Source organism: uncultured Bradyrhizobium sp. (assembly GCF_936943645.1).
Taxonomy (GTDB): domain Bacteria; phylum Pseudomonadota; class Alphaproteobacteria; order Rhizobiales; family Xanthobacteraceae; genus Bradyrhizobium.
In genome coordinates this window covers 54,796-112,466 of record NZ_CAKZJO010000052.1, presented here as the reverse complement: position 1 = coordinate 112,466, position 57,671 = coordinate 54,796, and the positions used below count along the sequence as shown (strand labels likewise).

General features: G+C 64.3%; 47 protein-coding genes (2 of these 47 only partly in view). 28 read left to right on the top strand and 19 right to left on the bottom strand.

From position 1 onward, the window contains the following. Both Q0743_RS11380 and Q0743_RS11375 read left to right on the top strand, forming a co-directional pair. A protein-coding gene (locus tag Q0743_RS11380; RefSeq protein WP_298241612.1) for an SRPBCC family protein crosses the window boundary here: on the top strand, positions 1 to 166 show its end. 374 nt of this gene lie to the left of the window's left edge; only the last 166 of its 540 coding nucleotides appear in the window; the start codon falls outside the window, past its left edge; the stop codon is at positions 164 to 166. A gap of 30 nt (positions 167 to 196) precedes the next feature. After that, entirely contained in the window at positions 197 to 610 is a 414-nt protein-coding gene (locus Q0743_RS11375; RefSeq protein WP_298241611.1) for a VOC family protein, read from the top strand. A 108-nt stretch (positions 611 to 718) separates the two neighbouring features. Here the strand turns inward: Q0743_RS11375 and Q0743_RS11370 are convergent, their stop codons facing one another. The 5 genes from Q0743_RS11370 to Q0743_RS11350 form a co-directional block, all read right to left on the bottom strand. Next, complete coding sequence (locus tag Q0743_RS11370; RefSeq protein WP_298241610.1) at positions 719 to 1,075, bottom strand: hypothetical protein; 357 nt, start codon at positions 1,073 to 1,075, stop codon at positions 719 to 721. A 586-nt stretch (positions 1,076 to 1,661) separates the two neighbouring features. After that, positions 1,662 to 2,099: a hypothetical protein gene (locus Q0743_RS11365; RefSeq protein WP_298241609.1), complete on the bottom strand. Its 438-nt coding sequence runs from the start codon at positions 2,097 to 2,099 to the stop codon at positions 1,662 to 1,664. A 36-nt stretch (positions 2,100 to 2,135) separates the two neighbouring features. Further along, positions 2,136 to 2,924, bottom strand: coding sequence for an SDR family NAD(P)-dependent oxidoreductase (locus Q0743_RS11360; RefSeq protein ID WP_298241608.1), 789 nt, complete (start codon positions 2,922 to 2,924; stop codon positions 2,136 to 2,138). A gap of 71 nt (positions 2,925 to 2,995) precedes the next feature. Further along, positions 2,996 to 3,319 (bottom strand): DUF2846 domain-containing protein, encoded by a 324-nt coding sequence (locus tag Q0743_RS11355; RefSeq protein ID WP_298241726.1) that lies wholly within the window; start codon positions 3,317 to 3,319, stop codon positions 2,996 to 2,998. Positions 3,320 to 3,639: 320 nt separating this feature from the next. After that, a complete protein-coding gene (locus tag Q0743_RS11350) occupies positions 3,640 to 5,304 on the bottom strand; it encodes a PAS domain-containing methyl-accepting chemotaxis protein (RefSeq protein WP_298241607.1) in 1,665 nt (554 codons plus the stop codon). Positions 5,305 to 5,741: 437 nt separating this feature from the next. On the opposite strand from Q0743_RS11350, the gene Q0743_RS11345 reads away from it, so the two are divergent. From Q0743_RS11345 to Q0743_RS11325, 5 genes are all read left to right on the top strand, one after another. After that, positions 5,742 to 6,146, top strand: a complete 405-nt coding sequence (locus Q0743_RS11345) for a YciI family protein (protein ID WP_298241606.1) — start codon at positions 5,742 to 5,744, stop codon at positions 6,144 to 6,146. 59 nt (positions 6,147 to 6,205) lie between these two features. Continuing rightward, a complete protein-coding gene (locus Q0743_RS11340) occupies positions 6,206 to 6,571 on the top strand; it encodes a YciI family protein (RefSeq protein ID WP_298241605.1) in 366 nt (121 codons plus the stop codon). Between the two features lie 126 nt (positions 6,572 to 6,697). Further along, positions 6,698 to 7,450, top strand: coding sequence for a TetR/AcrR family transcriptional regulator (locus Q0743_RS11335; protein ID WP_298241604.1), 753 nt, complete (start codon positions 6,698 to 6,700; stop codon positions 7,448 to 7,450). 121 nt (positions 7,451 to 7,571) lie between these two features. Further along, positions 7,572 to 8,063, top strand: a complete 492-nt coding sequence (locus Q0743_RS11330; RefSeq protein ID WP_298241603.1) for a DUF2852 domain-containing protein — start codon at positions 7,572 to 7,574, stop codon at positions 8,061 to 8,063. Positions 8,064 to 8,249: 186 nt separating this feature from the next. Further along, the gene (locus Q0743_RS11325; RefSeq protein ID WP_298241602.1) at positions 8,250 to 8,417 is read left to right on the top strand and encodes a hypothetical protein; all 168 of its coding nucleotides are present in this window, start codon (positions 8,250 to 8,252) and stop codon (positions 8,415 to 8,417) included. 27 nt (positions 8,418 to 8,444) lie between these two features. Here Q0743_RS11325 and Q0743_RS11320 read toward each other — a convergent pair whose 3' ends face one another. Further along, positions 8,445 to 9,608 (bottom strand): acyl-CoA desaturase, encoded by a 1,164-nt coding sequence (locus Q0743_RS11320; RefSeq protein WP_298241601.1) that lies wholly within the window; start codon positions 9,606 to 9,608, stop codon positions 8,445 to 8,447. 312 nt (positions 9,609 to 9,920) lie between these two features. Here Q0743_RS11320 and Q0743_RS11315 point away from each other — a divergent pair, with 312 nt between their 5' ends. Next, positions 9,921 to 10,691 (top strand): serine acetyltransferase, encoded by a 771-nt coding sequence (locus tag Q0743_RS11315; protein WP_298241600.1) that lies wholly within the window; start codon positions 9,921 to 9,923, stop codon positions 10,689 to 10,691. Between the two features lie 47 nt (positions 10,692 to 10,738). On the opposite strand, the gene ggt is transcribed toward Q0743_RS11315, so the two are convergent. Next, positions 10,739 to 12,475: a gamma-glutamyltransferase gene (gene ggt / locus Q0743_RS11310; RefSeq protein WP_298241599.1), complete on the bottom strand. Its 1,737-nt coding sequence runs from the start codon at positions 12,473 to 12,475 to the stop codon at positions 10,739 to 10,741. A gap of 555 nt (positions 12,476 to 13,030) precedes the next feature. Here ggt and tolQ point away from each other — a divergent pair. From tolQ to Q0743_RS11255, 11 genes are all read left to right on the top strand, one after another. After that, complete coding sequence (tolQ, locus tag Q0743_RS11305; protein WP_018641591.1) at positions 13,031 to 13,747, top strand: protein TolQ; 717 nt, start codon at positions 13,031 to 13,033, stop codon at positions 13,745 to 13,747. Between the two features lie 43 nt (positions 13,748 to 13,790). Next, positions 13,791 to 14,243: a protein TolR gene (gene tolR, locus Q0743_RS11300; RefSeq protein ID WP_166468131.1), complete on the top strand. Its 453-nt coding sequence runs from the start codon at positions 13,791 to 13,793 to the stop codon at positions 14,241 to 14,243. A 4-nt stretch (positions 14,244 to 14,247) separates the two neighbouring features. Further along, positions 14,248 to 15,207: a protein TolA gene (locus tag Q0743_RS11295; protein WP_298241598.1), complete on the top strand. Its 960-nt coding sequence runs from the start codon at positions 14,248 to 14,250 to the stop codon at positions 15,205 to 15,207. 24 nt (positions 15,208 to 15,231) lie between these two features. Beyond that, a complete protein-coding gene (tolB, locus tag Q0743_RS11290; protein ID WP_298241597.1) occupies positions 15,232 to 16,596 on the top strand; it encodes a Tol-Pal system beta propeller repeat protein TolB in 1,365 nt (454 codons plus the stop codon). A gap of 238 nt (positions 16,597 to 16,834) precedes the next feature. Then, a complete protein-coding gene (locus Q0743_RS11285) occupies positions 16,835 to 19,165 on the top strand; it encodes an EAL domain-containing protein (protein WP_298241596.1) in 2,331 nt (776 codons plus the stop codon). Positions 19,166 to 19,355: 190 nt separating this feature from the next. Beyond that, positions 19,356 to 20,081 (top strand): hypothetical protein, encoded by a 726-nt coding sequence (locus Q0743_RS11280; protein WP_298241595.1) that lies wholly within the window; start codon positions 19,356 to 19,358, stop codon positions 20,079 to 20,081. A 307-nt stretch (positions 20,082 to 20,388) separates the two neighbouring features. Further along, on the top strand, positions 20,389 to 20,877 hold the full coding sequence (gene pal, locus Q0743_RS11275) for a peptidoglycan-associated lipoprotein Pal (protein WP_097659842.1): 489 nt from the start codon (positions 20,389 to 20,391) through the stop codon (positions 20,875 to 20,877). Between the two features lie 187 nt (positions 20,878 to 21,064). Next, complete coding sequence (gene ybgF / locus Q0743_RS11270) at positions 21,065 to 22,096, top strand: tol-pal system protein YbgF (protein ID WP_298241594.1); 1,032 nt, start codon at positions 21,065 to 21,067, stop codon at positions 22,094 to 22,096. Positions 22,097 to 22,173: 77 nt separating this feature from the next. Continuing rightward, the gene (tilS, locus tag Q0743_RS11265) at positions 22,174 to 23,256 is read left to right on the top strand and encodes a tRNA lysidine(34) synthetase TilS (RefSeq protein ID WP_298241593.1); all 1,083 of its coding nucleotides are present in this window, start codon (positions 22,174 to 22,176) and stop codon (positions 23,254 to 23,256) included. 280 nt (positions 23,257 to 23,536) lie between these two features. After that, the gene (gene ftsH, locus Q0743_RS11260; RefSeq protein ID WP_097659839.1) at positions 23,537 to 25,462 is read left to right on the top strand and encodes an ATP-dependent zinc metalloprotease FtsH; all 1,926 of its coding nucleotides are present in this window, start codon (positions 23,537 to 23,539) and stop codon (positions 25,460 to 25,462) included. Positions 25,463 to 25,626: 164 nt separating this feature from the next. Beyond that, positions 25,627 to 27,072 (top strand): hypothetical protein, encoded by a 1,446-nt coding sequence (locus tag Q0743_RS11255; protein WP_298241592.1) that lies wholly within the window; start codon positions 25,627 to 25,629, stop codon positions 27,070 to 27,072. Between the two features lies 1 nt (position 27,073). Here the strand turns inward: Q0743_RS11255 and Q0743_RS11250 are convergent, their stop codons facing one another. The 4 genes from Q0743_RS11250 to Q0743_RS11235 all read right to left on the bottom strand — a co-directional run bounded on the left by Q0743_RS11250 (position 27,074) and on the right by Q0743_RS11235 (position 32,058). Then, on the bottom strand, positions 27,074 to 27,757 hold the full coding sequence (locus tag Q0743_RS11250; protein WP_298241591.1) for a class I SAM-dependent methyltransferase: 684 nt from the start codon (positions 27,755 to 27,757) through the stop codon (positions 27,074 to 27,076). Positions 27,758 to 27,765: 8 nt separating this feature from the next. Further along, entirely contained in the window at positions 27,766 to 28,761 is a 996-nt protein-coding gene (locus Q0743_RS11245; protein WP_298241590.1) for a glycosyltransferase family 2 protein, read from the bottom strand. 155 nt (positions 28,762 to 28,916) lie between these two features. Next, positions 28,917 to 30,479, bottom strand: a complete 1,563-nt coding sequence (locus tag Q0743_RS11240; protein ID WP_298241589.1) for a hypothetical protein — start codon at positions 30,477 to 30,479, stop codon at positions 28,917 to 28,919. A 91-nt stretch (positions 30,480 to 30,570) separates the two neighbouring features. Continuing rightward, positions 30,571 to 32,058, bottom strand: a complete 1,488-nt coding sequence (locus tag Q0743_RS11235; RefSeq protein ID WP_298241588.1) for a hypothetical protein — start codon at positions 32,056 to 32,058, stop codon at positions 30,571 to 30,573. Positions 32,059 to 32,389: 331 nt separating this feature from the next. Here Q0743_RS11235 and Q0743_RS11230 point away from each other — a divergent pair, with 331 nt between their 5' ends. Further along, positions 32,390 to 32,554: a Flp family type IVb pilin gene (locus tag Q0743_RS11230; protein ID WP_097659833.1), complete on the top strand. Its 165-nt coding sequence runs from the start codon at positions 32,390 to 32,392 to the stop codon at positions 32,552 to 32,554. 123 nt (positions 32,555 to 32,677) lie between these two features. Here Q0743_RS11230 and Q0743_RS11225 read toward each other — a convergent pair whose 3' ends face one another. Both Q0743_RS11225 and Q0743_RS11220 read right to left on the bottom strand, forming a co-directional pair. After that, positions 32,678 to 38,131, bottom strand: coding sequence for a cadherin domain-containing protein (locus tag Q0743_RS11225; protein WP_298241587.1), 5,454 nt, complete (start codon positions 38,129 to 38,131; stop codon positions 32,678 to 32,680). Between the two features lie 121 nt (positions 38,132 to 38,252). Next, on the bottom strand, positions 38,253 to 38,984 hold the full coding sequence (locus Q0743_RS11220) for a hypothetical protein (RefSeq protein ID WP_298241586.1): 732 nt from the start codon (positions 38,982 to 38,984) through the stop codon (positions 38,253 to 38,255). 1,060 nt (positions 38,985 to 40,044) lie between these two features. On the opposite strand from Q0743_RS11220, the gene Q0743_RS11215 reads away from it, so the two are divergent. Beyond that, on the top strand, positions 40,045 to 41,031 hold the full coding sequence (locus Q0743_RS11215; protein ID WP_298241585.1) for a M23 family metallopeptidase: 987 nt from the start codon (positions 40,045 to 40,047) through the stop codon (positions 41,029 to 41,031). Between the two features lie 220 nt (positions 41,032 to 41,251). After that, positions 41,252 to 41,932 (top strand): TetR/AcrR family transcriptional regulator, encoded by a 681-nt coding sequence (locus Q0743_RS11210; RefSeq protein WP_100179423.1) that lies wholly within the window; start codon positions 41,252 to 41,254, stop codon positions 41,930 to 41,932. 150 nt (positions 41,933 to 42,082) lie between these two features. On the opposite strand, the gene pyk is transcribed toward Q0743_RS11210, so the two are convergent. Together pyk and Q0743_RS11200 are read right to left on the bottom strand one after the other, a co-directional pair. Next, on the bottom strand, positions 42,083 to 43,519 hold the full coding sequence (gene pyk, locus Q0743_RS11205; protein WP_298241584.1) for a pyruvate kinase: 1,437 nt from the start codon (positions 43,517 to 43,519) through the stop codon (positions 42,083 to 42,085). Next, a complete protein-coding gene (locus Q0743_RS11200; protein WP_298241583.1) occupies positions 43,516 to 44,112 on the bottom strand; it encodes a DUF1036 domain-containing protein in 597 nt (198 codons plus the stop codon). Before Q0743_RS11200 ends, pyk begins: the two co-directional genes overlap by 4 nt. 191 nt (positions 44,113 to 44,303) lie before the next feature. Here Q0743_RS11200 and Q0743_RS11195 point away from each other — a divergent pair, with 191 nt between their 5' ends. From Q0743_RS11195 to Q0743_RS11185, 3 genes are all read left to right on the top strand, one after another. Then, positions 44,304 to 44,615 (top strand): DUF1244 domain-containing protein, encoded by a 312-nt coding sequence (locus Q0743_RS11195; protein WP_298241582.1) that lies wholly within the window; start codon positions 44,304 to 44,306, stop codon positions 44,613 to 44,615. 189 nt (positions 44,616 to 44,804) lie between these two features. Continuing rightward, positions 44,805 to 45,077 (top strand): DUF2312 domain-containing protein, encoded by a 273-nt coding sequence (locus tag Q0743_RS11190; RefSeq protein ID WP_097659825.1) that lies wholly within the window; start codon positions 44,805 to 44,807, stop codon positions 45,075 to 45,077. 129 nt (positions 45,078 to 45,206) lie between these two features. Continuing rightward, the gene (locus Q0743_RS11185; protein WP_298241581.1) at positions 45,207 to 45,632 is read left to right on the top strand and encodes a DUF1801 domain-containing protein; all 426 of its coding nucleotides are present in this window, start codon (positions 45,207 to 45,209) and stop codon (positions 45,630 to 45,632) included. Between the two features lie 114 nt (positions 45,633 to 45,746). Here Q0743_RS11185 and Q0743_RS11180 read toward each other — a convergent pair whose 3' ends face one another. From Q0743_RS11180 to Q0743_RS11170, 3 genes are all read right to left on the bottom strand, one after another. Further along, a complete protein-coding gene (locus Q0743_RS11180) occupies positions 45,747 to 47,357 on the bottom strand; it encodes a DUF882 domain-containing protein (RefSeq protein WP_298241580.1) in 1,611 nt (536 codons plus the stop codon). Between the two features lie 271 nt (positions 47,358 to 47,628). Further along, positions 47,629 to 49,839 carry a L,D-transpeptidase family protein gene (locus Q0743_RS11175; protein ID WP_298241579.1) on the bottom strand — a complete coding sequence of 737 codons (2,211 nt, stop codon included), beginning with the start codon at positions 49,837 to 49,839 and terminating at the stop codon, positions 47,629 to 47,631. A 347-nt stretch (positions 49,840 to 50,186) separates the two neighbouring features. Then, entirely contained in the window at positions 50,187 to 51,683 is a 1,497-nt protein-coding gene (locus tag Q0743_RS11170) for a sigma-54 dependent transcriptional regulator (RefSeq protein ID WP_298241578.1), read from the bottom strand. A 127-nt stretch (positions 51,684 to 51,810) separates the two neighbouring features. Here Q0743_RS11170 and Q0743_RS11165 point away from each other — a divergent pair, with 127 nt between their 5' ends. After that, positions 51,811 to 53,748 carry a M3 family oligoendopeptidase gene (locus Q0743_RS11165; protein WP_298241577.1) on the top strand — a complete coding sequence of 646 codons (1,938 nt, stop codon included), beginning with the start codon at positions 51,811 to 51,813 and terminating at the stop codon, positions 53,746 to 53,748. Positions 53,749 to 53,767: 19 nt separating this feature from the next. On the opposite strand, the gene Q0743_RS11160 is transcribed toward Q0743_RS11165, so the two are convergent. Beyond that, positions 53,768 to 54,550, bottom strand: coding sequence for a sterol desaturase family protein (locus tag Q0743_RS11160; protein WP_298241576.1), 783 nt, complete (start codon positions 54,548 to 54,550; stop codon positions 53,768 to 53,770). Positions 54,551 to 54,635: 85 nt separating this feature from the next. Between Q0743_RS11160 and Q0743_RS11155 the strand changes: the two genes are divergently transcribed. Next, positions 54,636 to 55,334, top strand: coding sequence for a TetR/AcrR family transcriptional regulator C-terminal domain-containing protein (locus Q0743_RS11155; RefSeq protein ID WP_298241575.1), 699 nt, complete (start codon positions 54,636 to 54,638; stop codon positions 55,332 to 55,334). Between the two features lie 70 nt (positions 55,335 to 55,404). Next, on the top strand, positions 55,405 to 57,671 hold the 5' portion of the coding sequence (locus Q0743_RS11150; protein WP_298241574.1) for a cell division protein. It continues 682 nt past the right edge of the window; 2,267 of the gene's 2,949 nt are visible here — the first part of the coding sequence; it begins with the start codon at positions 55,405 to 55,407; the stop codon falls past the right edge of the window.

Genomic DNA, 57,671 nt, shown 5'->3' with positions numbered 1-57,671 from the left:
CACCTTTGTGCCGCAAGGCGATGCCACTCTGGTCACATGGGCGATGTACGGTCCGGCCCCGTTCATGACCAAGGTCATGCAGGTGTTCATCAACATGGACAGGATGATCGGCAACGATTTCGAGGCCGGTCTCGTCAGCCTGAAGAAGCTCACCGAAAAGCAATAAGCCTCACTGCAAGTGAAGAGGAGAGAAACGATGCTCAATGCCTATCTGTTCTATCAGGACAATTGCGAAGCCGCGTTCAACTTCTACGCCAAGATTTTGGGCGGCAAGATCGACGCGATGATGCGCTCATCGGATGCGCCGCCGGACATGCCTGCCGCGCCCGGCCGCGAGAAGACGATCATGCACGCGCGGATGTCGCTGCCCGACGGCAGCGTGCTGATGGCCTCCGACGCGCCGCCCGAGCACTTCAGCAAGCCGCAGGGCTTTTCGATCTCGTTCACGGTCAAGGATCCCGCGGACGGCGAGCGCAAGTTCAACGCGCTCGCCGACGGCGGCACCGTCACCATGCCCTTCAGCAAGACGTTCTGGGCCAAGGGATTTGGCATGTGCGTCGACAAGTTCGGCATTCCCTGGATGGTGAACTGCCCGGCGGAAGGAATGTGACGCGCAAAACTGCGTGCATGATTGATTGAGCAACGGTCCCCTCTCTCCATCGTCGCGGGAGAGGGGGTCAATGGATCTGTCGGGTCACGCTCGGACCGGCGAGCCCGCTCAGCGAATCGATCCGGTCACGTCTTCGTCTTGTCGCGGCTGCACGCAGCGCGGGCAGATCACGAGCTTGGTGCCGAGTTGCCTGTCGCGCTCCGCTTCGATCTCGTCATACACCGCCCACCACGCTTCCGAGTATGGCCGCAAGGTGCCGAGCACTCGTTCCCGTTCCTGATTGGGATCGTTTGCGGCGGGAGCAGGGGGCGTTGCGCGCCGCTTGCCGACATGGGGGCGGTTCAAGTTTCTGTTGGGGTCCTGGCCGAGGCCGTCCCAAGCGATCGGACGCTCCTGCGCCGGCGCGACTGCACATCCAAGCAGCGCTGTGCAGAAAGTGAGCAAGACAATGCCGTGTCGCATCATGCCGGATCCAAACTTCGGTGCGTAACGTGCAAGCGCCGTTGAGGAAGCTCACATGCGTCGGTCAAATGGAACTTAACGCAAATCGGTTGGCCGGCATGGCCGAGCAATGAACGAACTGTTCACATCACTTTATGCGAGCAGTGAGGCCGCTTCGTGAAACAATGCGGTTCGCATTGCACAACAATTGGCGCAATATTGGGCTGTGATCTGCACGGTGGAATCGCTATTGGTGATTCATAAAATCTACAAACTGGGGTGGACGTCACTTGGAAGGGGAGCGACCGATGGCAGCGGCGCTACAGATCAATTTTGCCCTATGGGGGATGCTTATCTGCGCCAGCATGAAGCTGGTGCCGGTGATTCAGACTTTCTACTGAAGGCAGCCACAGCGATGGCGTAGAGCCCCGGTGCGAATATCTCGCCAGCACCAGGGAACCTGCCTTACGGCCTCGGGCCAGCCAAGTGCCTTCAAGTTAAGTGCCTTCAAGTTAAGGGCCTTCAAGTTAAGTGCCTTCAAGTCAGGCGCCATTCATGTGACGGTTCACAGGACTCATCGACGTCACATTCGTGGCAGCTGTCGGACGCTTCAGCGGCAGCGCGGATAGATCGCGGCGAGATCGCGTCCTTTCAGCAGGAGCAAACGCGAGGTGAGGCCGCCGCGGCGGCTGATCCAGTCGCGTACCGGGCCGGGATAGGCCGCAAGCACCGCGACCGATGCTTCCGGCTCGGCATAGAAGCGACCGCGCCGGTCCACCGAACGTGCGGCATGGAAGCCGAGCACGGCGCGCTTGGTGACGCAGATGCGCTCATCCGGCACGATGCTGAGCACCAGTGTGCAGGCGGACAGGCAGGGGCCGTCGATCACCACGCGCTCGCCGCTGTCGCGCACCTTCTCGAACAGATCGAGGAACGGTCCGACCTGTCCCCCCGGAGACTGGATGATGCGGATTTCAGCGGCAGCAGGGGTGATGGCGAGCAGGAGCACTGCAAGCATCAGGACTTTGAGCAATGAGGTGCGTCGCATGAAGCTCTCCACAAGCTCGGTTACGAATCCCGGCGCCTAACCGTTCCGCCTTTGCCCGCGCAGCGTCGGCAAGCCGATACCTGCCGCATCGAAGCCGCCATCAACGGCCAAAATTTGTCCGGTGATGTAGCTCGCCTGGCCTGAGCACAGGAAGTAGATCGCATCCGCAAGCTCTTCCTCGAGGCCGTAGCGGTTGAGCGGAATGGCATCGTGATAGTCGGCGCGGATCTCCTTGCTGTGCACCTGCTTGGCCATCGCGGTGTCGACCGGTCCCGGCGCGACCGCGTTGACGCGGATGTTGAGCGAGGCGAGCTCGACCGCGAGCTGCTTGGTCAGGTGCGCCAGCCCGGCCTTGCTGGTGCCGTAGGCCGAGCGCAGCGTCGAGGCGCGCACCGCCGAGATCGAGGTGATGTTGACGATGGCGCCACCATGGCCCTCGCGCATCAGGGGTACCGCAGCCTTGGTGCAAAGGAAGGGACCGGTGAGGTTGACTTCGAGCACGCAGCGCCAGTCGACCTCGGATGTTTCCATCAGCGGCGCGAACACCGCGATGCCGGCATTGTTGACGAGCGCATCGAGGCGGCCGAACCGGCGCTCGACCGCCTCCATTGCCTCGCTCACTGCGGCTGCGTCCGAGACGTCGCAGGTCAGTGCCAGCGTCGCCTCGCTTTGGTCGATTTCGGCGACCGCCCGGCCGAGCAACTCGCCCTCGATGTCGAGCAGCGCCACACGCCAGCCTTCGGCCAAGAACTTCTTCGCGGTCGCGAGCCCGATGCCGCGCGCGGCTCCTGTGACGAGAGCGACTTTGGTGGGCGAGGGGGGCATGACGGGGTCCTTTGCTCGAACCCGCGGCATGGCAGTTTAGCTGGCCCCGCGCAAGGGATCAGAGCAAGGGATCAGAATTTGGGGCCGACATATCTGAGGCGGTTGATATCGGACTGCCCCTGTTCCGGGAATTCCAGCGTCGGCGTGACATGGCCGACGAGGATGCCCGGCGTCACGGCAGTCTTGATGTATTTGGACTCGCCGGCAGCCAGCTGGAATGACACCACATTCTCGACCTCGGTTGCCGTCGTCACGACATACTTCCCGGGGGGACGGTCGACAAAAGTGAACCCGCCGGGCACGGACCTGCCGACGACTTCATTGTTCATTCGAATCTCAGGCTGGACAGCCGACCCTGCAAATTCGCCCGGCCGGGTGAAGTACACTCGGCCCATGCCCGGCTTCAATGGCGGCATCTGGAAGGCCGGTTCGTCAAGGCCTCGTGGACTCGCGCAACTCGCCAACAAAAATCCGACAAGCAAAAGGGGCAGCGCCCCGATCTTCGATCTCATATGCCCCCGTCCCAAATATCGGAGCGCCCAGCTCCAAATCAGCGGCAAACGGCGAACGGCTGACAATTGCCTCGCTGCTTCCTCGCCCCCACGGGCTCAATTAGGCATACACGCCTTGATTGTGCAACCGTTTTCCGATCGGCAAGCACAGCGGGTATCGACAGCTGCTCGTCAGCGTCCATCGGGAGCGCCGGCCGCGCCGACTATGCCAGTTCCGCAGATGCACGCTGCATGTTGGCCGACATGTCCGCCGTCACGATGCTCTGCTCCTCGACCGCGGCGGCGGTGGAGGCAATGAACTCGCTGACGCCGGCGATCGCGACCTTGATCGCGGTCAGGGAGTTGGCGACGTCGCCGGAGATGGTATTCAGCGCGTCGATTTCGGACGTGATCGTATCGGTCGCCTGCTTGGCTTGACTCGCGAGATTCTTTACCTCGGAGGCGACCACGGCAAAGCCACGGCCGGCTTCGCCCGCGCGGGCCGATTCGATCGTGGCGTTGAGCGCGAGCAAATTGATCTGGCTGGTGATGCCGGAGATCATCTCGACGATGCCGCTCATGGCCTGCGCAGCCGCGGTCAGCTTCTGGGCCTGGCCGTCGGCGGATTCGACCCGATTGGTCGCGACCTTGGAATTCTCGCGCGACTTCGCCATGGTCTCGGAAATTTCGCGGATCGAGGCGCTCATCTGCTCGCTGCCCGCCGCGACCGCTTCGATCAGCCCGCGCGCATTGTCGGCCTTTTTGCGGCCGATCGCCTGCGCGGTGATGTCGGTGGCGTATTTCACCACCTTGTAGGGCTTGCCGTTCAGATCGAAGATCGGGTTGTAGGACGCCTGGATCCAGATCTCGCGGCCGCCCTTGGCGATGCGCTTGTATTCGGCGGCCTGGTATTCGCCGCGGTTGAGCGTCTCCCAGAACTGGCGATAGGCGAGCGAATTCTTCTCGCTCGGCTCGACGAACATGGAGTGGTGCTGCCCCTTGATCTCGGCCAGCGAATAGCCCATCGCCTTCAGGAAGTTCTCGTTGGCGGTGCGGATCGTGCCGTCCATGTTGAATTCGATCACCGCCTGCGACTTCTGGATCGCGGCGAGCTGGCCATCACTGTCGGCCGCCTTCATCTTCTGCGCCGTGACGTCGGTTGCGAATTTCACCACCTTGAACGGCTTGCCGTTCTCGTCGAGGATCGGATTGTAGGTTGCAAGGATCCAGATCTCCGTGCCGCCCTTGCCCAGCCGCTTGTATTCGGCGGCTTCGAATTCGCCGCGGTTCAGCTTGGCCCAGAACGCGGCGTAGGCCGAACTCGCGCGGTCCTCGGGCGTCACGAACATGCTGTGATGCTTGCCCTTGATCTCGTCGAGCGAGTAGCCCATCGCCTTCAGGAAGTTCTCGTTGGCGCTGATGATGGTGCCGTCCATCTGGAACTCGATCACGGCCTGCGCGCGGTTCACCGCGGCGATCTTGCCGGAATCCTCCATGGTCTTGATCTTGTACGCCGTGATGTCGGTGGCGAACTTGATGAAGCTGACCACCTTGCCGTTCTCGTCGCGCAGCGGCGCGTAAGAGGCGTGGATCCAGAGTTCCTTGCCGCCCTTGCCGAAACGCTTGTATTGCGTGGTCTGGAATTCGCCGCGGTTCAGGCTGGCCCAGAAGTCGCGATAGCGGGCGCTCTCTCGCTCGGCCGGGCTGACGAAGATGCTGTGGTGCTTGCCCTTGATCTCGGCCAGCGCGTAGCCGCTCATCTTGAGCAGGTTCTCATTGGCATCGAGGATGGTGCCGTCGAGACCGAATTCGATCACGGCCTGCGACCGATCGAGTGCCTCGACCTCCGCGATCGCGTGCCTGACCTTCTTGCTTTGGAAATTGAACACGTGAGCTCCGCAATCCCCCGGGAGCGAATCGGCAGGATCGCCGTACCCTTTCCCCTGCGCCGATAAGTTGCATGCTCTCCTTGAGCGTCTGTAAACCCAAACAGACGCCGCGGCCGGCTCCGTAATTTCACGTGCGTCAGCCAACTATTTCAACTGGCGAGCGTTCTCGCTCCATATGCACGGCGGAGTTCATTTGGCGGGCTCGTATTTGTACGGAAGACGGGCGAATTTTTTTTCGCGGCGTGTTGACGCAGTTGCGCAGGCGGGCATCGCCGACGACGTTCCCGTGGTTCCCCTCATCTGAAATGACCCCCGAGATAATTTTCTCGCCCTTGTCGGTCGTGTAGAGCCGCGTTCGTCTTACAGGGGCACCGTCGTCGTCCCGAGGGGGGCGATTTCAGCGCCTCCGGAGTGACGAAGAGTAACGAGGACACCTCATGCGATTCATGATGCTGATGATTCCGCTCGGCTACGAGACCGCGCCGCCGGACGTGCAACTCGATCCCGAGCGCGTCGCCGCGATGATGCGCTACAACGAGGCGCTGAAGGATGCCGGCGTCCTGATCACGCTGGAAGGCCTGCATCCGCCCTCGATGGGCGCGCGGGTCTCGTTTGCGACCGGCGCACCCGTCGTGACGGACGGTCCCTTCGCCGAGTCCAAGGAAGTCCTGGGCGGCTACTGGATGATCGAGGTCGCCTCACGAGCCGAGGCGATTGCCTGGGCAAAACAGTGCCCGGCCTCGCCGAATGAAATCATCGAAATCCGGCAGGTGCAGGAGATCAGCGATTTTCCGCCTGACGTGCAAGCGGCCGCCGCCGGTTTTGACGGCCTGAAGACGTAGCCCCAATGGTCGCGATGGAAATCGCGGCTGTCATCAAGCTTCAACAAGGGAGAGAACCGATGAGCACCGAGCACAAATTCCTCGCCGTCTATCTTGGCAGCACGAGCGGCGAAAAGATGAAGGCCTGGCATGCGATGCCGGAAGCCGAACGGAAGGCAAAGGAGCAGGAGGGCATGGCCGCCTGGCACGGCTGGGTCGAGAAGCACCGGGATGTCATCGTCGAGCTGGGCGGCCCGCTCGGCAAGACCCGCAGAATCGACGGAAGCGGCATCACCGAGATCAGCAATGCCCTGACCGGCTTCACGGTGGTGCGGGCTGCTTCGCAGGAGGCGGCGGCAAAACTGTTCGAGAACCATCCGCATTTTGCGATCTTCCCGGGCGAAGCGATCGAGGTCATGCCCGTGCTGCCGATTCCACAGATGTAGGTCTTCGCGATCGTCATTCCGGGGTCGAAGCTCTCGCATCGTCCCGGAATGACGGTGAAAATACGCGTTAACCAATCCGCCGCCCGCTAGTGACCTTCTCGCCCGGCTCATGTAAAAGCCGTTCACATGAGCTGGCGCAAGGAGCAGCGCCGCGCCGAGCGCGGCTATCACCACGGCAATCTGAAGGAAGCACTTCTGCAGGCCGCCCTCGGGTTGATTGCCGAGAAGGGCGCGGCAGGTTTCACCTTCGCCGATGCCGCACGCATGGCCGGCGTCAGCGCGGCGGCGCCGTACCGGCACTTTCGCGACCGTGACGAGCTCCTGGCCTCGATCGCCCAGCGCGGCTTCGAGCAGTTCGAGCAGCGCCTGACCGCGGCCTGGGACGACGGGCGCCCCGACACCGTCACGGCCTTCGAGCGCGTCGGCAAGGCTTACCTCGCCTTCGCCCGAGAGGAGCCCGCGTTCTACAACGCGATGTTCGAATCCGGCCTTCCCGTCGACTCCAATCCGGCGCTGCAGGCCGCGAGCGAGCGCGCCTTCAACATCATTCGCGCCGCCGCCGAGCGGCTCGCGGCGCTGGCACCGCCCGGCATGCCGCGCCCGCCGGCGATGATGATGGCGCTGCACATCTGGTCGATGGCGCACGGCGTGGCCTCGCTGTTCTCGCGTGGCGATGCCGCGCGGCGAAAGCTGCCGATGTCGCCCGACGAGCTGCTCGAGGCCGAGGTGCTGATCTATCTGCGCGGCCTCGGCTTCCCGACCGACCGCCGTCCTCCGGCCAAGGGGGCCGAGCCTCCGCCGGTGCCGCCGGAGTCGTCCTCCGGTTCGGGCGTCCCGCCGGGCGGCCCTCCTGGCGGTCCTTGGGGCAAGCCGAAATAAAGTTGCGCCAATAATCACGCGGGCGTGTCTGGCGGCCAGCTTGACAAAATCGCGGGATGGTCTAGCTATGTAAATGTTATTTACATTCACAACGGCGCTGATGCCGTGATGGAGAAGGGAAATGGCCTACACCGCTGACGTCAATCGCTGGCGCGGCCCCTCGGACCACCAGCAGCAGTACGAGCGGCCCCGCATGCTCGATACGCCCTGGCATCCCGGCTGGATCGCCGTGACCATTCTCGGCTTCATCATCTGGTGGCCGATCGGACTTGCCCTTCTCTTTTTCACACTCGGGAGCAGAAGAATGTCGTGCTGGAGCAATCAGGACCGCTGGCAGAACAAGATGGAGCGGATGCAGTACAAGATGGACCGCATGCGCGGCCGCATGGAGCGCCGCGGTTTCGGCTTCGGCTTCGGCCCGCCGTCCTCCGGCAACCGCGCCTTCGACGAGTACCGCAGCGAGACGCTGCAGCGGCTCGAGGAAGAGCAGGTCGAGTTCAAGAACTTCCTGGACCGCCTTCGTCACGCCAAGGACAAGGAAGAGTTCGACCAGTTCATGGCGCAGCACAAGACGCGTCCGACCCCGCCGCCGACCGATCAGCAGCAGGGTTGATCTTCGAGGCTGCACCTCTCAAAGCCTTCAGGCGCATGCCCCCAAAGTCCTGATGGCCCCGAGCCGCCCGTCTGCGCAACCCGCAGGCGGGCGGTTTGGTTTTGGGGGGCGTTATGGCCAGGACCAGCCCGGCCGCGGCGGTGTGCGTCACCGAACCCGTGCGTGGATCTCCGGCACTAAAGGCACATGGATCTGCGCACCCGCTTGCTGCTCGGCGTCACCGCGCTTGCGGTGCTCGGCTATATCGGCCTCGTCTATGGCGGCTGCGCGATCGATCCCGACTGCCGGTTTCGCCCCTGTCCCGGCGGGCGCGCGTTTTGCGGGGTTGTGCACGGCCAGGGGCACGGGCCATAGGCTCGTGCCTCCGATGACCGGCAAGGCTCAGCGCACCGTCACGAGCTGCGCGCGAACCGAAGCCAGGAAGTGGTCGTAGGCGTGGTCCACGATCTCGTTGAGCGATCGCGTCCGCGCGAAGATCGCCTTGGCTTCAGTGAGAAACTCGTCGCGGGTCGGTATCCTCGGCAGATGCAGATGGGTCAGCGCGTCGACGCCCTCATGCGCGCGATTGAGAATGTCGTGCAGCGTCGGCAGTTGCAGCTGGGCGGGATCGGCCCGGTGCAGCGCCGACGAGATGGCGTGCGCCAGGGCCTGTGCATCGAACCGTCCGGCAAGCTCGCGGGCTGCCCGGTTGATGACGCGGGCGCCGAGCGGCTGCTCGTTGCGCAGCACCTGTTCGGGGGGCGCCTTCATGTTCCAGACGATGCCGAACCAGGACAGCACCGTGAGGACGTAATAGGTGACGTCGACCTCCCACCAGTAGAAACCCTGCCGCACGCTGCTCTGATAGGCGTGGTGATTGTTGTGCCAGCCTTCGCCCATGGTGAGCAGCGCCAGCAGCCAATTGTTGCGGGAATCATCGCCCGTCACGTAGCGCTTGCGTCCGTGCACATGGGCCAGTGAGTTGATGCAGAAGGTTGCGTGATAGACCAGCACCGTGCTCCAGAGGAAGCCGACGATCAGGCCCGACCAGCCCGCCACGATGAAGCAGAGCGCTGCAAGCACGAAGGCCGGCAGCAGCTCCAGCCGGTGCAGCCACATCAGCTCGGGATAGATCGTGAGATCGCCGACCTTCACGAGATCGGTCGTGTCGTGCTCGCGGTAGAAGATCCAGCCGAGATGGCTGTACACGAAGCCGCGCCGACGCGGCGAATGCACGTCCAGCTCGGTGTCGGAATGCAGATGATGATGGCGATGCTTGGCGGCCCACCACAGCACGCTCTTCTGCGCGGTGCTTTGCGCGAGGCAGGCGAGGGCGAACTGAAACACCCGGCCGGTGGCGAACGCCTTGTGCGAGAAATAGCGGTGGTAGCCTGCCGTGACCCCGAACATCCGCATGACATACAGCGACCCGCAGATCGCCAGGGCCTCCCAGGTGATGCCTGACCAGATCGCCGCGAAGCAACCGAGATGGACCAGCACGAACGGTATGGCGGAGGGGTACATGACGTCGTCGTGGTGGTCGTCGGCGGGCGCGTTGGGCGACATGTCTTGGCGTGACCTCAGGTAACGGGATTCCGGGATTTCGTGGCGGCAGCGTTGGCGGCGGCCGGGTACGAAAAACCCGCGGATGGCGGACCACCGCGGGGGGCATGAAGGGGCTGCTTTGCGAGGACATTCCGGCCAAAGCAGCTTGGGCCGAAAATTCGACGGACTATATGGTTGCCGCCGTCCGGCACGCAAGCTCGTAGCCTCACGGGGGGCTGCGGCATGGTGCTCCGGGTGCGTCTGTCGCCCGGGACGTGGCGCGCGACTTGCCGACGATCTATATGAGAGGGCCTCTGGATACCGGAGACGGCGATGACGGCAGCTGCAAACGCGACGACGGACGGTTGCCTCTGGCAGGCGATCCGCGACGAGGCGCAGCGTGCGGTTGCATCCGATCCCGTCTTCGGCAGGTCGCTGACGGAGGCCGTCCTCGCCCATGACGATCTTGCGGCCGCCATCGCCGACCTGATCGGGCGCAGGCTGGGCGGCAACGCCGCAGAGCAGGCCCGCTTCACCGCCTTTTCCCGCGACGCCTTTCGCCGCTCGCCGGAATTGATTGAAGCGGCTGGCCGCGACTTGCAGGCCATCGTGCGCAGCGATCCCGCCATCGCCAGCCTGTTGGCGCCGTTGCTGCACTTCAAGGGCTACGTCGCGCTGCAGGCCTGGCGCGTCTCGAGCTGGCTGTGGCGTCATGATCAGCGCGATGCGGCGCTCTTGTTTCAGAACGAGGCCTCGAACGTCCTGCAGGTCAGCATCCATCCGTCGGCCAGCATCGGCTCGTCGGTCTATCTCGACCACGCCACGGGCATCGTGATCGGCGCCCATGTCGTGATCGGCGACGAGGTCACCATCCTCCAGAACGTCAGTATCGGTCGCGGCAACGAACTGCCGACGCGCTCGCCGCGCATCGGCCGCGGTGTCTTCATCGGCGCCGGCGCGAGCATCCTCGGCGACGTCAGCATCGGTGATCTCGCCAAGATCGGCGCCGGCACGGTGGTGACCTCAGACATCCCCGCCGGCTGCACCGCCGTTGGCAATCCCGCGCGCCTCACCAACTGCCCCGCGCCTGCATCCGCAGCCTGACGCGCGCCTCGCCTCATCCGCACTGCGCACTGACGTCGCCGACGTGATCAATAGCCGGCCGCGAGCCCACTGTTCCGGCGAGGGTCGTTGGCGCCGTAATAGCGGTTGTTGCCGACTTGCTTGCCGTTCAGCGCCGGCGCGCCGACGATGATGACGGCGAGGTGATTGGCCGGTTGTGGCGGGCCGAACTTGTGGCCCATCCCTTCCAGAATCTTCTGCGTGTCCGGCGACAGCGCATAGTTCTCGACATTGGTGATATCGGGCAGCCATTGCTGGTGGATGCGCGGCATGTCGACGGCCTCCTGCGCGTTCATGCCGTAGTCGATCGCGTTGATCATGGTCTGCAGCACGGCCGTGATGATGCGGCTGCCGCCGGGCGTACCCACCACCATCACCGGTTTTCCGTCCTTGCTGACGATGGTCGGGCTCATCGACGACAGCGGCCGCTTGCCGGGCGCGATGGCGTTGGCCTCGCCCTGCACCAGGCCGTACAGGTTCGGCACCCCGACCTTGGCGGTGAAGTCGTCCATTTCGTCGTTCAGCAACACGCCGGTCTTTGCCGCCGTCACCTTGGCGCCGAACCAGTCGTTCAGCGTGTAGGTCACGGACACGGCGTTGCCGTCCTTGTCCGCGATCGAATAATGCGTGGTGTTGCTGCCCTCGTGCGGCGCGACACCAGGCTTGATGTCCTTGGAGACGCCCGCCTTGTTCGGATCGATCACGGCACGGATCTTGGCGGCGTAAGCCTTGTCGAGCAGGCGGTCGAGCGGATTCTTCACGAAATCAGGGTCGCCGAGGTAGCTGTTGCGGTCGACGTAAGCGTGGCGCATGGCCTCGATCTGCACATGCGTGGCCGCTGCGGAATGATAGCCCAGCTCCTTCAGCGGATAGCCTTCCAGGATATTCAGGATCTCGCAGATGATGACGCCGCCCGAGCTCGGCGGCGGCGCCGACACCACGTGATAGCCGCGGTAGTCGCATTCGACCGGTGCGAGTTCGCGCGTCTTGTAGCCGTCGAGATCGTCTTGCGTCAGCAGACCTTTGCCGGCCTGGCTCGAGGCCACGATGGCGCTGCCGACCCAGCCCTTGTAGAAGCCGTCCGTGCCCTTGCCGCTGATCTCGCGCAGGGTTTTCGCCAGCTCCGATTGCACCAGCTTTTCGCCGACGTTGAACGGCTGGCCGTTGTTGAGGAAGATGGCGCCTGAGGCGGGGTCTTCCTTGAAATCGTTCGTTGCCGTGCGCAGCAGGTCGATGTCACCCTGGTCGAGCACAAATCCCTGCTCGGCGAACTGGATCGCGGGCGCGAGCAAATCGGCGCGCTTCATGGTGCCGTATTTTTCGCGCGCATATTCCATGCCCGAGACGGATCCCGGCACGCCCACGGCGAGGTGTCCCTTGGTCGAGATGCCCTTGATGACGTTGCCGTCCTTGTCGAGGTACATGTTGGCGGTCGCCGCCTTGGGCGCCGTCTCGCGGAAGTCGAGGAAGGTCTTGCGTCCGTCGGCGAGCTGGATCGTCATGAAGCCGCCGCCGCCGAGATTGCCGGCGGCCGGATAGACCACGGCGAGGGCATAGCCGACGGCGACCGCGGCATCGACGGCATTGCCGCCGCGCTTCAGCACATCGACGCCGACCTGGGTCGCCAGATGCTGCGCGGAAACCACCATGCCGTTTTCGGCAGCGACCGGCGCGACCGATGCGGCGCGCAAGGGGCTGAACGTGACGAGGCAGACCGATACGATGGCGGCGATGAGCCACCGCACGTTGATCTGTGGTTTCGGCATGGCGGCGTTCCTCAGGCTGGGGCCGGTGGTGCCGGCAAGTTGTTGTCCGCGGATAGAGCCTATCAGCTCGTGTGCGCCGAGGGAGCGTGGCGAGTGTGATGCCAGCCAAAGCGCAAACTGCCCTCCCTCCCACAAGGGCCCACGAGGGGGAGGGAACCGACCTCCGTCGGCGCCACAATCTCGCCACCCCGGCAACGCGACGTGACATCCTGCCTTGCAGCCCGCGGCCTCCCATCTATCTGCGCTGCCTGCCTTTTCGGCAGCCAAATTCGCCTGTGGTAACCTCGCATTAACCAACGGCGGGCTCTGGTAAGGGCGGACAATCGCGCCCAAAGCCCGAAGCCGAGCCCGTCAAGGCCCGGGGCCAAAGGCCCATAGTTTTGACATCTTGGCAGGGAATGCAGACGGCCGGCTTTGGACGAGCCCCTGCACCCCGAAAGACAAGGTTTTGAGCGGGCTTGCCGGCCGCGCCGGTGCTAGCGCGGCCATTGGGGAACCGGCAGCCATTTGCTGGCCGGCACATCGGGTAACGATCGCCTTGAGAGGATACTGCTTATGAATCCGGCCGACGTGGCTCAGTCAGCCCTTCCGGTTGCCGCTTCCGCGGACGTGTCGCTGATCGCGCTGTTCTGGCAGGCTCACTGGATCGTGAAAGCGGTGATGCTGGGACTTCTGTCCTGCTCGGTCTGGGTCTGGGCGATCGCCATCGACAAGATCTTCCTGTTCGCCCGCACCCGCCGCTCGATGGACCGTTTCGAGCAGGCGTTCTGGTCCGGCGAATCGATCGAGGAGCTCTATCGCACCCTTTCGGCCAAGCCGACGCATTCGATGGCCGCCTGTTTCGTGGCGGCGATGCGCGAATGGAAGCGGTCGTTCGAGAGCCATGCCCGCTCGGTCGCGGGTCTGCAGATGCGCATCGACAAGGTCATGAACGTCTCGATCGCCCGCGAGGTCGAGCGGCTGGAGCGCCGCCTGCTGGTGCTCGCGACCGTCGGCTCCGCCGGCCCCTTCGTCGGCCTGTTCGGCACGGTCTGGGGCATCATGTCGAGCTTCCAGTCGATCGCGGCGTCGAAAAATACCTCTCTGGCGGTGGTCGCGCCGGGCATCGCCGAGGCGCTGTTTGCGACCGCGGTCGGCCTTATCGCCGCCATTCCTGCCACTATCTTCTACAATAAGTTCACGTCCGAGGTGAACCGGCAGGCCCAGCGGCTGGAGGGCTTTGCCGATGAATTTTCCGCCATTCTGTCGCGTCAGATCGACGAGCGGGGCTGACGGACGGCATGTATAGTGTGAAGGGCAATTTGGGCACGCGATCATGGCGATGAACGTTGCGAGTTCGTCCGGAGGCGGTGGGCGCCGCGGCCGGCGCAAGCCCGTCGTGGCCGAGATCAACGTCACGCCGATGGTCGACGTGATGCTGGTGCTGCTCATCATCTTCATGGTGTCGGCGCCGATGCTGACGGTCGGCGTGCCGCTCGACCTGCCGCAGACCCAGGCCAAGAGCCTCGAGAACAACGACCAGAAGCCGATCCAGATGTCGGTCGACATCAAGGGCAAGGTGTTCATCAACGATACCGAGATCGCAATCAACGAGCTGATCCCGAAGCTGAAGGCGATCACCGACGCGCGCGGCGGCCTCGAGGAACGCATCTATCTGCGCGCCGACAAGAAGGCGGATTACGGCACGGTGGCCAAGGTGATGGGCCAGTTGTCCGGCGCCGGGTTCAAGAAGCTCGCCCTCGTCACGGAAGCGGATCAGGGGTCCTAAGCCGGTGAAGGTGAACGTCGACAAGACACTCGTTGCGTCGATTGCCCTCCACGTCCTCGTGCTGGGATGGGGGCTCGTCACCTTCAGCAGCAAGGCCTACATCGCGCCGGAAGAGTCGCTTCCGATCGACATCATCTCCACCGATCAGCTCGCCAAGATGATGGCGGGTCAGAAGACCGGCAAGAAGGAAGAGCTCAAACCGAAGGTCGAGAAGATCGCGGAGCCCAAGCCGGAGGAAGACGCCGTCGGCAAGGTCACCGAGAAGAAAGAGCTGATCAAGACCAATTCGCAGCCCGAGCCGCCGCCGAAACCGGTCGAGAAGCCGGTCGAGAAGAAGCCCGAGCCGCCGAAGCCCGTGGCCGAGGCGAAGCCGAAGGAAGAGCCGAAGCCGCAGGAAAAGAAGCCTGATCCGGCCAAGGAAGATCCGATCGCCGAGCTCCAGAAGAAGCTGGACACCAAGAAGCCGCCGCCCAAGCCGGTGGAGCATAAGGTCGCGGCAGTGCAGCCGCAGCAGCAGCCGAAGCCCAAGGAGCGAACCTTCGATCCCGCGCAGATCCAGCGCGACCTCGACAAGCGCGCCGCGACCCGGCACGAACAGACCGGCTCGGCGATGAATGCGTCGGCATCGTTGGGCGCGGCGACCGGCACGGCCGCCAATAACGTTGCAACCTGGCAAGGGGCGTTCTTGTCAGCGGTCAAACGCTGTTTCACGCCGACCTATAACGGCCAGGATGCCGATCAATACGAAGCTGACATTGATATTTACATGAAGATCGATGGCACGCTGGCATCCGAGCCGGTCGTCGTTGCGGTGAGGGGACCGTCGCGGTCGATCGCCCAGGCGGTGGCGGACAGTGGCAAGCGCGCTATCATGCAATGTCAGGCCTATTCGTTCCTGCCGAAGCAACAGTATGACACTTGGAAAACTATCCCGATGCGCTTCGGCCTGAAGGATATGTTGTGACATCCGAACAAAAAGAATTTTGCGATGAATGACGTTCGATCGATGAACCGCCGCCGCTTCATGACACTGACCGGATCCGCGCTCATGACGTTTGGGGCTGGACATAACCTCGCCCAAGCGCAAAAGCGGCTTGAAATCAATCCAACCGAATTCCAGCCGATCCCGATCGCGATCACCAACTTCCTGCCTGGCTCGCCGTCCGACGGCGACGTCGGCAACGGCGTCACGCAGGTCATCACCAACAATCTGAAGCGCTCGGGCCTGTTCGCGCCGATCGACCAGGCCGCCTTCATCGAGCGCATCAACAACATGGATGTCGCGCCGCAATTCCAGAACTGGAAGACGCTCAACGCGCAGGCCCTGGTCACAGGCCGGATGACGCGCCAGCCCGATGGGCGGCTGAAGGCCGAATTCCGCCTGTGGGATGTGATCTCCGGCCAGCAGCTCACGGGCCAGCAATATTTCACCTCGCCGGAATATTGGCGCCGCATCGCCCACATCATCTCCGACCAGATCTATGAACGGATGACCGGCGAGAAGGGCTATTTCGACAGCCGCGTGGTGTTCGTGGACGAGAGCGGTCCGAAGGAGCGTCGCGTCAAGCGGCTCGCCATGATGGACCAGGACGGCGCCAATGTGCGCTATCTGACCCGCGGCTCCGACCTCGTGCTGACGCCGCGCTTCTCGCCGAACTCGCAAGAGATCACCTACATGGAGTTCGGGCAGGGCGATCCGAAGGTCTATCTCTTCAACATCGAAACCGGCCAGCGCGAGATCGTCGGTAACTTCCCGGGCATGACCTTTGCGCCACGCTTCTCGCCGGACGGCCAGCGCGTCATCATGAGCCTGCAGCAGGGCGGCAATTCCAACCTGTTCGTGATGGATCTGCGCTCGCGCTCGACCACGCGCCTCACCGACACGCCGGCGATCGACACGTCTCCGTCCTACTCGCCTGATGGCAGCCGCATCTGCTTCGAGTCGGATCGCGGCGGCCGGTCGCAGATCTACGTGATGGCGGCGGGCGGCGGGCAGGCGCAGCGCATCTCGTTCTCCAAGGACGACACCAACGCCAGCTATTCGACGCCGGTGTGGTCGCCGAAGGGCGATTACATTGCCTTCACCCGGCAGGGCGGCGGACAGTTCTCGATCGGCGTCATGAAGCCCGACGGCTCCGGCGAGCGGCTGCTCACCTCCGGCTTCCACAACGAAGGCCCGACCTTCTCGCCGAACGGCCGCGTGCTGATGTTCTTCCGCGATCCCGGCGGCAATGGCGGACCGTCGCTCTACAGCGTCGATATCTCCGGTCGCAACGAGCTCAAGGTGCCGACGCCGGGCTTCGCCTCCGACCCCGCCTGGTCGCCGCTATTGTCCTCGACGGCGGGTCAATAGACCCGTGCGTTCGCAACGCGCGATGTTTTCGAAAAAGCGCGCGGATTTTTTCGCATTCGGTGGGGAAAGCAATCCTTTCTTCACCCTGCGCTCGGCAAGCCTTGCCTAGTTGCTTGATATTTAAGCAGAAATCGGTTCGCCGATACCGAAAAACAACTCGACTTTAACGATGTTCCCTCAGAAAGGCTTCATCTGGGCTGGGTAAAAGTACGCGCCAAACAGGACGCGTAACAAGCCAATGCAACTGGCCGACCAGAAGCAGAGTGATCGAGACGAGCTGGAGCCGATACTCTACGCCGCTCTCATCAACTCGATGGTGCAGAATTTCTGGGCGATTTTTCTGGGCTCGGCCTCCGCGGCCGTGGCCGCGGTGATGACTGCGCTGAAGACGGGCGACGTCTGGCTGTGGCCGCTTGCGTTCCTGCTGATCGCGATCGGCACCGCGCGCGCCTTTCAGATGCGCGGATACGAGAACCGCACCGAGGCGCTGTCGTTCGAAGAAGCCAAGCACCTGGAGCCGCGCTATTGGATCGGCGCGCTGAGCTACGCAGCGGTGCTCGGCCTGTGGGCCTTCGTCGTCATCTACAACAACAACGATCCGGTCGCCGACATGCTCTGTGTCGCCATCGGCATCGGCTACACTGCGGGCGGTGCCGCCCGTAATTACGGGCAGCCCCGGGTGATCCAGTGGCACGTCGCGCTGGCTTGCGGCCCGATGTCGCTCGCCCTGCTGCTGCACGGCGGGTTCTACCACATCGGTCTCGCCATCCTGCTCGTGTTCTTCTTCATCGGGCTGAAGAACATCAACCTCAGCCTGCACGCGATATTCGTCAAGGCGCTGACCTCGAGCTTCCGCGAATCCGCGCTGGCGCATCAGTTCGACACCGCGCTCAACAACATGCCGCACGGCCTGTGCATGTTTCGCGCCGACGGCCGTCTTGCGGTGATGAACCATCGCTTCAGCGAGCTGATGACCTTGCCCGACGACCTCGTCAAGCGCGGCGCCACGGCCGCCGATATCGTGTCGGCCTGCGTGTCGGCCGGTTCGATCTCGGCGGAGAGCGGCAACCAGATCCTGGCGGAGATCGCGCATGCGCGCGTCTGCGAGATCGTCACCGGCGATCCGAACGCCTCGCGCGGCCGCACGCTGGCCTGGACGTTCCAGCCGATGACCGGCGGCGGCACCGTGCTGCTGCTGGAAGACATCACCGAACGCACCAACGCGGAAGCCCGCATCAGCCATCTGGCCCGTTACGACGAACTCACGGCACTGCCCAACCGGGTCAGCTTCCACGACGAGATCGAGCGGCTGCTGGCGAACTCGCATCATGCCGAGCGGCTCTCGGCCCTGCTGTTCGTCGACCTCGACCAGTTCAAGCAGGTCAACGACACGCTCGGTCACCCCTGCGGCGACCAGCTCTTGTGCGCGGTCGCCAACCGCCTGCGCGAGATGCTGCGCCCCGAGGATTTCGTCGCGCGCTTCGGCGGCGACGAATTCGTCGTGTTCCAGCAGAACATATCCTCGCCCGAGGACGCCGCCGCGCTTGCCCGCCGTATCGTCGAGCGGCTGAGCGAGCGTTATCGCATCGACAATCACCTGGTCGAGATCGGCGCCAGCGTCGGCATCGCGCTGACGTCGCCGGAAGGCGCCAGTGCCGATACGCTGCTCAAGAACGCCGACATGGCTCTGTACCGCGCCAAGGCGGACGGCCGCGGCACGTTCTGCTTCTTCCGCGACGAGATGGCGGCGACCGTCGAGGCGCGCCGCATCCTCGAGCTCGACCTGCGCAAGGCGCTGGCGAACGAGGAGTTCGAGCTGTTCTATCAGCCACTGGTCAACCTGAAGTCCGGCAGGATCACCACCTGCGAGGCGCTGCTGCGCTGGAATCATCCGGTGCGCGGCACGGTCTCGCCGGTCGACATCATCCCGGTTGCCGAGGACATGGGCCTGATCGTCGATCTCGGCCGCTGGATCCTGCGCCGCGCCTGCATGGAATGCATGAAGTGGCCGGAGAGCGTCAGCGTCGCCGTCAACTTCTCGCCGCAGCAATTCCACCAGCGCGACGTGCTGAGTGAAATCCGCTACGCGCTCGAAGTGTCGGGCCTGCCGGCGCATCGGCTCGAGATCGAGATCACCGAGTCCTCCCTGCTGCGCAACACCCAGCTCACCCACGACATCCTGTCACAGCTGCACACGCTCGGCGTGCGCATCTCGCTCGACGATTTCGGCACCGGCTATTCCAGCCTCAGCTATCTGCACAATTTCCCGATGCAGAAGGTGAAGATCGACCGCTCCTTCCTCGAAGGCATCGACACCGACCGCCCGCTGACGCTGCTGCGCGGCGTGGCGCGGCTGTCTGCCGATCTCGGCATGGCGGTCGTGGTCGAGGGCATCGAGACCAACGAGCAGCTCGACCTGATCAGCGCCGACGGCACCGTCTCCGAGGCGCAAGGCTATCTGTTCAGCCGTCCGGTGCCCGCCGTGCGGATGCGCCAGCTCCTCAACGCCTCGCATGGACGGCGCGGCGAAGGCCAGCTCCAGGTCGTCGGCTCTCGGTCCTTCGCCTAAGTCCATTTCCCGAAACGTCCCGTTATTTCAGGCTGTTGCAGGGGCACCGTAGTGCTACGGAGGTTAACCCTAACCCTTCGATTGCTTTGCATACTTGTTAAGAAGGTGTTAATAAATGACCACGCCCGCGCAAGTTGTCTTGCAGGAATGGCTTTGAATGCCGCGGCGTGAGTGTGGGTAAGGAGTTGGAATGCAGTCCTCAGCCAGATCTGTCATTTCGGCTGTTGGACGGGGCGCAGACCTCCTGACCGACGTCGATTATCATCTCGCGGAAACCGTCGCGGAGAAGGAGGAGATCTACAATCTCCGCTACCGCGCCTATCTGCGCGAGGGTGCGGTCAAGCCCTCGGCGGAGGCACGCGTCACCGACCGCTACGACGAGCTGCCGAACGCCTGGACCTTCGGCGTCTATCTCCATGGCGAGCTCTGCAGCTCGGTCCGCATCAGTGTGCTGACGTCGGAATGGCGCGAATCCACCTCGGCCGATGTCTTCCCGGACATTCTGATGCCGCGGCTCGATCGCGGCGAGGTCATGATTGACCCCACCCGCTTCGTGGCCGATCCCGACCAGGTCAAGCGCGTTCCGGAATTGCCCTATCTGACGACCCGCCTGGCCTACATGGCCTGCGAGCATTTCAACGCCGATCTCGGCCTCGCCATCGTGCGTCCCGAGCATCAGGCCTTCTACCGGCGGGTGTTCCTGCACGAGACCATCGCCGAGCCGCGGCTGGTTCCCGGCCTCACCAAGCCGTTCGGGTTGATGGCGGCGGATTTCCCGAGCTTCCGCAAGAAGGTGTTCGAGCGCTACCCGATCATGCGGTCGACCGCCTTTGAGCGGCGGATGCTGTTCGGGCGCGGCGGCCAGCGCCAGGTGCCGCAGCGGCCGGTGCTCGTGGCGGACGCCGCGCACGCTTGAGGCCGGCGCCGGCGCGGATACGGCGCCACGTTTGAGCCCGATCTCGGCCTTTCACCCGTCACGCGCAGGCCGGCCTTGCGCGTCAGACCCAAAATTCCAGCCGAAACCGGCGTTTTTGCTGGCTGGCGCGGCTTGCCTTCACCCTCGCGCCACATTTACAACCCATTAACCATGATGGGTGCTTTTCGGCAGTTGGGGGCATTTGATCGGCCGAGGCAAGGTTCCGTCAAGGTTGACGGAACGTTCGCTTAACCAACCCCCTGTAGACCGGACACCAGTGGACGAACGTGAGCGTGGAGGCTCCGGAATGAAACATCCTATGCGTATCCTCCAGGGATTGAAGCTGGCCGCAGTGCTTGCCGTCGCGCTGTCGATGGGCGCCTGTGCCAACAAGAATGCTGCGACGGATGCGATGGCCAATGCGGCGACGCCTGGCAGCCAGCAGGACTTCGTGGTGAACGTGGGTGACCGCGTGTTCTTCGAAAGCGACCAGACCGATCTGACCCCGCAGGCGATCGTGACCCTGGAGAAGCAGGCGCAGTGGCTGCAGACCTATCCGCGCTACTCCTTCACCATCGAAGGTCACGCCGACGAGCGCGGCACCCGTGAATACAACATCGCGCTCGGCGCCCGACGCGCCCAGTCGGTCCGCTCGTTCCTCGCCTCGCGCGGCATCGATGCGAACCGCATGCGCACGATCTCCTACGGCAAGGAGCGGCCGGTCGCCGTCTGTAACGACATCTCCTGCTGGTCGCAGAACCGTCGCGCCGTCACCGTGCTGAACGCGAGCTCCTGACGTTCAGTCAGGCCCCGTTCATCTTCAGAGACCGATTATGCCGGCGCCCTCTCGGGCGCCGGTTTCGTTTCAGCATTCTGTGACAGAATCCCCGTGGCAACAGACACATTTTTGGCGTACTCCCCTTCAATGTGTGGCGCGTCACATGTTCCGTCGCAGGCCATTTCGCTTTCGTCGTCAGGGCAAGATGTCATCCAGATTTAAGGTCTTTACCGGCACCGTGGCGATCGCCGCGCTGCTCCCCTTGTTCACGCCCGTCTTCGCCCAGACGGATGATGATCCCGAGATGCGGATCGAGCGGCTGGAAAACCAGCTGCGCCAGCTCACCGGCCAGAACGAAGAGCTGCAATACCGCAATCGCCAGCTCGAAGAGCGGCTGCGGGCGCTCGAGGGCGGCGCGCAAGGCGGACCCGGACAGGCGCCGGTCCAGCCCAACGCCGCCGCCGTTCCACCGGCGCAGGTCGCCCCTGGCTATCGTCAGCAGCAGCAGGCCCAGCCGAATTACGAGCAGCCGCAGATCGCCGCACCCGCGCCGATCATTCAGGAGCAGCCGGCACCCGGCGCCCCCGGCAAGAGCCGCCGCGGCGATGCGTTCGACCCGAACCAGAATCCGAATGCGCCGGGTGCGCCGCGCGCGCTCGGCGGCGGGCAGCAGCCCATGTCGGCCGGAGCACCCGGCGGCCGCGGCGCGGGCGAGCCGCTCGATCTCGCCAACACCGCCCCACGTTATCAGCAACAGGCCGCTCCCCCGGCCGCGCAGCCCGGCTATCCGCCGGCCCAATCCGGCTATCCGGCGCCTGCCGGCGCCCCGGCCCTGACGACGTTGCCGCCCTCGGCGACGCCGCGCGACGAGTTCGATCTCGGCATCGGCTACATGCAGCGCAAGGACTATGCGCTCGCCGAGCAGACCATGAAGAACTTCACGCAGAAATATCCGAGCGACCCGCTGCTCGGGGACGCGCAATACTGGCTCGGCGAGAGCTACTTCCAGCGCCAGCAATACCGCGACTCCGCGGAAGCCTTCCTCGCCGTCACCACCAAATACGAGAAATCGGCCAAGGCCCCGGATGCGCTGCTGCGGCTCGGACAGTCGCTCGCCGCGCTGAAGGAAAAGGAGGCCGCCTGCGCCGCCTTCGGCGAGGTCGGCCGCAAATATCCGCGCGCCTCCGCCGGCGTCAAAGCCGCGGTCGACCGCGAGCAGAAGCGGGTGAAGTGCTGACGTCCGGGGTCCTGACAATGCGGATGGTGCTGCGCTAGATTGCGCCCGCCATTCGCTGGCGATTGCTGGGCAGCGTCATGTCAGACGATGACAATTCTCCGATCTCGACGCGTGAGGCGAGCCGGCTCTTCGCCGGCCTGAAGAATGCGCCCGCGCTGGTGCTCGCCGTCTCCGGCGGGCCGGATTCGGTCGCGCTGATGTGGCTGATGGCGCGCTGGCAGCGCAGCCTGGCGCGCGCGCCGCTTCTCACCGTCGTCACGATCGATCACGGCCTGCGGCCCGAGGCGGCGCGCGAGGCGCGTGAGGTCAAGCGGCTCGCCACCGAGCTCGGATTGCCGCATCGGACCCTGCGCTGGCGCGGCGCCAAGCCGAAGACGGGGCTGCCGGCAGCCGCACGCGAAGCCCGCTACCGCCTGCTCGCAGAGGCCGCGCGTGCCGCCGGCGCCAGCCATGTGTTGACCGCCCATACCCGCGACGATCAGGCCGAGACCCTGTTGATGCGCCTGTTCCGCGGCAGCGGACTTGCGGGACTGTCGGCCATGGCTCCGCTCAGCGCGCGCGACGGGATCGTGCTGGCGCGCCCGCTGCTCGACGTGGCGAAGGCGCAGCTGGTCGCGACCTTGAAGCGGGCGAAAGTCGGCTTTGCCGACGATCCCACCAACCGCGACGCCGCCTTCACCCGGCCACGGCTGCGCGCGCTGCTGCCGCTGCTCGCGGCCGAGGGTGGCGATGCCAGAAATCTGGCGCGGCTCGCGACCAGGCTGGCGCGGGCCAATGCGGCGGTCGAGGTGCTGGCCGACGGCGCCGAGCGCTTCCTCCGTTTGCGGGATCGCGGCGATGCGTCGCAGGCGGGCGCTCGGAGCTTCGAGGCTTCGGCCTTTGCAGCCCTGCCGGAGGAGGTCCGGCTGCGGCTCCTGCTCCGGGCCGTCAACGCGCTGGGGCATGAGGGGCCTGCGGAACTCGGCAAGGTCGAAACCCTGATGTCCGTGCTGGATGAGGCCATTGCGGCGGGCTTGCGCGCTCGCCCCGGTCGTCGCCCAGGCGTGAAGCAGACCCTTGCGGGAGCCTTGATCAGCCTGGCCGGCGGGCGTATCCACATCGCACCGGCGCCGGCCAGGCGCCGCAAGGGCGGACAGGCCCGGGACGAGGGCGGATCATGACACCAGCCATTTCGCCCGGGCACCGTCAGGACACCTTAACCAGGCAGGAAAAACCCCGCTCCAGGCGCCATTATTTCAGCGGGAATCGCTCTAAGATGGGCTAAATAGTCCCATCTCATTCCCTTGGCAGCGACCCGGGCGGCACCTAAATTGTATGCGTCTAACCGAGAGGATTCCTTGGGGATTTTCTCTGACTTGCCCAAGTAACTCCTGCAGGTAACACCTGAAGGTAACTCCTGAAGGACCAGGCCGCGATCCGCGCGACCACGAAGGAAGATCGATGAACGCCAATCTGCGCAACTTCGCCCTCTGGGTCATCATTGTCTTGTTGCTGTTGGCGTTGTTCACGCTCTTCCAGAATCCGGGTCAGCGCGCCTCCTCGCAGGACATCGCGTTCTCGCAGCTCCTGAGCGAAGTTGACCGCGGCAATGTGCGCGACGTCGTGATCCAGGGTCCCGACATCCACGGCACCTTCACCAACGGCTCCAGCTTCCAGACCTATGCACCGAACGATCCGACGCTGGTGAAGCGCCTCTATGACAGCAAGGTCCAGATCACCGCGAAGCCGCCCGGCGACAACGTGCCGTGGTTCGTCTCGCTGCTGGTCTCCTGGCTGCCCTTCATCGCGCTGATCGGCGTGTGGATCTTCCTGTCGCGGCAGATGCAGGGCGGCGCCGGCAAGGCGATGGGCTTCGGCAAGTCGCGTGCGAAGATGCTGACCGAAGCGCATGGCCGCGTCACCTTCGAGGACGTCGCCGGCGTCGACGAAGCCAAGCAGGACCTGCAGGAGATCGTGGAGTTCTTGCGCGACCCCGGCAAATTCCAGCGCCTCGGCGGCCGCATTCCGCGCGGCGTGCTGCTGGTCGGTCCTCCCGGCACCGGTAAGACCCTGATCGCGCGTGCGGTCGCGGGCGAAGCCAACGTGCCGTTCTTCACCATTTCGGGTTCGGACTTCGTCGAAATGTTTGTCGGCGTCGGCGCGAGCCGCGTCCGCGACATGTTCGAGCAGGCCAAGAAGAACGCGCCCTGCATCATCTTCATCGACGAAATCGACGCGGTCGGTCGTCACCGTGGCGCCGGTCTCGGCGGCGGCAATGACGAGCGCGAGCAGACGCTGAACCAGCTGCTGGTCGAGATGGACGGCTTCGAGGCGAACGAGGGCGTGATCCTGATCGCCGCGACCAACCGCCCCGACGTGCTCGATCCCGCGCTGCTGCGTCCGGGCCGCTTCGACCGCCAGGTCGTAGTGCCGAATCCCGACGTCGTCGGCCGCGAGCAGATCCTGAAGGTTCACGTTCGCAAGGTGCCGCTGGCGCCCGATATCAACCTCAAGACCATCGCGCGCGGCACCCCGGGCTTCTCCGGCGCCGACCTGATGAACCTCGTCAACGAAGCCGCGCTCACCGCCGCGCGCCGCAACAAGCGCATGGTGACGCAGGCCGAGTTCGAAGAGGCCAAGGACAAGGTGATGATGGGCGCCGAGCGCAAGTCGCTCGTCATGACCGAGGAAGAGAAGCTGCTGACGGCCTATCACGAGGGCGGCCATGCCATCGTCGGCCTCAACGTGCCCGCGACCGATCCGATCCACAAGGCGACCATCATCCCGCGCGGCCGTGCGCTCGGCATGGTCATGCAGCTCCCCGAGCGCGACAAGCTGTCGATGTCCCTGGAGCAGATGACCTCGCGCCTCGCCATCATGATGGGTGGCCGCGTCGCCGAAGAGCTGATCTTCGGCCGCGAGAAGGTGACCTCGGGTGCGGCCTCCGACATCGAGCAGGCCACGCGCCTGGCCCGCATGATGGTGACGCGCTGGGGCCTGTCGGAAGAGCTCGGCACGGTCTCCTACGGCGAGAACCAGGACGAGGTGTTCCTCGGCATGTCGGTCTCGCGCACGCAGAACGCCTCCGAGGCGACCGTGCAGAAGATCGACTCCGAGATCCGCCGCCTGGTCGAGGAAGGCTACAAGGAAGCGACCCGCATCCTCACCGAGAAGCACGCCGACCTCGAAGCGCTGGCCAAGGGCCTGCTCGAGTTCGAGACGCTCAGCGGTGACGAGATCGTCGACCTGCTCAAGGGCAAGAAGCCGAACCGCGAGTCCGTGCTCGAGCCGACCACGCCGCGCGCTTCCGCGGTGCCCCCGGCCGGCAAGTCGCCGCGCCCGCGGCCCGATGCGGATCCCGGCCTGGAGCCGCAGCCGCAGGCCTGATCGAAAGCGGCAGATGAGATTGAAAAACGCGGCGGAAACGCCGCGTTTTTTGTTGGCTGGCGGTTCGCGCGCAGGGCGGGCACGGCGCTCCCGGACCCGCCTCCGCGGCAAATGCGCGAAACATTAAAGACGACCTTAACGCTTGCGTCCTAGTTTGGCCCGCCATGACTGAGCAGGTCGTCCACAGCGCGGTTCACCCGTTTTCGGCTCGTGCGGTGCTCCCCTCGGCCGTGGGGCTCTGCATCTATGCTCTGCTGCTGGTCGCCGGGCCGCGGCTGCTCGGCGATCCCGACAGCTACTCCCACATCGAGGTCGGACGCTGGATCATCGCGCACGGCACCCTGCCGACGAGCGATCCGTTCTCCTTTTCGATGCACGGCGCGCCCTGGATCACTTTCGAGTGGTTGTCAGAGGTCATCTATGCCGCCGTCTACGCGTTTGCCGGCTGGCCGGGTGTCGTCGCCATCGCGGCCGCAGCGATCGCGCTCGCCTTCGGCCTGTTCACGTTCTTCCTGCTGCGCGAGCTCTCGCCGACCCTGACGCTGCTCATGGTGATCGCGGCCCTCGTGCTGCTGGCGCCGCACATGCTGGCGCGGCCACACGTCCTCGTGCTGCCGCTGATGGTGACCTGGGCGGCGGCGCTGGTTCGTTGCATGGACCGCGGCGGGCCTCCGCCCTATTGGGCGCTGCCGCTCTTGGTGCTGTGGACCAATCTGCACGGCAGCGTGGTGCTGGCGCTCGGCCTGATCGGCCCGGCGGTGCTCGAGGCGCTGCTGCGTGAAGAGAGAAGCGAATGGCCGCGCGTGCTGCTGCGCTGGCTGCCATTCTCGGCGCTTGCCCTCGCAGCGTCCTGCCTGACGCCGCACGGGCCGGAACCGCTGCTGATGCCGCTGAAGACGCTCGGACTCGGCTCCGCGCTCGCCTGGATCGGGGAATGGCGGCCGCAGGATTTCAGCCATGTCGGCGGCTTCGAATTGTTGCTGCTGGGAGGCATCTTCGCGCTGTCGCGCGGCGTGACGCTGCCGGTCGTGCGCGCCCTCGTGGTGATCGGCTTGCTCCATTTCGCGCTGGCCCAGATCCGCAATGCGGATCTGCTGGCGATGCTGGCGCCGCTCTATCTGGCGGCCCCCCTGGGCCGGACGTTCGGCGGGCCGAGCCGGACCGATACCGACGGCTCCTCGCGCGGCCTGGGTCTCGCCGCGGTCGCTGCCTTGGCCGCCATGAGCGGACTGGCTCTGGCGCGCGACATCCGGCCGTTGCCCAACATCACCCCGACGGCCGCCATCGCCCAAACCGATCTTGCCAGGGCGGGACACGTGCTCAACGATTATTCGTTCGGCGGCTATTTGATCTATGCCGGCATTCCCACCTTCATCGATGGGCGTGGCGAATTGTACGGAGGACCGTTCATCGACCGCTACAATCGTGCGCTGGCGCTGGTCGACATCGGAGATCTTCTCAAGCTGCTCGACGACTACAACATCGGCGCGACGCTGCTCTCACCGCGCACACCTGCGGTCGCGATGCTCGACCGGCTGCCCGAGTGGCAGCGCGTCTACAGCGACGACGTGGCGGTCGTGCACAAGCGGCGAGTTGTGCCGCAGAAATAGGTCAGGCGGTGCCGAAGGCGGCGTATTGTCCGCCGAGCCACACGCCGCCCAGCGCCCCTTCGAGCCGCCGCGCCGGCTTGCTGTCCCAGGGCAGCAGCAGGAAATGCCGCGCGCCGATCTCGCGCAGGCCGCCCGCAGCCATCAACTTCCGCGTCGTGCCGGCACCGAGCAGGACGGCGTCCCGATCGAACTCGCAGCGCGCGACGGCGAGCCGCGTCAGCGGGTTGTACGGATTGTGCTCGATCACGCAGACGAGCCCGCCGGGGCGCGTGACCCGGCGCATCTCGGCGATGAACTGCGCCCATTCGGCCGGCACGATATGGTGCATCACGCAGACGGCGGTGACCAGATCGAAGCTGGCGTCGGCAAACGGAAACGTGCGGCCGTCATACTCCCGGTAGTCGACCGCGCGGTTGTGAGCGCGCGCCTGCGTCAGGCTGGCCGAGGACACGTCGATGCCGCTGAGGCGGTCGACCATGCCGTGCAGCAGCGGATGCAGGCTGCCGACGCCGCAGCCGACGTCGAGCATATCGGGCTTTTCCGTGCCCAGCCGCTGCGCGATCAGATCGCGCAGCAGATCGGCCTTTGCACGCATGAAGAAATCATGCGGCAAGCCCGAGAAGTCGATCGAGGATTGGACCACGTCCCGGTAGTTGTCGTGGTAGCCGTCGAAGAGTTCGGTCATGCGCTGGATCACTCGTTGACGGCGTGGATCGCCGGTGTCGCCACGGCCTCGTCGCGACCGAAACCGACGCGTGTCTGCACCACGTAGAGCGGGCGGCGTTTCACCTCGGCATGGATGCGGCCGACATAGAGCCCCACGATGCCCGTCATCAGCATGTTGATGCCACACAGCAGCGACACGACGACGATCGTCGAGGACCAGCCGGTCACGAGATGGCTGTCCTTGCCGAACCACAACAGGACCACCCAGGCGCCGTAGAGCAGCGCCAGACCGGAGACCGTCAATCCGCACCAGATCGCAAGCCGCAAGGGCAGGTCGGAAAAGCCGAGTGCGGCGTTCACCGCAAGGCGGACCATCTTGAACAGCGGGTATTTGGTTTCGCCCGCGGCGCGCTCGAGGCGGTGGAAGGCGACCTCGGCCTGCCGGAAGCCGAGCCAGGCGATCATCCCGCGCACGAAGCGATCCTGCTCCGGCATCTGCATGAGAGCGTCGAGCACCTTGCGATCGATCAGGCGGAAGTCGCCGACATCGGCGGGGATGCCGACGGAGGATATTTTGCCGAGCAGCCGGTAGAACAGATGCGCCGTCGCACGCTTGAAGCGGCTTTCGCCCTCGCGCGACAGGCGGCGGGCGTGGACGATGTCGTTGCCTTCCTTCCACTTCGCGATCAATTGCTCGATCACTTCGGGCGGATCCTGCAGATCGGCATCCATGACGATGATCGCGTCACCTTGCGCGGCGTCCATGCCGGCAGTGATGGCGATCTGATGGCCGAAATTCCTGGACAGGCCGATGTAGCGAAAGCGCGGATCGCGCGCGGCAAGCGCCCGCAGCACGATCGAGCTGGAATCGCGGCTGCCGTCATCGACGAAGATCGCTTCTGCCGGCGCGTCGAGCCTGGACATCACCTGTTCGAGCCGGCGCAAGAGGACCGGCAGCACGGCTTCCTCGTTGAACACGGGGATGACGAGGCTGTAGCGGAACGATCTGGAATTGGCCGCCATGCAAGGGATTCCGGCTGGGTTGCAGGGGCGGAAGTCTAGGAGCCGGTGGTTAAGGTCGCCTTGCCGCAACCGTTAAGTGTCTACGGCCCTGGGCATTGCTGGGACGGCGGATCGGACGGTGTGGTTAACCACGCTCGGACAGAAGCGGCTTCGGACTAGAGCTTGCGGCGGATCCTGTAGAGGACAAATCGCTCCGAGGTTTCCAGCACCTCCAGCAGATCCGGCAGCGGGTTTGCGGTCGGGGATCCCAGCACATAGAGGTAGTCGAAATCCCGGTACCAGGTGCGGACAAACGGCGGAACGCCTGCGGGCGGCTGGCCCTTTGCGATCGCGGCAAGCAGGTCCGACGGCACCGGACCGCCATAGGGAATGGCAATGTTGCGCACGGCCTCACTTGGCCGCACGGGCTGCTTGCCCGTTTCCGTGAACAGGTTGGGCACGAACGCGTTGGCATAGTGCACGGCCAGCGTCGGCGCGTAATACATCGGATAGGAGGTGAGGTCGGCGAAGGGCGGATCGCCATTGTCGCCGCTGCTGCCAACGAGAACGCGCGAGCCGCGATCGACCTTCTGGAACGAGGCGATGATCGCCGCATAATCGGCGCGGTAGGGCAGCCAGACCGAAAGGACGACGGTGAGGTTGAGCAGGATGATGCCGCTGATTCCGGCGAGCGCAGCCATTCTCCAGGCCCGGTTTGGCAGCGACAGCGAGCAGAAGGCCGGCAGGATCAGAGCCGCAGCGGGAATCACGCGAAGATCGACGAACGAGGTTCCGAACAGTTTTGAGGGAATGACCAGATAGAGGAGCGCAAAACCGATCGCGAGCCAGATCCCGGCCGGCTCGAGCCGGAGCGCGCCGCGCCTTGCCGCGAACAGCAGCGCGATCATCAGTGCCAGGCCGGTCGCCGCCGCCGTCGTCAGATTGTAGCCGTTCATGATACGGAGGGGCCAGACCGGCTTGAAGCCGAGGAACCAGCTGGTGCCTTCGCTACCGATCGATCCGGAGCTGACGTGCATGATCGCAAGCAGCGCCAGCGCCGGGAGAGCCAGCGCACCAAGCCGCGCCGCCGCGACGGGATACGCGACCTGCCGCTGCTGGATGCGCGACAGCTCGAACAGGCCCAGCGCCGCGCCGTAGATGCCGAGCGAAAAGAAATGCGCCACATACAGCATGGCCACGAAGACCACATTGGCGACGAAGCGCAGCGGCCACGGGCCGTCGGCAAGCATCAGATAGACGGCGATGCCGCACAGCGCGAGGCCCAGCCCGAACTCGAAATTCACGAAGCCCCAGCTGAACGGCAGACAGTAGAGAAAAGCCAGCGCAGCGAAGCCGGCGAGATGGACCCGTCCCTTCCGGACCCATTCGAGCAGAAGTGCGCCACCGACGATCAGAAATTGGCTCAGCAGCAGAAACAGCCGCGTGGCGTTCTCGACGCCCGTCAGCCGCGCCATCTGCGGGACCAGCAGATCCATTCCGAGATTGGGATAGAAGGCCCACGCCACCTCGTAATGCGGATTGGCATTGGCCGTACCGCTCTGGCTCAGAATGTACATGCGGGCGAGATGGTTGGGATAATCGACCATCGCGGGAATGGGGGTCAGCAGCACCGGCAGGAACGAGACCGCCGCCAGCACCGCAAGAACGATGATTGCGACGGTTCGCTCCGAGCCTGGATGAGCCGGAATTGTCAGAGGCGGCTTGCTGGAAGGAACCATGTCATGGGGTCGCTGAGGTCTCGGCGCGGTGCGCCAGCTCGCGCCTGCGTCACCTCTAGAAGCATGTCTCTCGTTTCCGAGCTCGCGAAGCTCACTTCGACGGCGCGGCTGTCGCGTTGCCCGCGGGGTCTCGCACGTGGATCACGGCGATGTCGTCCGTGTAGATCCGCTTCCAGCCCTTCAGCTGGTCGAGGACCTGCGGGCCCGGCGCATCGGCGACCAGGAGCGTCGCGTCGATCTTGTACTCATCCAGCAGGCGCGGCAGCATTTCGGGCTTCTTGCCCTCGGTCGCCTTGAAGAAGTCCATGACGAATTTCTCGCCATAGAGCTCGGCACGGCCGTCGACGAAGACGGGAATGTCGCGCGAGATCAGATAGCCGCCGAACTGATAGGCGTTGAAGATGCGCTGCGGCTTCAGCTTCTCGAGCAGGTCGACCGCCGCAGCCGGCGTCTGGTTCATCGTGAAGGTGAAGCGGTGGTGCCCCATGTAGAGCACCGTCGAGGTCCAGCTTGCCGCCACGATCATCAGCGCGCCCGTGATGGTGACGTAGCGGGCCGGCCATCGGTCAGCACCGGTGGCGTCGGTTGGACGCGGGGACATCTGGCCGAGCGGCTTTGCCAGCACCAGCGGCACCAGGAATGCAAAGGCCTCGATGCTCCTGACATGGGTCAGCGCGCTCCAGGTCAGGAACAGGATCAGGAAGATCCGCGGCGCCGACAGCACGAGACCGCGATAATAGCCGAACGCGATCAGGCCGAGCAGGGCGCCTTCGAACGCATTGAAGGTGGCGAAGTTCGCCGGCATCCATTCGAAGATCAGCGACAGCAATTCGCCGAGGCCGAGGATGTTGGTCGCGCCTTGAAGCGTGCGCCAGCCATAGGGCGTGCAGCAGCTCGCGATCAACGCGGCGATGCCGAACAGCACCCAGCGCAGGAAGAGCTGAAGCCGTCGTCCCTTCTCGGCATGTTCGACCGCTTCGAGCGAGATCGGGCCGATCAGCGCAAGGCCCAGCACGAAGCCGCCATGCAGATTGGCCCAGAGCGCCATCAGGGGCAGCCAATACCAGGATGGCGCGCTCCTGCGGTCGGCAGCAGCCATCAACAGGCCGACCCACGCCACCATGACGGGCAGCGCCAGGATATGCGGCCGCGCCAGCACGTGGTGGATCGACAGCACCAGTGCCAGCATCGCGAACAGCACGGCGCGGGGAGCTTCGATCTGCGCGTCGAGCAGATAGACGAAGATGGCGACCGTGAGCGCGATCCCGATCGCGGTGATGATGACGGGACCCGCCCAGTCCCACTGCGCATGGGAATAGGCGAACAGCACTTGCGACAGCCAGGACGTCGAGATCCAGGGCGCGCCCGTTCGCGTGAAGGAATAGAAGTCCGTGGTCGGCATGGCGCCGTGATCGAGGATCCATTGCCCGATCTTGATCTGCCAGAACGAGTCGGAGTCAGAAAGCAGCGTGTCGCCGACAAAGAGGTAGAACAGGTAGGCGCCGGCACCGACGCACAGCGGCACCAGAGCCCTCGCGCGGCTCTGCACCGCGATGCTGTTGGCAAAGGAAAGGGACATGCCGCCTCGTCATCCTGTTGTTCTCACCCGGAGCGCGACGATCGATTCATCCCGTCGCGCTTCGGTCCGAGCGGGCGGCATTGGACCACGGCGGTCATAACTTCGGGTAAACCAGCAGCGTCGGGCCACTTTCATGTCCAGACAATTTAACGGATCGTTTTAGATTTCGGTTTACCATCGCCGAATACGTGCAAACCGCTCGGTGTTTACGCAGTCGAATTAACTGCGGCGCAATTCTTTGCCTCTACGTTCGGTTCCATGGTCGGGCGGCGCTGGGAAGCCGAAAAGACCAGACCAGTTGTAAGCCTCGTGTACTCATTTGGAGCACTCTATGAAGAACCTCGTTGCGCGTTTCGTGAAGGATGAATCCGGCGCCACCGCCATTGAATACGGCCTGATCGCCGCCGGCATCGCGCTGGCGATCATCACCGTCGTCAACAACCTCGGCACCACGCTGAACACCAAGTTCACGTCGATCTCGTCCAGCCTCAAGTAAGAGCGGACGATCTGGAGAGTTTCGAGAGCCCCGTCCTCGACGGGGCTCTTTTCTTTGGGCCGGCTTGTCAGGTCAACCTCTCGAGTTTCTTCGCCCACATGCAGAGCGCGGCCGATGCGGCGGTCAACTCAGGATGAAGTCGTCCGCGAATGTGATCTGACCGGGCATGACATTCGCCAGCCAGATCTCGGAGGAGCCGAATTGGACGAGCACGCCGCCCTCCGCATATTCGGTCAGGGTGATGTTCTCCGCCGCGTTCTCTGCGGTGACGCCGGTGCCGCGCATGTCGATCCTGTCGCTGCCGTCGGCGAAATCATCGACCTGGAACGCGCCGCTGCCGGCGTTGAACACCAGGACGTCGGCGCCGTCGCCGGTTGTGATCCACTTGACGCCGCCCTGTCCCTGGAAGGTGTCGTTGCCCGCGCCACCTTGCATGACGTCATCACCGGCGCCGCCGCGCAGGACATCGTTACCGTCTTCCCCGAACAGCACGTCGTTACCGCTGCTCCCGGTGATGATGTTGTCGAGGGCGTTGCCGGCCGCGGTGAAGCCGCCGCTGTTCGTCCCCGTGAGATTCTCGAAATTGTCGCCGAGCGTATAGGACGAGAGTGAGGTCTGCACCTCGTCGATGCCTTCATTGGTACTCTCGGTGACGACGTCATCGCTGGAATCGACGATATAGATGTCGTTTCCGGTGCCGCCGTTCATGGTGTCGTTCCCGGCTCCGCCGTCCAGAACGTCATTGCCACCCAGACCGTTCAGGGTGTCGTTGCCGCCGAGCCCGTTGAGCGCATCGCCCTCGTTCGTGCCAATCAGCGTGTCGGCCGCCGACGTCCCGCTCTGTGTGGTGCCTGCGACGTCCGTCACCGTCAGCGTGAAGACCTTGTCGAAGCTCAGCCCGCCCTGATCGACGATACGAACCGCGACATCGTGCGAGGTGGCGGTCTCGTAGTCGAGCAACGCTCCGTTCGCGACCGTGATCTGGCCGGTCGCGGCGTTGATCGCAAAGCGGCCGCCGGCATTGTCCGTGAGTGAATAGCTCAGCACGGCTCCGGCGTCGGGATCTATTCCCGTTACCGTTCCGACAACGGTTCCATTGGTCGAATTCTCCGCAATCGAACTTCCGCTCAAGGTCGCGTTGGTCGGAGCGTGATTGTCTCCGCCGCCGGCAGTGTCGAAGATGAAGTCGTCGAACGTGATCTGGCCCGGCATGATGCTCTCGAACCAGATCTGCGAGGTCCCGAATTCCACCAGAACGCCGCCTTCCGCATACTCGGTCAGCGTGACGTTCTGCGCGGCATTCTGCGCCGTGACCCCCGTGCCGCGCATGTTGATCTTGTCGTTACCGTCGCTGAAGTCGTCGACCTGCAAATATCCGCTGGCGCCGTTGAAGATCAGCGTGTCCTGGCCGCTGCCGGTCGTGATCCAGTTCTGGCCGCCCTGACCGTCGAAGATGTCGTTGCCGGCGCCGCCCTGCAGAACATCGTCGCCGCCTCCACCCAGCAACGTATCGTTGCCGTCTTCGCCGAACAGGACGTCGTTGCCGCTGTTGCCCTTGATGACGTTGTCGAGGGCGTTGCCGCTGGCGGTCAGCGCCGCAGAGGTCGTGGCCGTCACGTTCTCGACGTTTGCGCCGAGCGTATAGCTCGACAGCGAGGTGCGAATCTCGTCGATGCCTTCGTTGGCAGTCTCGTTCACCACGTCGCCGGCCGCATCCACGATGTAGACGTCGTTCCCGGCGCCGCCGGTCATGGTGTCGTTGCCCGTACCTCCGTCGAGCGTGTCGTTGCCGCCGAGGCCGTTCAGAACGTCATTGCCGTCAAGTCCGTTGAGAACGTCGTCTTCGGCCGTGCCGGTCAGGGTGTTCGCCGCCGAGGTGCCGTTCAAGGTTGCGCCCGCGACGTCGGTGACAGCGAGTACGAACACCTCGTCGTAGGTCAGGCCGCCCTGGTCCGTGACCCGGACCGTCACGCTGTGCGACGTTGCGGCCTCGTAATCGAGCAGCGCACCGTCGGCGACTGTGATCTGGCCGGAGGCCGCGTTGATGGCGAAGCGTCCTCCGGCGTCGTCCGTCAGGGAATAGGTCAAGACGGCGCCGTTGTCCGGATCGACGCCGGCAACGGTTCCGACCACCGCGCCGTTGCCGGAGTTTTCGGCAATCGTGCCGCCGCTCAAGGTCGCATCGGTCGGAGCCTGATTACCCGCTTCGTTGACGTCGGTCACGGCAATCGTGAAGGTCTTGTCGAAGGCCAGTCCGCCCTGATCCACGACATGAACAGTGATGGCGTGGGACGTCGTTGCCTCATAGTCGAGCAGCGTACCATCGGCCACCGTGATCTGGCCGGTTGTTGCGTCGATCGCGAAGCGTCCACCGGCGCTGTCGGTCAGCGAGTAGGTCAGCACGGCCCCGGCATCCGGATCGACCCCGGCGACGGCTCCGACGATGGTGCCGCTCGCCGCATTCTCGGCCACCGAGCCGCCGGTCAGGATGGCGTCGGTCGGCGCGTGGTTGACAGATTCGCTGACGTCGGTGACTTCGATGGTGAACGATTTGTCGAACGTCAATCCGGTCTGGTCCGTCACGCGAACGGTCACATCGTGCGAAGTCGCACTCTCGTAATCGAGCAGGGCGCCATTGGCCACCGTGATCTGCCCCGTGGCCGCATCGATCGCAAACCGTCCGCCCGCGTCATTCGTCAGGCTGTAGGTCAGCACTGCGTCCGTGTCCGGATCCACACCGGCGACGGTCCCGATGACGGTCCCGTCGTCCGCATTTTCCGCCACCTCGTCGCTCGACAGCGTCGCGCCCTTTGGGGCATGGACGGCGGCGATGATGTCGTCGCGGCCCCAGATCGTTCCGTCTGCGAACACGATCTGGTCGAATCCCATGCTCTGGTCCGAATAGGGCTTCACCGTGATCGTCTCGCCGGTCTCGTAAACCGTGATCAAAATTGAATCGTCCGGCAGGCTGCTGACGCCGATGTCGGCCGGATTCAGATCGGACAGGCGCAAGGTCCCGCTGTTGTCTCCGAAATCCTGGATCGTATCGTTGCCATCGCCCTTGGCGTAGACGTAGATGTCGCCGTACTCGCCTCCATAAAGATGGTCGTTTCCGTGCCCTCCGACAAAGACGGTTGGCTGCCACTCGCCATTGATCTGCTGGGCCTTGGTGTAGAGCTCGTCGTTGCCGTCCGTGCCACGAACGGTTCGCATCGCCTCAAGGATGTGCTCGCGGGTCCACGTCGTTCCGTCAGCGAATTGGATCTCCTCGATCCCCTCAAGACCGGCCTCCGCGAATTGATTGGTGATCGTGATGGTCGAGGGCTGCGTTCCGAGCACGCTGATAAAGAGATCGGACCCGCCGCCGCTGATCTCGATATCCGAGGCGTTGAGATCGGCGAATGCGAGAACATCGACATCGTCGGACGCGCCGTCGTAGTCCATGACGTAGTCGTCGCCATCTCCGCGCGCATAGTGGTAGATGTCGGAGCCAGCGCCACCCAGCAGCAGATCCATCTCGCCACCGCCGGTGATCGCGTCATTCCCGGCGGTGCCCTGCAGGAAATCGATATCCTCCGTACCGGCGATCTCGGTAGGTGTCTCCAGAACCTGGAAGAGTTCAGAGCGTCCCGCCTTGTTGGCTTGGTTGGCTTGCGCTTCCAGGCCCAACGCGATCCGCAGAGACTCCAGATAGGGCGTCAGGATAAATCGTTCCGACGACCAGCCATTCCTGTTCTCCTCATAGTGCTGCTTGGCTTTCGAGGCGAATTTCGCGGGATCATAGACGTCCAGGCCGAAATCTCCGGTCTGGTAGTTCTTGGCGAGGATGTAGTCCGGATTGGCGTCCGGTCCGCTCAGGATGACCAGGCTATGACCGGTGTTGATGAACGTACCGGCATCGCCTCCCTGTGCGAAGTAGAAATGGTTGTAGCCTTCGAGATAATTGCCATCCAGGTCGGCATATTCAACAAACGTATGCGTCAGCTCGGGCTGAGTGACCTCGGCGTAATCGGCTTCGTCTTCGGAGGGGTCTCCTCCGAAGAAGAGTTTGTCCGCGGCGTCGCTGTCCAGGACGATGTCGCCCCATCCGACGTAGAACTGATCGCCGCCAGCGCCTCCGGTCAATCGATCGTTGCCTGCCCCGCCGAACAGCTTGTCGTCGCCGGCACCGCCCGAGAGCTTGTCGTCGTCGGCTCCGCCGAACAGCTGATCGTTGCCCTCGGCGCCGTAGATCTCGTCGTTCCCGCCGTCGCCATAGAGCTTGTTGACGACGTTGGTGTCGTTCTCGCCGGGAACGCTGGACCCTCCCCTGATGACATCCTTTCCATCACCGCCGTGGATGATGTCGGCGCCGATGCCACCCCAGATCTCGTCCATCTCGGTGCCGCCATCGATCGTGTCGTCACCGGCTCCGCCCTCGATGTAATCCGCGCCATCGTCGCCGAAGATCTGATCGCCGCCAGCGCCGCCGAATATCTGATCGTTGCCGCCGCCACCGTGGATGAAGTCGATTTCTCCATTGCCCGAACCGGCCGGGCTGTCGCCCCACAGAACGTCGCCGCTGCTGCCGCCGCGAATGGTGTCCGACCCCATCCCGCCATAGGCGTAAACCTTTCCGGTGGCCGCCCCCAGGTCGAGATTGTCAGCTCCGTCGGAGCCGAAGATCGCGATCTTCGCGGCTTGAAGATTCAAGCCGTGCAAGTCTCCGCCAACGGAAATCTCTTGCTTCAGGAAATACTCGACCTCGCCATTGCCGAAATTGTCCTTGCTGTACATCTGCAAACCAAGCTTTGCGCCGGTCTGCATGATCGTGAAGTCCGCGCCTGACAGATACGGGGTCAGAAGATCGGAATTCTTTGCAGGCGTGCCATTGGCGTCGAGACCGGTCCCGTTCGAAATTTTGGTCGCCGCATCCCCCATCGCGCCGGCGATTTGGGCAAGATAGTCTCCAGCGAGGACGTCATATCCGATGTTCTCGCTGTCGTTGATGTAGACCGCGACATGAGAGTTGACGTTGAACTTGCCGGCCGAAAAATTGAGAAGGCTCAAGGCCGCGTCGATGGCCGACTTGCCTTCTGCCGCAAGGCCATTGCGATAGACCACGCCGGACACGCTCTGGCCCGAGCTGTCCGTAATTTCGAGCCTCGTCGACGCGACGCCGAATATTTCGTAGATCCGATCGGCTACCGGCTCGGCAAACGCCTCGTAGACCCATGTTGCCAGTGCCGCGGCACCACCAGCAACCGCCACTTCGAGGGCAATGGGAAGCGACGCCCCGCCCAATATGCCGAGCGCCACCGCTCTCAGTGCCAGCGTCAATGCTTCGGCGATTTCAGCTTTGGGGCCGGTGTCCGCGATGATCTTGACTCCGTCCAGGTAGAAGAAGCCGTCCTCCCTGGTGATCACCTTGTTGATTTCATTGGCGGTGCTGCCCGGACCGAAATACTTGTAGAGAAACTTGATCGGCAATGCGCCCGCGTCGGTCTGCAGGAGAGGATCGAGAGCGCCATCCAGGAATTCTCCAAGCGCCTCGGTGACCTTCGAAGACTCTGGCGGCGTTACGTTGTAGTATTCCATGACGTTCTCTCCCAGGTCGTTTGGTGGTGGCAGCATTCATCGGCAGGCCCGAGTCACACTCGGCCAGTTGCTCGTCTTCTCTTGATTGACTGAAGCGGATCGTTTCCGCTGTAGAGAGGCTCTACCGCGGTGGGTCTCTGTGAAATTCCATCATTGTTCGAGGCGGGATTTCCTGACATTGCATGACGGTGCGAGGTCGCGCTGTATCGCCCTCGATGCCTTCGATCGTGATGGTCTGACGGCTTCTGCTCCATACGACCCGACGAGGGACGTCGAAATTCATCGACAGCGTGACCTCATCCTGGCCGGCATCGGTGACTTCACCGCGAAACCCTCTTCCTTCCTTGCCGCGCTCGAAGAGTGCTTGTTTCGAAGCTGCATCCATCGTGAAGTATATGTCCCCTGCGTCCTCACAGCGGACCGAGATCGGATGCTGAATTGGGTCGCGAACCCGGAAGCTCAAAATGCTTCTCGGCGGCAGGACGGTGCACTGATGGGTCAATGTCGGCCGGAAGGTAGGGTCTTCCAGCCCCGGCCAACTCATCGTCTTTTGATCGCGATCAAATATCAGGTCGAGCCGTCCTGGACGGACGTGGAGCACGAATTCGATCTTTCCATCGTTCGTGGAAATGATCTCTCCCGAGTGTGCATTGATGCCGAAATTTGTCTCGACGTTGATCGGCGGCGTTTCAAAGACGACGGCTTTGGCATCGACGTCGAACGTCGCAAAGTATGGGCGGACGGGAACGCCACCCTCACACCGCACTGAAAATGGCTCAGCGGCTGCTGCGCGATCCGGCGTCAACATGGGAAGCATAATGAGAGCGAGAAGAAGCCCTGCGAGCCGCTTCATGCTGCTCGCTCGGGTCGCGCAGGACAGCTGCGCCCGCAGCCTGGCAGTAGCGAGGCTGCAATTGGAACTCTCGATGTTGCCTGGTGGTGAATTGCCTGGTGATGAATTGCGTACGTGGCCTCGGTGAGTGCGCAATAAACCTGCGTCGCGCAAACAGTCTTTGAATGTATTCCGAACGCCAGTCACAACCACGGCCCCCGAACATCGATGTCGCCTGCACACTGCGCGCGGGTCGGCGTCAACGTCCGGTTGCCGACACTACATAAGAACCTCGAGATGTAAAGAAGTGCCACACAACCTCTTGCTTTCCGAGGATGTGGCGAGCTGACACGCGAAGCAGCGAAGATTCGAATCAAATTTGGAACCCGCAAGTCCAAGCATTTGAAGATGCTCATTCGATCGCGATCGATTTCGTTTGCCGATGACCGCAATGAGACAGCGAATGAGATCGCGCTCGTTTTGCTTGCGGCAATTTGCCACCATTTCAAGGCCGGTTCCTTCGCGGACCTCTGGGCAAAATCGAGGACGACGATGAGATGCCGAGTGCTGAACGATTCTGAACACGATGAATCTGGCGGCTTGGCGGGCGCGCAAATTTCGCGCAATGATATCGATCTTCAGCGGCGCCGACACGAACGTGGGGCGCGGACGAAGGGGCCTCCTCCCGACGATTTTCTGCGATGACCTGCTCCTCGAGGCTCAGGAGCCAAACACCAAGTGAGACCCGTGAAGGCCAGATTGCACGTACCCATGCCGTTCGTCGGTGCCGGAATAGCGATTATAGCGGGGGTGCATAGCGTCTACAGGCTGAGCCAGTGGTACTCGGCCGGGACGCTCTGGGCGAATTTTCGCAGCAGAGGCGAGCGCAGTCACCATCAGCTGATCACGTTTGGCGACCACCCATTCAACTTCGTCGGCTTGTTTGGGCTTCATCTGCTATTCATTCTTTTCGGCTGCTTGGGATTCGTTTTCATCGCACGAGAGATGCGAGCTTGGCTTAAACGGGACAAATCCGGCGGATAGCCCTTCGTCAGAGCGGACGGATCGGATGAGAGCGCTTGTGTCTGTATCGGTGGTCTGCGCGGCCATCACTTGTGCGTCGGCGGCTCGCAGTGCCGAGCTGCAACCGTTTGCCTGGCCGGTCGCTTGCGAGTTGGGAGCGACCTGTTTCATCCAGAACTACGTCGACCATGATCCCTCGGACAAGACCTCAGACTTTCGATGCGGGCACCGAACCTATGATGGCCATGACGGCACCGACATCCGGCTGCCCGATCTGGACGTTCAGCGAAAAGGGGTCGAAGTCGTTGCCGCCGCCCCCGGGCGCGTTGCTCACACGCGCGACGGCATGGATGACGTCTCGGTCAAGGTCCTCGGCAAAGCCGCAATCACCGGCAGGGAGTGCGGCAACGGCGCAGTCGTCGAACATGGAAATGGCTGGAGCACGCAATACTGCCACATGGCCAAGGGCAGTCTCAAAGTGAAACCCGGTGACAGCGTCAGGTCCGGGCAGGCGCTTGGTCTGGTGGGGCTGTCCGGAAATACGGAGTTCCCACATCTCCATTTCACGGTGAAGCACGACGGGAAAATTGTGGATCCATTCGCCGAGGGCGCCGCGAAGGGCGAATGCAATTCGGGCCGTTCGCTGTGGCAGCCGACGCAAGGCGCCGTTTCGAACACTCCGTCCACCGAGATCATCAATGCCGGTTTTGCCGATCGAGTGGTGACCATGGACGAGATCGAGACAGGTGAGGTCAAGCGATCCTTGCCTGGCTCGCAATCGGCCGCCATCGTTGCGTATGTTCGCGCCATCGGACTTCAGGCCGACGACGAGCAGGCGCTCGAGCTGAGGTCACCCGGGGGGCAAGTCGTCGCGGAGTATCGCGCGCCGAAGCTGCCACGGGACCAGGCTCAGTATTTCATCTCGGCTGGGCGAAAGCGCGCAGGCTCCACTTGGCCAGTCGGCAGCTATCGGGCGACTTTCGTTCTGCGCCGGCAAGGCGCCGAGATCGCGCGGCGGTCCTTCGCGCTGGATATCGCGCAATAGCCATCCATCTCCCGCTCGGTCCGCTTGGGCGGCTTCCGGGACGAGGCCGTCACGGCCAGAGTTGACGCTCCAGTCCGGCCACTGCGGCGCGCTATGCATTTCCCATCTTGTCATCTCTCCTGAATAGTTGTTCAGTCCTTGCGGGGCGATTTGCATCTTTTGAGTGACGAAGCGTTCGGCCGCAGGGCGTGCGGCAGGCGTGTGGGACAGGAAGCGCGCCATGGTTTATCGGCGGACGCATCAAGTGGTTAAGCGCCTTGCGGCGCGGCGCAGCGCGATTCTGGCGGCGGCGCGGGAGGCCGCGGCGGAAGGCGGGATGGCGGCGGTGCAGATCGCGCCGGTCGCGGTCCGGGCCAATGTCGCGGCCGGCACGGTCTACCGCTACTTCCCCTCCAAGGCCGAGCTGATCTCCGAACTCATTGCCGAGGTGTCCCGCGACGAGCTCGCGGCGATCCGGCGGGCGGCCGATGCTGCGCCGGGGCCGTCCTCGGCGCTGGCGGCCGCCGTCACCACCGTGGCGGTCCATACCCTGTCACAGCGAAGGCTCGCCTGGGGCATCCTGGCCGAGCCCGTCGATGTCGATGTCAGCGCCTCACGCCTCGCCAGCCGTCGCGAGATCGCGGGCGAGATCGCGGCCCGGATCGATGCTGCCGTGCGTGCCGGTCACCTGCCGGCGCAGGATACCGCGCTCGCCGCCACCGCTCTGCTCGGCGCGCTGCACGAGGCTCTGGTCGGGCCGCTCGCGCCCGACAATCTCGATGATCCCGTCAAGATGCGCGATGCGGTGCAGACCGTGACGCTGCTGGCGCTGCGCGCCGTCGGCGTCATGGACGCCCGCGCTCGTGGTCTGGTGGTGCAGCAGACGCTGCTGCCGACGACGAAGGCGCTGGTGGGGGCGTAAAATCGCGGTGCGACCGCGGTGGCGCCCTCACCGTGCTCAGGTCATTGCCTGAGCACATCTTTTCACAAAACCCGCGCACCTTCGCCGACGATGCCGGCTACTGTGCATGGGGTTGTTTTCGCAATTTTGGTTTTGGCCGCGCCAGTGGGCCTACATGTTCGCGTCGCCCTCGGGACCGACCGAGGCGATGCGCACCATGTTGGTGGTGCCGGGAATGCCGAGCGGAACGCCGGCGACGATGAGCACGCGCTGGCCGGCGCGGACGAAGCCGTCGCGGAACGCGATCTGGCCGGCACGGCTGACCATGTCGTCCTGGTCGCGGGCATCTTCAGCCACCACGCAATGCACGCCCCAGGCGACGGCAAGCCGCCGTCCTGCCGTGATGTTGGGCGTGATCGCCACGATCGGCGGCTTCGGCCGCTCGCGCGCCACGCGCACCGCGGTCGAGCCCGACGAGGTCCAGCAGATCAAGGCGGGCAGGTCGAGCGTCTCGGCGATCTGCCGCGCGGCGTCCGCGATGGCATCGCCCGCGGTTGCTTCCGGCGCCGGGCGCTGGGCCATGATCACCGAGCGATAAGTCGGGTCGCGCTCGACCTCCTCGCCGATGCGGTTCATGGTCGAGACCGCCTCGACCGGGAATTTGCCGGCCGCCGATTCCGCCGACAGCATGATGGCGTCGGCGCCCTCGTAGACGGCGGTGGCGACGTCGGAGACTTCGGCGCGGGTCGGCACCGGTGACTGGATCATCGATTCCAGCATCTGCGTTGCGATCACCACCGGCTTGCCGGCGCGGCGCGCCATCCGCGTCATCTGCTTCTGCAGGCTCGGCACGCGCTCCAGCGGCAGCTCGACGCCGAGGTCGCCGCGCGCCACCATCAGCGCGTCGGAGGCCTCGATGATGTCGGCGAGGCGGTCGATCGCCTGCGGCTTCTCGATCTTGGCCATCACGGCGGCGCGGCCGCGGATCATCTTCTTGGCTTCGAGCACGTCGTCGGCGCGTTGCACGAAGGACAGCGCGATCCAGTCGACGCCGGTGACGAGCGCGGCCTCGAGGTCGGCGCGATCCTTCGGTGTCATGGCGGAGACCGGCAGGTCGGTATCGGGCAGGCTGACGCCCTTGCGGTCGCTCATCTTGCCGCCGACCACGACACGCGTCACTGCGTGCTGCTTCGAGGTCTCCTCGGCGATCAGGCGCACCTTGCCGTCGTCGAGCAGCAGCGCGTGGCCGGGCCTGAGCGCCGCCAGGATCTCCGGATGCGGAAGATGGACGCGCGTGGCATCGCCGGGTGCCTTGTCGGAATCGAGCGTGAAGGTCTGGCCGTTCTGGAGCTGGACCGAGCCTTCGGCGAAGGCGCCGAGCCGGAGCTTCGGGCCCTGCAGGTCGACCAGGATGCCGATCGGCCGGCCGTAACTCGATTCGACATTGCGGATCGTCGCCACCAGCTCCCGCATCTTGTCATGCGGGGTGTGGCTCATGTTGATGCGAAACAGGTCGGCGCCGGCCTCGAACAGGCGGCGGATCATCGCGAGATCTGAAGAGGCCGGTCCCAGGGTCGCGAGAATCTTGATACGGCGAAGACGCCTCATGGCTTATTTCCAGACGGGGGCGGGGCTGCGGCTGGCGGAAGGCCAGGCGCGGCGGGGGGCGGACCACCGGGCGGGCTATTGGGCAAACCCGGAACTCCGCCCGGACCGACAGGACCGGGCAGGCCGGGCACGCGCTGCTGTGCCGGCTGCTCGTTGGCGTCGGTCAGCTGCACCGTCCACGCCCGCTGCTCGCCGGTGTCGACCTCGAAATAGCCGGTCCGGTCGTAGCCGCGCGCGAGGCAATCCTCGGTGCCGCGGATGGTGAATTCCTTGTCGCGCGAGCACATGAAGGCCTGCCCCGACCATTCGCCGCCGCGATCGTAGTCGATCGCGTAGATGTAATAGTATCGGGCGACCAGCGTTCCCCGCAGCAGGGTCTCGCAGGACCGGGAGGAGATGTTCCACCAGCCTTCGGTGGTCCAGCCCTCGGCGTCCTTGTAGCCGAGCGCAATGCCGACCCGGCTCGACGTGTTGTTGCAGAGGCGGAAATCGGCGGAAGCCGGGCTGGTGAAAAGGCACAGCCATGCGACCACCAGCACCGGGACCAACCGGGCGAGCAGGCGAAGCGGGGGGCGGGGAGATTCGGCAATCATTGTCGCGGTAGCTATACCAGATCATTGACGATTTGGCGTAGGCCCGGGAACCACCCCGGAGGGGCAACGCCGGCCTGGGGCGGTTTGCGCCGGGATATGGCAAAATCTGTGACAGAGCCCACCTGATCCCGTAAGGGTGACCAGACGGGTCCGGCCCAAGGAATACCAAGGGGATACCAAGGGATACAGCCATGGCAATCGACGACAAGACCAGAATCGAGCTCGAGGCGGCCGCTTTCCGGCGTCTGGTCGAACATCTGAAGACGCGGACCGACGTCCAGAACATCGACCTGATGAATCTGGCGGGCTTCTGCCGCAACTGCCTGTCCAACTGGCTCAAGGAAGCCGCCGACGCGCAGGGCGCCACCTTGAGCAAGGACGAGAGCCGGGAGGCGGTCTACGGCATGCCCTACGAGACCTGGAAATCGAAATACCAGGGCACGGCGACGCCCGAGCAGATCGAGACGATGAAGAAGGTGCATCCCCACGGCCACGGACACTGAGCTCGTCCGCCCTTGAGTCGCATCACACAACAGCTTTCTTCGCCCTGCCGCAGGAAGGTGTGGGCGCGCTGTGGACGAGTACGATGCTGCCTTGAACGTGATCGGCACCAACCCTAAGGGTTCTAGCCAGCACGCGCGGTGAGGTTGCCGGCGTCACCTCGTTTTGCCAGTTCCATTTGGAGTACCAAGATGGCCACCACCGCCGCCGTCCGCGACGACGAGCCCGCGACGAAATTTGCCAAGGACCAGCTCAAATCCATCATCGAGCGCATCGAGCGGCTGGAGGAAGAGAAGAAGGCGATCTCCGACGACATTCGCGACGTCTATGCCGAGAGCAAGGGCAACGGCTACGACGTCAAGGCGCTGCGCACCATCGTGCGCCTGCGCAAGCAGGACCCCAACGAGCGCGCCGAGGCCGAGACGATTCTCGAGACCTACATGCAGGCGCTGGGGATGCTCTGAGGCATCGCGCCTCGGATACGATTGATGGTGGCCCGGATGGAGCGATCGCTCCATCCGGGGTCTCGCTCCGGCACCCAATCCAGGCTACAAGCGCGCCGTGTTGCACTTCGTCCGTGAACGGAGACTGCCGTGACCGCGCCGCCGCTGCCGCACGAGGTGAACCGCGCCCTCAGTGCGCTTCCGCTGGCGATCGGCAAGCGGCTGCTCCAGGTGCGCGAGCTGATCTTCGCGGCCGCCGCGGCGCATGACGAGGTCGGCAAGCTCACCGAAACGCTGAAATGGGGCGAGCCTGCCTATCTGACCCATGAGACCGGCAGCGGCTCGACGATCCGGCTCGGACGTCTGAAGGATTCCGACCTTGCCGCCATCCTGTTCAACTGCAAGACGACCCTGATCGACGATTTTCGCGAGCGCTTTCCCGACCGGTTCGAATACCGGCAGACCCGGGCATTGCTGGTGCCGGTGACGGGCAAGCTGCCGAAGCAGGAGCTATCGATCTGCCTGTCGCTGGCGCTGACCTACCATCTCGACCGGCGGGGCAGGAAGGCCAAGTAGGTCACGCGTGGCCCGGATGGAGCGCAGCGGAATCCGGGATCTCTCGACACCCGCGGCGATTCCCGGATTGCGTTGCGCTCCATCCGGGCGACGTGACCGAGCTTGTGGAAGCTATCAGCGCAGCGCGGCCGTGCGGACCACGAACGACGTCGTCTGGAGTTTTGCGGTGGCGCTGCCGGAGAACGTCTCGCAGGACAGGCCCTGCATCGGATCGTCGGCAAAACCCATCGCGATCACGCTGTGCGGCTTGACGAAATAGCCACGCAGCGCTGCCGTATCGAGCTCGCCCATCAGCGTGACCGACATCGCGCGGCTGGCGCTCGGCGACAGCATCACGATCTTGAGCCAGACGCTCTCGCCCTTGGCGGCTGAGAGGCGGGTTGCGGTCGCGACCATGCCGTCGACGCTCTTGCCGACCACGGTGTTGATCTCGGTCGCCTGGGCGACGTTGCGGGGCCGCGCGGACCGCGGGATCGGGGCCGAGGCGGCGACGACGTTGGCGCGGTCGACCGGGGAGGCGGCCGGCGCGAAAGCCAGCGCCTGAAGGGCCGAATTGGACACGCTTGCGGTGGGTTGCGGATCGGTGGCGGCGGCAAGGGCCTGGCGCGCCTTCAACGCGGCGATCTGCGCCGGCGTTGCCTGCTGCGGTGCGGCCGGGACGTCATCCCAGAAGCCGCGGGCATTGATGATGTCGGCCGGGGTCTCCGGCTTGCCGGAAGCGGCCTTGTCGGCCACCGGCGCGGGCTTCGGCTTGGGCGGCGCAACGAGCTGCGCATCGGCCGAGGCGAGCTGGATCGCATTGGCGATTTGCGGCTTGGCACGCGGCGTCGGCACGAGTTCGGCGGGCTTGGCGGCGGCTGCGACGACGGTCGGTGCCGACGGCTTTGCGGCCGGCGCAGGCGCGCCCTCGTCATCCTCGTCGCTGCTGGCGGCCGGCGCAGCCGACTTGCCCTTGAACAGCGCTGCGAAGAAGTTCGGCTTGCTGCTGCCGGAATCATCGCCATTGCCGCGGCGCTCGATCTCGGCCTTGGCGAGTTCATAGCCCTTCAGCGGATTGCCGTCGGTCGGCAGATGCACCGTCTTGCCGTCCGGGAAGACGCGGGCGAGCTGGTCATGCGTCATGCGCGGCCAGTGCCGGATGCTGCCGGTGTCCAGATGCACGAAGGGCGAGCCCGAGGTCGGATAGAAGCCAACGCCGCCGCGCTGCAGGCGCAGGCCGGCGAAGCGGATCTGCTCCAGGGGCACGCCCGGAATGTAGAAGTCCATCGCATGTCCCAGCATGTGCTGGCTGAAGCGCGCCACCCCGGAGGAGCGGCGGCGAAGCATGGCGTTGGTGGCGGGGGAGCGGTAGGAGGAGATGATCTGGATCGGCTGCTTGCCGTCGACGTCGCGATAGACTTCCCAGATGATGTCGAACAGGCGGCGGTCCATGACCGTCTCGTCCTGGGTGCGCCAGTCGCGCAGGAAATGGTTAAGCTGCTTCAGCGCCGCTTCGTCGTAGCGCCCGTCGCGCTTGAAGGTGACGGTGAGGTCTTCGCCGGAATGGGTGTGGTGGAAGGAGAGCGTCTTGGTCTCGTTCAGCGCGGCAGCGTTATGAACCGAGCCGGCGGCAGCCAGCAGCAATGCGGCAGCGAGGCCGATCCTGGATCCGACCTTCACTCCCGCATGGGACAACGACAGCACAGCGAATTGGCGTGCGAGACCCGTCAGCACGTATGAGCCCACCCAGTCGACGAGCGTTCAAAATGGACTCTCCCGCCAACCCCGTTAGCGCGCGAAAGAGGATGAACGCTTTCTTAAAGCGAGAAGGTTAATTCGAGGTTGACCTTCCCGCCCCCAAACCAAGTCAGAATACAATCCTAACCGGTTGACTGTGGCAAAAAAACGCCCGTGGCCCGGGGGGCAAGTGGACAATGGTTAACGTTAAACGGCCCCGTCCTTGGGACGGAGCCGTTGATTTCATTGCAGAATTCGAAAGGCGGAGGTCCCGCGGGGATTAACGGGTAAATACCCGCTGCTGCTGGGACCGGCGGCCGACCGGAGCCGGCGGCGGGGTTGGGGCTCCGCCTCCGAACAGCCGCTCGAAGAAGTTCGGGCCGGACGAGCCGAAGCCGCCGCCATTGTTGGCCACCGCAACGCCCGAGGGCAGGGTCGTTGCCGGGCGCGAATAGCTCGGCTGCGAGTGCGCAACCACGGCCTCGAGATCCTTGCCGCGGGTGTTCTTCAGGATGTTGATCATGGTCGCGTCGCGGCCATAGACGTCCTTGCGGAATTGCAGCTTGCCGGCATCGTCCACGAAGGCGGTCTGATAGGTGATGTTGACCGGGACCGGCGTCGGGAATTTCAGGTCTACCTCGCTCTTGCCGTACATGCTGCGCACGCGCTCGGGCGTGTACTTCTCGTTCGGCATGGCGATGTTGAGCAGCACGGACGCATATTGATCCGGATATTGCACGCGCATGCAGCCATGGCTGAAGGCGCGATCTTCCCTGGCGAACAGGTTCTTGTCCGGCGTGTCGTGCTGATAGACCAGGAACTTGTTCGGGAAGTTGAAGCGGATGCGGCCGAGCGCGTTGGCTTCACCTGGAGGCTGCGAGATGTGCACCGAGCCGTCGCGGTTCTGTTCGAGCTTGAGGCCCATGCGCTGCAGCACGGTCGGGTCCTGCTGAAGCGCCGGCAGGTATTCGTTGTAGACGATCGACGGCGGCACGTTCCAGGTCGGGTTGACCGTGATGTACTTCATCGTCTCGGTCAGCAGCGGGGTCGCATGCGTGCCCGGCTTGCCGGTGACGACGCGGGTGGTCCAGACCTGCTGGCCGCGCTGCATCACCTTCAGCGTGTAGTCGGGAATGTTGAGGATCACATAGGCATCGCCCAGCGAGGGCGCGCCGAGGTCGCGCGGCAGCCAGCGCCAGCGCTCCATGTTGACCAGCACGACGTCGATCTGCTTGTCGCGCTTGGGCGTGTTGAGCGCCTTGACCGTCTTGTCGTCGAGAATGCCGGTCGCCTTCATCTCGGCGCCGCTCTGGAATTTTCGCACGGCGCCGGCGACAGTGGCGTCGTAGCGGGTATCGTTCGCGTTCTCGGCGAGACCGAGCTTGGCGCGGAGCTGCGGCACGCGCGGATCTTCCACGACGATCTCAGCCTGCTTCTTGGTGGCCGGGATGTATTTCAGCGACGGGCCGTCGGCGATCTCGATCACCGGGCCGTTGCCCTGACCACGCAGCTCCGCGAGCTTGGCCTTCAGCTCCTTGTAGAGCTTGTGCGGCGGGTTGTAGCTGTCGAGCGCGGCGGATGCGTCGGTCGCGGTGGTGATCTTGGCGAGCACCTCGTTCGGGTCGACCGGATGCTCGGGATAGAGGATGTCGCCAGAGACCTGCGACCAATGCATGCGGCCGCTCTGGGCCTGGCGCGCATAGTCGAACATGCTGGCGGTGAGCTTCAGCTCGGCATCGGCGAGCGCATCCGGCGTGGTGGCGCCGGCGAAATCCGGCACCGCATAGTCTGCGGGGTTGAGACCGTCGGAGGCCGCGTCCTTCAGCCGGGCGATGACGCCCTTGGCTGCAGCGGTCAGGCTGCCGCCCTGGGTCCAGACCGGCGCGAAGTCGCGTGCGCCATAAAATTTCTCGATCGCCGCGCGCTCGTTCTTGCGGTCGAAATAGCGCGACGTCTTGGCGCCGATGATATCCTTGAGCTTGTCGGCGACCGGCTGATCGGCGGCGGGAACGTTGCTCGCGGCCTTCACCGGCTCGGTCGCCGGAGCCGCTGCCGTGGCGGGAGCGGCAGGCGCGGCCGGCGTTGCAGTTGCGGTATCCGCCTTCGCGGGTTCGGACTTCGCTGGTTCGGTTTTGGCGGTCTCGCTCTTCGGCGCCTCGGGCACGGGCGTGGTGGCAATGTCGGCCGGCTTGGTCTCGACCTTGTCTGCGGCCGGCGCGGGCGCAGCCTCCGCCTTCACCGGATCCTTCGCAGTTTCCTTGGCAGGATCCTGAACGGTGGCGGTGGTGTCGAGCTTGATGTCGGAAGCGGTCGGCGGCGGGACGTTGGCCGGCTCGGGACGCGGGATCGCGGCTTCGATCGCGAGCTCGGCGGCGCTGCTGCGCGCCTGATCCTGCGCCAGGGCCGCGCTGGCCGACACCGTGAGGAAGGTTGCCGCGACCGTCATCAAGACACGGTCGAAGCCCGCACGGTGGTTCAAACAGTTCCGCATTGTGTCGCACCCCTCGGGTGAACTGTCCCTCATGGAACAGCTTCGTTATCGCCTAATGAGCTTCGGCTAAATCGCGCCGGCCTCTCGAAAGTTGCACGCCTGCACGCAACGATTCCCACGCAGACGATATACAGGCCCCGATTTTGCAGCCAGCGCTAACCGGGACAACTCACGCCAAACTGACTTCAAGGGCGCCTCTTGGCAACGGATTGTGCGCTTGCCCCGCGCGCTTTTCCCTGTGTCTGTCACTTCCAAGTCACGGTTCAAGTCGCGGTCGAATTCTGTCGTCATGCGAACGGCTTACAGCCACTCTCGCATCGCCCTGCGAACCTCCGTTCGCATGAGGCTCAGTGCGTCTCCTCGCCGCTTTTCCCGCCATGTCCGGGAACCCCGGCCTCGTCGAGTTTGCGGTAGAGGGTGGAGCGGCCGATTTTGAGGCGGCGGGCCACTTCGGACATCTGGCCGCGATAATGCGAGATCGCAAAGCGGATGATCTCGTTCTCCATGTCGTCGAGCGGACGGACGTCGCCGGTCGGGGTCAGCATGGCCAGAGTTCCCGCGGCGGGGAGCGGAGCGATTGGTATTTCATTACCCGATACCACCGAAGGGGTGGCCGTCGGCTCGAGCATCAGCGGCGCGGTCGGAATCTCGTTGATGGGTTGCGGCTGCGAGGCGAGCAGGGGGAAATCATTGAGGCCGAGCTGGTCGCCGTCGCTCATCACCACCGCACGATAGACCGCGTTTTCGAGCTGGCGGATGTTGCCGGGCCAGTCGAGCTGGGCGAGATGGGCCATGGCCTCGCCGCTGATGCCGGTGATCTGGCGGTTCTCCTCGGCGGCAAAGCGCGCCAGGAAATGCCGCAGCAGATGCGGGATGTCCTCGCGTCGGGCTCGCAGCGAGGGGATGGTCAGCGGCAGCACGTGCAGACGATAGAACAGGTCCTCCCGGAAGTGTCCCTGCTTCACCCGCTCCAGCAGCTTGCGGTTCGTCGCCGAGACGATGCGGACGTCGACCTTGACCGGCTTGCGGCCACCGACGGCTTCCACGGCGCCTTCCTGGAGCGCGCGCAGCAGCTTGACCTGCGCGGTCAGCGGCAGCTCGCTGACCTCGTCCAGAAACAGCGTGCCGCCATGGGCCTCGACGAACTTGCCCATGTGCCGCTCGGTGGCGCCGGTGAAGGCACCCTTTTCATGGCCGAACAGAATGGACTCGACGAGGTTGTCGGGGATCGCGCCGCAATTGACCGCGACGAAGGGCTTGGTCTTGCGCTCGCCGCTGCCATGGATGGCGCGCGCGAACATCTCCTTGCCGACGCCTGAATCGCCTTCGATCAGCACGGGAATGGCGGAGTTCGCGGCCTTCTGCGCGGCGCGCATGACCGGCGCCATGGCCTCGGCGCGGGTGATGATATCGGAGAAGGTCAGCCGCCCCTCGCGGCTGTGCCGGATGCGCTGCAATTCGCCCTTGAGCGCGGAGGCGTTGAGAGCGTTGCGAAGCGAGACCTGGAGCCGCTCCACGCCGACCGGCTTGACCACGAAATCGGCCGCGCCTGCGCGCATCGCCGAGATCACGTTGTCAATGCCGCCATGGGCGGTCTGCACGATAACGGGAACGCTGAGGCCTGCTTCGCGGATTTTCGCCAGCACGCCCATACCGTCGAGGCCAGGCATGACGAGATCGAGGATCACGGCGTCGATGGCTGGCGCGTCCGGGGCGGTGAGCGCGGCGATCGCGGCATCGCCGGAGTCCACGACGACCGTCTCATAGCCGCATTTCTGCACCATGTTCTCGACCAGCCGGCGGGCTACGGCGTCGTCGTCGGCGATCAAAATACTGGCAGCCATGGTGCTCCCCGCACGCTACTACTATCTGTCTCGAATCGGGTCACTCTGGCCGAAGCCGATTAACGCACTCTTAAACCTTGATGCCCCCGCCCGCCGCCGCGATTGTTGAACACAGGTTTCCCACACAATGAATTCGCGCTCCAAGAACGCCCTAAAAAAGTCCGCTCTTAAAAAGCCCGCTCTCCGCAAGCCTGCCGCCAAGACATCGGCCGTCAAGACATCGGCCGTCAAGAAATCTGCAGCCAAGGCAAAGTCCTCCAAGACGTCACTCGCAAAGCCTGCGAGCAAGACCGGCAAGCTTCCCGAGTGGAACCTCGCCGATCTCTATTCCGGGATCGATGCGCCGGAAGTGGCACGCGATCTCGAAAAGATGGATGCCGACTGCGTCGCGTTCGAGACCGACTACAAGGGCAAGCTCGCGACAGGGACAGCAAACGAAGATGGCGGAAAATGGCTCGCGGAGGCCGTGCGACGCTATGAGGCGATCGACGATCTCGCCGGCCGCCTTGGCTCCTATGCCGGCCTCGTCCATGCCGGTGACAGCGTGGACCCTGCGATTTCAAAGTTTTACGGCGATGTCTCCGAGCGGCTGACGGCAGCGTCCACGCATCTTCTGTTCTTTGCGCTCGAGCTCAACCGTGTCGATGACGATATTTTGAACCGCGCGATGCAGGCCCCTGAGCTCGCGCACTACCGCCCATGGATCGAGGATCTCCGCAAGGAGAAGCCGTACCAGCTCGACGACAAGCTCGAGCAGCTGTTCCTGGAGAAGGCGCAGACCGGCTATTCCGCCTTCAACCGGCTGTTCGACCAGACCATCTCCGGATTGCGCTTCAAGGTCGGGGCCAAGGAGCTGGCGATCGAGCCGACACTCAACTTCCTGCAGGACCGCGACGGCTCGAAGCGCAAGAGCGCGGCGGAAGCGCTGGCAAAGACCTTCAAGGCCAATGAGCGCACCTTTGCGCTGATCACCAACACGCTTGCCAAGGACAAGGACATCTCCGATCGCTGGCGCGGGTTTCAGGACGTCGCGGATTCCCGCCACCTCAACAACCGCGTCGAGCGCGAGGTCGTCGATGCGCTGGTCGCCTCCGTCCGTGCAGCCTATCCGAAATTGTCGCATCGCTATTATGCGCTGAAAGCAAAATGGTTCGGCAAGAAGCGGCTGGCCTATTGGGACCGCAACGCGCCGCTGCCCTTTGCCGCGACTGACGTCATCGGCTGGCCCGATGCGCGCAACATGGTGCTGACGGCCTATCGTGGCTTCTCGCCCAAAATGGCTGATATCGCCGAGCGCTTCTTCACCGATCGCTGGATCGACGCGCCGGTGCGGCCGGGCAAGGCGCCGGGTGCGTTCTCGCATCCGACCACGCCCTCCGCGCACCCTTATGTGCTCATGAACTACCAGGGCAAGCCGCGCGACGTGATGACGCTCGCGCACGAGCTCGGCCACGGCGTGCATCAGGTGCTGGCTGCGAAGAACGGCGCGTTGATGGCGCCGACGCCGCTGACGCTGGCGGAGACCGCCAGCGTGTTCGGCGAGATGCTGACCTTCCGGCGGCTGCTCGCGCAGACCAAGAGCGCCAAGCAGCGCCAGGCGCTGCTCGCCGGCAAGGTCGAGGACATGATCAACACCGTGGTGCGGCAGATCGCGTTCTACTCCTTCGAGCGCGCGGTCCACACCGAGCGCAAGAACGGCGAGCTCACCGCGACGCGGCTCGGCGAGATCTGGCTGTCGGTGCAAGGCGAAAGCCTCGGGCCGGCGATCGAGATCAAGGCGGGCTACGAGAACTACTGGATGTACATCCCGCACTTCATCCATTCGCCGTTCTACGTCTACGCCTATGCCTTCGGCGATTGTCTCGTGAACTCGCTCTATGCCGTGTACGAGAACGCGGCCGAGGGCTTTGCCGAGCGCTATCTCGACATGCTCGCCGCCGGCGGCACCAAGCATTATTCCGAGTTGCTGCGTCCGTTCGGGCTCGATGCCAAGGACCCGAAGTTCTGGGACGGCGGCCTGAGTGTCATCGCCGGCATGATCGACGAGCTCGAGGCGATGGGCTGAGCCGCGTAGACCACGCGCGTCAGATGCTTGCGTTGGGGCCGCGGCCGAGGCTGTTCTGCCCGGCCGCGGGTTCGTTCACGTCGACGAAGCCGAGCATCGCGCCAAGCCGATCGGTCGCGGGCTTGTCGAAGCCGACCGGGCCATCGAAGCTCGCCGGATTGCGGAAGGTGCCGAACAGCATGTCCCAGATCGGCAGGTCGCCATAGTTGAAGGCGTGCACGTCACGCTGGTGATGGATGCAGTGCGCCTCCGGCCGCTGGATGATGAAGCCGAGCCATTGCGGGGTACGCACGTTCATGTGCTGGAAGTAACCGTAGAAGGCGGCGATGTAGCCGGTCGCAGCCGCCGCGACCGGATCGAGCCCGAGGACCAGCGTCGTCACCACCGACGCGATCGCAAAGAACGCGATCGTCTCCAGTGGATGAAAGAGCGCCGCGCCCGACATGTCCATGCGTTGCGGGCTGTGATGGATCTGATGGAACAGCCGCCACATCACGGGAAATCTGTGCGCGCTGCGGTGCCAGCCGTAATTGACGAGTGACAGCACGGCATAGCCGAGCACCGCGCCGCCGGCGACGCCGAGGCCGGTGAGATCCATCAGCCTGTGCCGCTCCAGCCAGGCTTCCGGGATCAGCAACGGGGTCAACGCCGCCAGCAGACCTTGCACCGTCAGGAAGCAGAATCCCCTGAGCCGCCAATAGGGAATGTCGGGAAACTGCCGCGCCGGGATCAGGCGCTCGATGGCGAGCATCGCAAGATAGGTCACGGGCACCAGCAGGCCAAACAGGTCAATCGCTGACATCGTTTCGCTCCACCCTTACGGTGTAAGTTGATTCCACAATATCGCCTTGCGGTGTAAGGTTGCAAGCGGTTTCGATTCGGATGTCATGACCAGAAGAGCCAGAGTCGGCCGGAAAGCCTCAACTGCCCCACGGAAGCGGGCGGCGGCGCGTGAAGGAGGCAGGGGGCTGTCGCGCGAGCGGATCGCTGCCGCCGCGATGGCGCTGGTCGATCGCGATGGACTGGCCAAGCTCTCGACGCGCCGGCTCGGCGAGGCGCTCGGCTGCGAGGCGATGAGCATCTATCATCACTTTCCGAGCAAGGCGCATCTGATGGATGCGCTGATCGACCTGATGCTCGCGGAGGCGCACGTGGTGAGGGAGCCGCAATGGGACTGGCGCGAGCGCCTGCGCCGGGCCGCCCACGGCTTCCGCGCCATGGCGCTCAAGCACCCGGCGTTCTTCCCGTTCTTCGCGGTGCACCGGCTCAACACACCCGCCGGGGTCGCCTATATCGACGGCATCATCGGCATCCTGCGCGAGGCCGGCTTTTCCGATCGCGAGGCCGCGATCTATTTTCGAGAGCTCGGCTATTATCTGACGGGTGCCGCGCTGGATGAGACGGCGGGCTATGCTCGCGGTCCCTCATCGGCGGAACCGGTCTCGAATGAAGCGATCGCCGCAAGCTTCAAGCATCTCGCGGCGGCCGCGCCGTATTTTCAGCCGGCGCATTTTGACGCGACCTTCGAGACGGGCCTTGAGATCCTGCTCGCCGGCGTTGAACGTTCAAGCCGGAGGCGAGACTAACCCTATAGATATTTGATCCATTTCTTCAACTCTCGATTGCTGATCGCCCATTGCCGTCCGGGAGGTCATGATGCCCGATCAGGGACAAGTCCCGGGACCCGGAGCACGAAACGCCGCAGCCTTCGACGAGGAAACACCCTGGTGCGAGAAGCACCAGCAGATCGTTCGCGACGAGATCGAGGCGATCAACACCCGCCGCGAGCCGGCGCGGCGGATTGATCCCGACGGCGTAGATGCCTGCCAGATGCTCGACGTCGTCGGGCTCGCGCTATCCGGCGGCGGCATCCGCTCCTCGGCCATGTGCCTTGGCGTGCTCCAGGCCTTGAACCATCACGATCTGATCGGGCGGATCGACTATCTCTCCACCGTGTCGGGCGGCGGCTATATCGGCACCTCGCTCAGCTCGAGCATGACGGTGACGGGACGTTTCGTGTTCGGCCAGCGGCCGGCCGGCGCAACCGTGACCGCCAGCGAGATCAGCGATACGCCGTCGGTCGGCCACATCAGGAATTATTCCAACTATCTGATCCCGGCCGGCTTCCGCGACCTCCTGACAGGAATGGCGATCGTGGTGCGCGGCCTGATCGCCAATATAGGGCTGACGCTGCCGGTCGTGCTGCTGCTCGCTGCGGTCACCATCTGGTCGACCCCGCTGCGGAGCTGCCTGACGGTCGCGAACTTCTTCGGCGTCGATCTCGCCGACGGCGCGTTGCCGCAATGTGAGCTGCACCATTTCGGCTGGATCGCAGATAGCTTCGGCTTTGCGCCGATCGGCACGATCTTCGCGCTGGGGCTGCTTGCCTGCGCGGGAATTGCCTATCACTTCTTTCGCGCCGAGCGCGGCATGGGTCCGACGATCTTTCTCACCTATGCCGCGGCCATCGCGTTCCTGCTCGGCATCGCCTGCGACTTCGCCCGCATCCTGCAGATCAAGCATTTCGCGCTGACGCTCGCGACTGGGATCATCGGGATTGCCCTGTTCTTCGTCTGGGCGCTCAAGCAATCATTGGCGAGCCCCGAAAAGCGCCAGGAGTTCCGTTCGCATTGGCCGACCGCGGGCGCGACCTTCCTGGTGCTGCTTGCGGTGATCGCCTTCTTCGAGTTCCAGCCCTTCATGCTGTCGCAGATGTTCGATGTCGTCGACAGCGACGCGATCGGCGGACCGGTCGGCGGTGTCGCCGTCACCTGGATCAAGGCACTCGCCGCGATCGCCGCGCCGATCGGCGTGTTCGTCACGGCCTTCAGGCAGCAATTCGCCGAATTCCTCAAGGGCAACAGCGTCTCCTCGCAATGGGGCTCGCTGGTGCTTGCGATCCTCGCCAAGGTCGCGCTGTGGATCGCGGGCCTCGCGCTGCCGCTGATCATCTGGGTCGCCTATCTCTATTTGTCCTATTGGGGCATCGCCAACGACCCGATCGAGAAATGCCAGGCGCCTTTTGTCGCCGTCGGGCAGAGGAGTTGTCTTGCCGCGAGCAAGTCGACCGTGGCGGTGTCAGGCAATCTGGCGGGCAAGATCGCGTTCGACGCGGGCGCGGGCACCTTTTCGGCCGAGATCTCGCCGCAGCCTGCGGCACCGACGGCGACGATGGAGTGGCTGACGCCGGTCTCGCACGTGCCGGTCTGGCTCAGATTCGCGGCGAGCAACGTCGCGCGACAATTCTATTGGATGGATGCAGGCTCCGGCTATTCGCATAGCCTGCCCCTAGTGATCCTGTATGCGCTCGTCGGCATGCTGCTGTTTGCGATGTCCTGGTCGCTGGCGCCCAACGCGAATTCGCTGCACCGCCTGTATCGCGATCGGCTGAGCAAGGCGTTTCTGTTCGATCCCGGCCGTTCGGCGGACGGCAACATCGCGCGCGCCGAGGCAAGCCTCGACCAGGGCCGCGATTTCAAGCCGCTCGACCGGATGAAGCTGAGCGAGCTCTATGCGGTGGCCGATGACGGCGCCGCGACGGGTGGCCAGCCTGCTGCGCCGAAGCTGGGGGCGCCCTATCATCTCATCAACACGGCGCTGAACATCCAGGGCTCCGACTTCGCCAACCGGCGCGGCCGCAACGCGGACTTCTTCGTCTTCTCGCCGCTCTATGTCGGCAGCGAGGCGACGCGCTACGCCAGGACCCCGGCGGTCGAGCGTTTGGAGCAGAGCCTCGACCTCGCCACCGCCATGGCGATCTCGGGGGCGGCGGCATCGTCGAACATGGGCTCGAACTCGATCAAGGCGCTGACGCCGACGCTCGCGCTCCTCAACGTGCGGCTGGGCTACTGGCTGAACAATCCGCGTTACGTCGAGGCCACGGCCCGGCCGCAGCGCCGCTCCACGCCGCTGTTCCTGTGGTC

Coding starts and splice junctions, on each gene's coding strand:
- Q0743_RS11285 (WP_298241596.1), top strand. CDS start 16,835: ATGCAACTGGCCGACCAGAAGCAGAGTGATCGAGACGAGCTGGAGCCG.
- tolB (WP_298241597.1), top strand. CDS start 15,232: ATGAATGACGTTCGATCGATGAACCGCCGCCGCTTCATGACACTGACC.
- Q0743_RS11220 (WP_298241586.1), bottom strand. CDS start 38,984: ATGAAGCGGCTCGCAGGGCTTCTTCTCGCTCTCATTATGCTTCCCATG.
- ybgF (WP_298241594.1), top strand. CDS start 21,065: ATGTCATCCAGATTTAAGGTCTTTACCGGCACCGTGGCGATCGCCGCG.
- Q0743_RS11330 (WP_298241603.1), top strand. CDS start 7,572: ATGGCCTACACCGCTGACGTCAATCGCTGGCGCGGCCCCTCGGACCAC.
- Q0743_RS11360 (WP_298241608.1), bottom strand. CDS start 2,924: ATGCCCCCCTCGCCCACCAAAGTCGCTCTCGTCACAGGAGCCGCGCGC.
- Q0743_RS11355 (WP_298241726.1), bottom strand. CDS start 3,319: ATGGGCCGAGTGTACTTCACCCGGCCGGGCGAATTTGCAGGGTCGGCT.
- Q0743_RS11155 (WP_298241575.1), top strand. CDS start 54,636: ATGACCAGAAGAGCCAGAGTCGGCCGGAAAGCCTCAACTGCCCCACGG.
- Q0743_RS11200 (WP_298241583.1), bottom strand. CDS start 44,112: ATGATTGCCGAATCTCCCCGCCCCCCGCTTCGCCTGCTCGCCCGGTTG.
- Q0743_RS11320 (WP_298241601.1), bottom strand. CDS start 9,608: ATGTCGCCCAACGCGCCCGCCGACGACCACCACGACGACGTCATGTAC.
- Q0743_RS11340 (WP_298241605.1), top strand. CDS start 6,206: ATGAGCACCGAGCACAAATTCCTCGCCGTCTATCTTGGCAGCACGAGC.
- ftsH (WP_097659839.1), top strand. CDS start 23,537: ATGAACGCCAATCTGCGCAACTTCGCCCTCTGGGTCATCATTGTCTTG.
- pyk (WP_298241584.1), bottom strand. CDS start 43,519: ATGAGGCGTCTTCGCCGTATCAAGATTCTCGCGACCCTGGGACCGGCC.
- tilS (WP_298241593.1), top strand. CDS start 22,174: ATGTCAGACGATGACAATTCTCCGATCTCGACGCGTGAGGCGAGCCGG.
- Q0743_RS11190 (WP_097659825.1), top strand. CDS start 44,805: ATGGCCACCACCGCCGCCGTCCGCGACGACGAGCCCGCGACGAAATTT.
- Q0743_RS11170 (WP_298241578.1), bottom strand. CDS start 51,683: ATGGCTGCCAGTATTTTGATCGCCGACGACGACGCCGTAGCCCGCCGG.
- Q0743_RS11195 (WP_298241582.1), top strand. CDS start 44,304: ATGGCAATCGACGACAAGACCAGAATCGAGCTCGAGGCGGCCGCTTTC.
- Q0743_RS11365 (WP_298241609.1), bottom strand. CDS start 2,099: ATGCGACGCACCTCATTGCTCAAAGTCCTGATGCTTGCAGTGCTCCTG.
- Q0743_RS11315 (WP_298241600.1), top strand. CDS start 9,921: ATGACGGCAGCTGCAAACGCGACGACGGACGGTTGCCTCTGGCAGGCG.
- Q0743_RS11225 (WP_298241587.1), bottom strand. CDS start 38,131: ATGGAATACTACAACGTAACGCCGCCAGAGTCTTCGAAGGTCACCGAG.
- tolQ (WP_018641591.1), top strand. CDS start 13,031: ATGAATCCGGCCGACGTGGCTCAGTCAGCCCTTCCGGTTGCCGCTTCC.
- Q0743_RS11345 (WP_298241606.1), top strand. CDS start 5,742: ATGCGATTCATGATGCTGATGATTCCGCTCGGCTACGAGACCGCGCCG.
- Q0743_RS11370 (WP_298241610.1), bottom strand. CDS start 1,075: ATGATGCGACACGGCATTGTCTTGCTCACTTTCTGCACAGCGCTGCTT.
- Q0743_RS11240 (WP_298241589.1), bottom strand. CDS start 30,479: ATGGTTCCTTCCAGCAAGCCGCCTCTGACAATTCCGGCTCATCCAGGC.
- Q0743_RS11280 (WP_298241595.1), top strand. CDS start 19,356: ATGCAGTCCTCAGCCAGATCTGTCATTTCGGCTGTTGGACGGGGCGCA.
- Q0743_RS11210 (WP_100179423.1), top strand. CDS start 41,252: ATGGTTTATCGGCGGACGCATCAAGTGGTTAAGCGCCTTGCGGCGCGG.
- pal (WP_097659842.1), top strand. CDS start 20,389: ATGAAACATCCTATGCGTATCCTCCAGGGATTGAAGCTGGCCGCAGTG.
- Q0743_RS11160 (WP_298241576.1), bottom strand. CDS start 54,550: ATGTCAGCGATTGACCTGTTTGGCCTGCTGGTGCCCGTGACCTATCTT.
- Q0743_RS11255 (WP_298241592.1), top strand. CDS start 25,627: ATGACTGAGCAGGTCGTCCACAGCGCGGTTCACCCGTTTTCGGCTCGT.
- Q0743_RS11230 (WP_097659833.1), top strand. CDS start 32,390: ATGAAGAACCTCGTTGCGCGTTTCGTGAAGGATGAATCCGGCGCCACC.
- Q0743_RS11245 (WP_298241590.1), bottom strand. CDS start 28,761: ATGGCGGCCAATTCCAGATCGTTCCGCTACAGCCTCGTCATCCCCGTG.
- Q0743_RS11375 (WP_298241611.1), top strand. CDS start 197: ATGCTCAATGCCTATCTGTTCTATCAGGACAATTGCGAAGCCGCGTTC.
- Q0743_RS11235 (WP_298241588.1), bottom strand. CDS start 32,058: ATGTCCCTTTCCTTTGCCAACAGCATCGCGGTGCAGAGCCGCGCGAGG.
- Q0743_RS11175 (WP_298241579.1), bottom strand. CDS start 49,839: ATGCGGAACTGTTTGAACCACCGTGCGGGCTTCGACCGTGTCTTGATG.
- Q0743_RS11250 (WP_298241591.1), bottom strand. CDS start 27,757: ATGACCGAACTCTTCGACGGCTACCACGACAACTACCGGGACGTGGTC.
- tolR (WP_166468131.1), top strand. CDS start 13,791: ATGGCGATGAACGTTGCGAGTTCGTCCGGAGGCGGTGGGCGCCGCGGC.
- Q0743_RS11325 (WP_298241602.1), top strand. CDS start 8,250: ATGGATCTGCGCACCCGCTTGCTGCTCGGCGTCACCGCGCTTGCGGTG.
- Q0743_RS11335 (WP_298241604.1), top strand. CDS start 6,698: ATGAGCTGGCGCAAGGAGCAGCGCCGCGCCGAGCGCGGCTATCACCAC.
- ggt (WP_298241599.1), bottom strand. CDS start 12,475: ATGCCGAAACCACAGATCAACGTGCGGTGGCTCATCGCCGCCATCGTA.
- Q0743_RS11165 (WP_298241577.1), top strand. CDS start 51,811: ATGAATTCGCGCTCCAAGAACGCCCTAAAAAAGTCCGCTCTTAAAAAG.